At 61.9% G+C, this 57,671-nt stretch carries 50 protein-coding genes and 6 pseudogenes (1 of these 56 running past the window's edge); 33 read left to right on the forward strand and 23 right to left on the reverse strand.

What is annotated here, in order from left to right; all coding sequences use genetic code 11:
• Positions 1 to 102 (forward strand): annotated as a pseudogene (locus HLH35_RS09395) (IS5/IS1182 family transposase); the annotation flags it as partial.
• Positions 103 to 120: 18 nt separating this feature from the next.
• Here HLH35_RS09395 and HLH35_RS09400 read toward each other — a convergent pair.
• A complete protein-coding gene (locus tag HLH35_RS09400; RefSeq protein WP_182978905.1) occupies positions 121 to 1,038 on the reverse strand; it encodes a LysR family transcriptional regulator in 918 nt (305 codons plus the stop codon).
• 102 nt (positions 1,039 to 1,140) lie between these two features.
• Between HLH35_RS09400 and HLH35_RS09405 the strand changes: the two genes are divergently transcribed.
• Positions 1,141 to 1,932, forward strand: coding sequence for an NAD(P)H-dependent oxidoreductase (locus HLH35_RS09405; RefSeq protein ID WP_182978906.1), 792 nt, complete (start codon positions 1,141 to 1,143; stop codon positions 1,930 to 1,932).
• 68 nt (positions 1,933 to 2,000) lie between these two features.
• Here HLH35_RS09405 and HLH35_RS09410 read toward each other — a convergent pair whose 3' ends face one another.
• The 4 genes from HLH35_RS09410 to HLH35_RS09425 form a co-directional block, all read right to left on the reverse strand.
• Complete coding sequence (locus tag HLH35_RS09410) at positions 2,001 to 2,633, reverse strand: glutathione S-transferase family protein (RefSeq protein ID WP_182978907.1); 633 nt, start codon at positions 2,631 to 2,633, stop codon at positions 2,001 to 2,003.
• A complete protein-coding gene (locus HLH35_RS09415) occupies positions 2,630 to 3,196 on the reverse strand; it encodes a hypothetical protein (protein ID WP_182978908.1) in 567 nt (188 codons plus the stop codon). The genes HLH35_RS09410 and HLH35_RS09415 overlap by 4 nt, the downstream gene beginning before the upstream one ends.
• 347 nt (positions 3,197 to 3,543) lie before the next feature.
• Positions 3,544 to 4,257, reverse strand: a complete 714-nt coding sequence (locus tag HLH35_RS09420; RefSeq protein WP_182978909.1) for an aspartate/glutamate racemase family protein — start codon at positions 4,255 to 4,257, stop codon at positions 3,544 to 3,546.
• On the reverse strand, positions 4,254 to 4,868 hold the full coding sequence (locus tag HLH35_RS09425; protein ID WP_182978910.1) for a LysE family translocator: 615 nt from the start codon (positions 4,866 to 4,868) through the stop codon (positions 4,254 to 4,256). Before HLH35_RS09425 ends, HLH35_RS09420 begins: the two co-directional genes overlap by 4 nt.
• Before the next feature lie 144 nt (positions 4,869 to 5,012).
• On the opposite strand from HLH35_RS09425, the gene HLH35_RS09430 reads away from it, so the two are divergent.
• Complete coding sequence (locus HLH35_RS09430) at positions 5,013 to 6,449, forward strand: aminotransferase-like domain-containing protein (protein ID WP_246384986.1); 1,437 nt, start codon at positions 5,013 to 5,015, stop codon at positions 6,447 to 6,449.
• A gap of 28 nt (positions 6,450 to 6,477) precedes the next feature.
• Here the strand turns inward: HLH35_RS09430 and HLH35_RS19910 are convergent.
• From HLH35_RS19910 to HLH35_RS09450, 5 genes and pseudogenes are all read right to left on the reverse strand, one after another.
• Positions 6,478 to 7,224, reverse strand: a pseudogene (locus HLH35_RS19910) (recombinase family protein); the annotation flags it as partial.
• Positions 7,113 to 8,057 (reverse strand): recombinase family protein, encoded by a 945-nt coding sequence (locus HLH35_RS19915; protein WP_246384987.1) that lies wholly within the window; start codon positions 8,055 to 8,057, stop codon positions 7,113 to 7,115. The pseudogene HLH35_RS19910 and the gene HLH35_RS19915, both read right to left, overlap by 112 nt.
• A gap of 28 nt (positions 8,058 to 8,085) precedes the next feature.
• Positions 8,086 to 8,466 (reverse strand): helix-turn-helix domain-containing protein, encoded by a 381-nt coding sequence (locus tag HLH35_RS09440; RefSeq protein ID WP_182978912.1) that lies wholly within the window; start codon positions 8,464 to 8,466, stop codon positions 8,086 to 8,088.
• Positions 8,456 to 8,779, reverse strand: coding sequence for a type II toxin-antitoxin system HigB family toxin (locus HLH35_RS09445; protein WP_182978913.1), 324 nt, complete (start codon positions 8,777 to 8,779; stop codon positions 8,456 to 8,458). Before HLH35_RS09445 ends, HLH35_RS09440 begins: the two co-directional genes overlap by 11 nt.
• 101 nt (positions 8,780 to 8,880) lie before the next feature.
• The gene (locus HLH35_RS09450; RefSeq protein ID WP_246384988.1) at positions 8,881 to 9,090 is read right to left on the reverse strand and encodes a hypothetical protein; all 210 of its coding nucleotides are present in this window, start codon (positions 9,088 to 9,090) and stop codon (positions 8,881 to 8,883) included.
• Between the two features lie 128 nt (positions 9,091 to 9,218).
• Here HLH35_RS09450 and HLH35_RS09455 point away from each other — a divergent pair, with 128 nt between their 5' ends.
• A complete protein-coding gene (locus tag HLH35_RS09455; RefSeq protein WP_182979049.1) occupies positions 9,219 to 9,833 on the forward strand; it encodes a DUF2726 domain-containing protein in 615 nt (204 codons plus the stop codon).
• Positions 9,834 to 9,960: 127 nt separating this feature from the next.
• Positions 9,961 to 10,170, forward strand: a pseudogene (locus tag HLH35_RS09460) (integrase core domain-containing protein); the annotation flags it as partial.
• Positions 10,171 to 10,387: 217 nt separating this feature from the next.
• Here HLH35_RS09460 and HLH35_RS09465 read toward each other — a convergent pair.
• Positions 10,388 to 11,794, reverse strand: coding sequence for a glutathione S-transferase N-terminal domain-containing protein (locus tag HLH35_RS09465; RefSeq protein WP_182979050.1), 1,407 nt, complete (start codon positions 11,792 to 11,794; stop codon positions 10,388 to 10,390).
• Between the two features lie 98 nt (positions 11,795 to 11,892).
• Between HLH35_RS09465 and HLH35_RS09470 the strand changes: the two genes are divergently transcribed.
• From HLH35_RS09470 to HLH35_RS09595, 26 genes and pseudogenes are all read left to right on the forward strand, one after another.
• Complete coding sequence (locus HLH35_RS09470; RefSeq protein ID WP_182978915.1) at positions 11,893 to 12,723, forward strand: IS5-like element ISGdi3 family transposase; 831 nt, start codon at positions 11,893 to 11,895, stop codon at positions 12,721 to 12,723.
• Positions 12,724 to 12,822: 99 nt separating this feature from the next.
• Positions 12,823 to 13,377, forward strand: a complete 555-nt coding sequence (locus HLH35_RS09475) for a TetR/AcrR family transcriptional regulator (protein WP_182978916.1) — start codon at positions 12,823 to 12,825, stop codon at positions 13,375 to 13,377.
• Positions 13,374 to 13,874, forward strand: a complete 501-nt coding sequence (locus HLH35_RS09480; RefSeq protein ID WP_220790615.1) for a GNAT family N-acetyltransferase — start codon at positions 13,374 to 13,376, stop codon at positions 13,872 to 13,874. The genes HLH35_RS09475 and HLH35_RS09480 overlap by 4 nt, the downstream gene beginning before the upstream one ends.
• A gap of 1,080 nt (positions 13,875 to 14,954) precedes the next feature.
• Positions 14,955 to 15,635, forward strand: coding sequence for a DNA methyltransferase (locus tag HLH35_RS09485; protein ID WP_182978917.1), 681 nt, complete (start codon positions 14,955 to 14,957; stop codon positions 15,633 to 15,635).
• Positions 15,636 to 15,912: 277 nt separating this feature from the next.
• A pseudogene (locus HLH35_RS09490) lies at positions 15,913 to 17,030 on the forward strand (IS3 family transposase).
• A gap of 225 nt (positions 17,031 to 17,255) precedes the next feature.
• The gene (locus HLH35_RS09495) at positions 17,256 to 18,521 is read left to right on the forward strand and encodes an MFS transporter (protein ID WP_182978918.1); all 1,266 of its coding nucleotides are present in this window, start codon (positions 17,256 to 17,258) and stop codon (positions 18,519 to 18,521) included.
• 50 nt (positions 18,522 to 18,571) lie between these two features.
• Entirely contained in the window at positions 18,572 to 19,039 is a 468-nt protein-coding gene (locus HLH35_RS09500; protein ID WP_220790616.1) for a MarR family winged helix-turn-helix transcriptional regulator, read from the forward strand.
• A 179-nt stretch (positions 19,040 to 19,218) separates the two neighbouring features.
• Positions 19,219 to 20,388, forward strand: coding sequence for an alpha-hydroxy acid oxidase (locus tag HLH35_RS09505; protein WP_182978919.1), 1,170 nt, complete (start codon positions 19,219 to 19,221; stop codon positions 20,386 to 20,388).
• Positions 20,389 to 20,397: 9 nt separating this feature from the next.
• Positions 20,398 to 21,891, forward strand: a complete 1,494-nt coding sequence (locus HLH35_RS09510) for an aldehyde dehydrogenase family protein (RefSeq protein WP_275944229.1) — start codon at positions 20,398 to 20,400, stop codon at positions 21,889 to 21,891.
• 57 nt (positions 21,892 to 21,948) lie between these two features.
• Entirely contained in the window at positions 21,949 to 24,012 is a 2,064-nt protein-coding gene (locus HLH35_RS09515) for a PQQ-dependent dehydrogenase, methanol/ethanol family (protein WP_246385004.1), read from the forward strand.
• Between the two features lie 307 nt (positions 24,013 to 24,319).
• Positions 24,320 to 26,581 carry a TonB-dependent receptor gene (locus tag HLH35_RS09520; protein WP_246384989.1) on the forward strand — a complete coding sequence of 754 codons (2,262 nt, stop codon included), beginning with the start codon at positions 24,320 to 24,322 and terminating at the stop codon, positions 26,579 to 26,581.
• Between the two features lie 220 nt (positions 26,582 to 26,801).
• The gene (locus HLH35_RS09525; RefSeq protein WP_246384990.1) at positions 26,802 to 27,917 is read left to right on the forward strand and encodes an acyl-CoA dehydrogenase family protein; all 1,116 of its coding nucleotides are present in this window, start codon (positions 26,802 to 26,804) and stop codon (positions 27,915 to 27,917) included.
• Positions 27,918 to 27,957: 40 nt separating this feature from the next.
• On the forward strand, positions 27,958 to 29,241 hold the full coding sequence (locus HLH35_RS09530; RefSeq protein WP_182978923.1) for an aromatic ring-hydroxylating oxygenase subunit alpha: 1,284 nt from the start codon (positions 27,958 to 27,960) through the stop codon (positions 29,239 to 29,241).
• Positions 29,238 to 29,711, forward strand: coding sequence for an aromatic-ring-hydroxylating dioxygenase subunit beta (locus HLH35_RS09535; protein WP_182978924.1), 474 nt, complete (start codon positions 29,238 to 29,240; stop codon positions 29,709 to 29,711). Before HLH35_RS09530 ends, HLH35_RS09535 begins: the two co-directional genes overlap by 4 nt.
• Positions 29,708 to 30,442, forward strand: coding sequence for an SDR family oxidoreductase (locus HLH35_RS09540; protein ID WP_182978925.1), 735 nt, complete (start codon positions 29,708 to 29,710; stop codon positions 30,440 to 30,442). The genes HLH35_RS09535 and HLH35_RS09540 overlap by 4 nt, the downstream gene beginning before the upstream one ends.
• On the forward strand, positions 30,439 to 31,398 hold the full coding sequence (locus HLH35_RS09545; RefSeq protein WP_182978926.1) for a PDR/VanB family oxidoreductase: 960 nt from the start codon (positions 30,439 to 30,441) through the stop codon (positions 31,396 to 31,398). The genes HLH35_RS09540 and HLH35_RS09545 overlap by 4 nt, the downstream gene beginning before the upstream one ends.
• The gene (locus HLH35_RS09550) at positions 31,398 to 32,390 is read left to right on the forward strand and encodes a ketopantoate reductase family protein (RefSeq protein ID WP_182978927.1); all 993 of its coding nucleotides are present in this window, start codon (positions 31,398 to 31,400) and stop codon (positions 32,388 to 32,390) included. The genes HLH35_RS09545 and HLH35_RS09550 overlap by 1 nt, the downstream gene beginning before the upstream one ends.
• Positions 32,390 to 33,148: a class II aldolase/adducin family protein gene (locus tag HLH35_RS09555; protein ID WP_182978928.1), complete on the forward strand. Its 759-nt coding sequence runs from the start codon at positions 32,390 to 32,392 to the stop codon at positions 33,146 to 33,148. Before HLH35_RS09550 ends, HLH35_RS09555 begins: the two co-directional genes overlap by 1 nt.
• Entirely contained in the window at positions 33,145 to 33,627 is a 483-nt protein-coding gene (locus HLH35_RS09560) for a flavin reductase family protein (RefSeq protein ID WP_182978929.1), read from the forward strand. Before HLH35_RS09555 ends, HLH35_RS09560 begins: the two co-directional genes overlap by 4 nt.
• A gap of 28 nt (positions 33,628 to 33,655) precedes the next feature.
• A complete protein-coding gene (locus HLH35_RS09565) occupies positions 33,656 to 34,903 on the forward strand; it encodes an amidase (protein WP_182978930.1) in 1,248 nt (415 codons plus the stop codon).
• A 48-nt stretch (positions 34,904 to 34,951) separates the two neighbouring features.
• Positions 34,952 to 35,470 (forward strand): nuclear transport factor 2 family protein, encoded by a 519-nt coding sequence (locus HLH35_RS09570; RefSeq protein WP_456305637.1) that lies wholly within the window; start codon positions 34,952 to 34,954, stop codon positions 35,468 to 35,470.
• A gap of 105 nt (positions 35,471 to 35,575) precedes the next feature.
• On the forward strand, positions 35,576 to 35,971 hold the full coding sequence (locus tag HLH35_RS09575; protein ID WP_182978932.1) for a hypothetical protein: 396 nt from the start codon (positions 35,576 to 35,578) through the stop codon (positions 35,969 to 35,971).
• A gap of 272 nt (positions 35,972 to 36,243) precedes the next feature.
• On the forward strand, positions 36,244 to 37,569 hold the full coding sequence (locus HLH35_RS09580) for a spinster family MFS transporter (protein WP_220790617.1): 1,326 nt from the start codon (positions 36,244 to 36,246) through the stop codon (positions 37,567 to 37,569).
• 20 nt (positions 37,570 to 37,589) lie between these two features.
• On the forward strand, positions 37,590 to 38,672 hold the full coding sequence (locus tag HLH35_RS09585; RefSeq protein WP_182978933.1) for an NAD/NADP-dependent octopine/nopaline dehydrogenase family protein: 1,083 nt from the start codon (positions 37,590 to 37,592) through the stop codon (positions 38,670 to 38,672).
• Positions 38,662 to 39,666, forward strand: a complete 1,005-nt coding sequence (locus HLH35_RS09590) for a 3-hydroxybutyryl-CoA dehydrogenase (RefSeq protein WP_182978934.1) — start codon at positions 38,662 to 38,664, stop codon at positions 39,664 to 39,666. The genes HLH35_RS09585 and HLH35_RS09590 overlap by 11 nt, the downstream gene beginning before the upstream one ends.
• A gap of 168 nt (positions 39,667 to 39,834) precedes the next feature.
• Positions 39,835 to 41,175 carry a CapA family protein gene (locus HLH35_RS09595; protein ID WP_182978935.1) on the forward strand — a complete coding sequence of 447 codons (1,341 nt, stop codon included), beginning with the start codon at positions 39,835 to 39,837 and terminating at the stop codon, positions 41,173 to 41,175.
• A gap of 37 nt (positions 41,176 to 41,212) precedes the next feature.
• Here HLH35_RS09595 and HLH35_RS09600 read toward each other — a convergent pair whose 3' ends face one another.
• On the reverse strand, positions 41,213 to 42,181 hold the full coding sequence (locus HLH35_RS09600; protein ID WP_182978936.1) for a ketopantoate reductase family protein: 969 nt from the start codon (positions 42,179 to 42,181) through the stop codon (positions 41,213 to 41,215).
• A gap of 428 nt (positions 42,182 to 42,609) precedes the next feature.
• Between HLH35_RS09600 and HLH35_RS09605 the strand changes: the two genes are divergently transcribed.
• Positions 42,610 to 43,372, forward strand: a protein-coding gene (locus tag HLH35_RS09605; RefSeq protein WP_182978937.1) for an IS5 family transposase whose coding sequence is annotated in 2 segments (ribosomal slippage) — positions 42,610 to 42,932 and positions 42,931 to 43,372 — 765 coding nt in all. Because the reading frame shifts where the segments join, the coding sequence is not laid out codon by codon here.
• Positions 43,373 to 43,402: 30 nt separating this feature from the next.
• Here the strand turns inward: HLH35_RS09605 and HLH35_RS09610 are convergent.
• Positions 43,403 to 44,334, reverse strand: a pseudogene (locus tag HLH35_RS09610) (IS481 family transposase).
• 645 nt (positions 44,335 to 44,979) lie between these two features.
• Here HLH35_RS09610 and HLH35_RS09615 point away from each other — a divergent pair.
• Positions 44,980 to 45,389: pseudogene (locus tag HLH35_RS09615) on the forward strand (integrase core domain-containing protein); the annotation flags it as partial.
• Positions 45,390 to 45,418: 29 nt separating this feature from the next.
• Here HLH35_RS09615 and HLH35_RS09620 read toward each other — a convergent pair.
• From HLH35_RS09620 to HLH35_RS09665, 10 genes are all read right to left on the reverse strand, one after another.
• A complete protein-coding gene (locus HLH35_RS09620; protein WP_246384991.1) occupies positions 45,419 to 46,036 on the reverse strand; it encodes a polysaccharide biosynthesis/export family protein in 618 nt (205 codons plus the stop codon).
• A 29-nt stretch (positions 46,037 to 46,065) separates the two neighbouring features.
• A complete protein-coding gene (locus tag HLH35_RS09625) occupies positions 46,066 to 47,397 on the reverse strand; it encodes an outer membrane beta-barrel protein (protein WP_182978938.1) in 1,332 nt (443 codons plus the stop codon).
• On the reverse strand, positions 47,397 to 48,566 hold the full coding sequence (locus tag HLH35_RS09630; RefSeq protein ID WP_182978939.1) for a glycosyltransferase family 4 protein: 1,170 nt from the start codon (positions 48,564 to 48,566) through the stop codon (positions 47,397 to 47,399). Before HLH35_RS09630 ends, HLH35_RS09625 begins: the two co-directional genes overlap by 1 nt.
• A 10-nt stretch (positions 48,567 to 48,576) precedes the next feature.
• Positions 48,577 to 50,820 carry a GumC family protein gene (locus HLH35_RS09635; RefSeq protein ID WP_246374466.1) on the reverse strand — a complete coding sequence of 748 codons (2,244 nt, stop codon included), beginning with the start codon at positions 50,818 to 50,820 and terminating at the stop codon, positions 48,577 to 48,579.
• Positions 50,817 to 51,662, reverse strand: a complete 846-nt coding sequence (locus tag HLH35_RS09640) for a WecB/TagA/CpsF family glycosyltransferase (protein ID WP_246384992.1) — start codon at positions 51,660 to 51,662, stop codon at positions 50,817 to 50,819. The genes HLH35_RS09635 and HLH35_RS09640 overlap by 4 nt, the downstream gene beginning before the upstream one ends.
• Positions 51,652 to 53,148 (reverse strand): exopolysaccharide biosynthesis polyprenyl glycosylphosphotransferase, encoded by a 1,497-nt coding sequence (locus HLH35_RS09645; RefSeq protein ID WP_182968874.1) that lies wholly within the window; start codon positions 53,146 to 53,148, stop codon positions 51,652 to 51,654. Before HLH35_RS09645 ends, HLH35_RS09640 begins: the two co-directional genes overlap by 11 nt.
• Positions 53,149 to 53,600: 452 nt before the next feature.
• Positions 53,601 to 54,926, reverse strand: coding sequence for a UDP-glucose dehydrogenase family protein (locus HLH35_RS09650; RefSeq protein WP_182968873.1), 1,326 nt, complete (start codon positions 54,924 to 54,926; stop codon positions 53,601 to 53,603).
• A gap of 28 nt (positions 54,927 to 54,954) precedes the next feature.
• A complete protein-coding gene (locus tag HLH35_RS09655) occupies positions 54,955 to 55,977 on the reverse strand; it encodes a glycosyltransferase family 2 protein (RefSeq protein ID WP_182978940.1) in 1,023 nt (340 codons plus the stop codon).
• Complete coding sequence (locus tag HLH35_RS09660) at positions 55,974 to 57,137, reverse strand: glycosyltransferase (protein WP_246374463.1); 1,164 nt, start codon at positions 57,135 to 57,137, stop codon at positions 55,974 to 55,976. The genes HLH35_RS09655 and HLH35_RS09660 overlap by 4 nt, the downstream gene beginning before the upstream one ends.
• A 169-nt stretch (positions 57,138 to 57,306) precedes the next feature.
• Positions 57,307 to 57,671: the 3' portion of a GumK N-terminal domain-containing glycosyltransferase gene (locus HLH35_RS09665; protein ID WP_338029326.1), read on the reverse strand. 685 nt of this gene lie beyond the right edge of the window; only the last 365 of its 1,050 coding nucleotides appear in the window; the start codon falls outside the window, past its right edge; it ends in the stop codon at positions 57,307 to 57,309.

Genomic DNA, 57,671 nt, shown 5'->3' on the forward strand with positions numbered 1-57,671 from the left:
AAGGATTACGAGCGCTACGCTTCAACGCTCGCAAGTCTCCATGTCGTCGCTTTCGCATGCTTCATGCTCAGAAACGCCGCTATACTCGCTCAAGGTGCATAACACCCTCTAAGCGCGCCGTCATCGCCCGATCCCGGATATTGTCGCAACTTCTCTGCTGAGAAAATCGGCACAAAGCCGAACCCGCGTCAGGCTTGCCCGCTCGGGTGCGATCAACATGCTTAGCGGTGCGGAGGGAAGCCTGTAATTCGACAGCACGAGGTCCAGCCGGCCGTCCTGCAGGCAGTCCTCCACCAGCCACCGATGCGCCGGCCCGAAACCGCGTCCCGCCAGGAAAGCCTCCCGTGCGGCGAGTCCATGATCGACATTCAGGCGCCCGTGGAATGGAACGATATGATGTTTGCCCTTCGGTCCCTGGAGAACCAGCCGATCGGAACCGTGAACACGGGAGAGGCGCACGCCTTCCCGATCACGCAGATCCTCGGGCCGCCTCAGCGGGCCGTTGCGGCGCAGCCAGTCCGGCGAGGCCACCAGCACACGCTGGCTTTCACCCAGCGCCCGCAGCTTCATCGAACTGTCGGTCAGCGGGCCGAGGCGGATGGCGATGTCGACGCCCTCTCGCACCAGATCGACACGTTCGTCGGTCAGACTGAATTCCACCCGTATCCCAGGATTCCGGTCCTGGAAGGCAAAGATCAGCCGGCTGACATGCAGGACTCCGAGGGCCGCGGTGCATGAGAGGCGGACCGTTCCCGCAATCGCCTGACGTGTCTGGCGCATCTCCTGGCTGGCCTGTTCGACTAGGCACAGGATGTTCAGGCATTGCGCGTAATAGCGCGTGCCCTCTTCGGTCAGTGCCGTGCGGCGGGTGGTGCGGGTGAGCAGAGAAACCCCCAGCGCCTCTTCGAGCTCGCGCAGATGGCGGGTGATCGTGGACTGGCCCGAGCCGGTTTCACGCGCGACTGCCGCGAGATTGCCGCGTTCGGCAATGCGGACGAATGTTCGCATCCGGTCGAGTGAGACATCTGATTGTTCCATTTTCCGGCATTGTCCCTTCCACTCAGCCCATATGGGAAGAGAATAGCCTATCGCCTATCCTCGGAAAGTTGCCAATTCTTTCGACCTGCATGAGGAAGCACCATGAATGTCCTGATCGTCTTCGCCCATCCGGAAAGATACTCGCTCAACGGCGCCCTCCTCGATGTCGCCGTCGCCGAACTGGCGGCCCAGGGACATGAGGTGCGTGTATCGGATCTCTATGCCATGCACTGGAAGGCTGCGGTTGACAGAGACGATTTTCCCGGCCTGTCGTCCGACGGACCGCTGAAGGTCTGGAAAGCGTCCAATGACGGGTTCGCGGCGGACGCGCTCACGGCGGATGTGAAGGCCGAGCAGGAGAAGCTGCTCTGGGCCGATACCGTCATTCTGCAGTTCCCGTTGTGGTGGTTCGCCATGCCGGCCATCCTCAAGGGCTGGGTTGATCGGGTCTATGCCTCCGGCTTCGCCTATGGGGTGGGCGAACACAGCGAGCAGCGCTGGGGCGACCGGTATGGCGAAGGGGTCATGGCCGGCAAGCGCGCAATGCTGATGGTCACTGCAGGCGGGTGGCCCGAACATTATTCGGACCGTGGGATCAATGGCCCGATCGACGATCTGCTGTTCCCGATCAATCATGGGATCCTTTTCTATCCCGGCTTCACCGTTCTGCCACCCTTCGTGGCCTATCGTGTCGATCGGATGGACGAGCCGAAATTCAGGATTCTCGCGGAACAATTGCGCGAGCGGATGAAGACCCTGGAAACGATCGCGCCGATTCCTTATCGCAAGCAGAATTACGGCGACTACCAGATCCCGACCATGGAGCTGCAGCCCGGATTGGCGCCGCCGGGAGCGCGCGGATTCGAGGTACATCTCGCCCCTGAACGCGACTGACAGTTGCGCGGCAAAGCAGGAATGAACGTCAGTGGTCCCAGGCCGGGTATGCCGCTTGGAGCATGTCATCATGCCTGCGCTCCTGGCCGCCTGGCGATGGTCGTGAACCAGGCGCGCAGGGTAGTGGCTTCATCTGGCAATGTCAGCTTCAGTCGGCTGCGGGCGAAATCCAGTGTGACGAACGCGGTGATGTCGGCGATCGAGAAGGCATTGCCCGCGACATAGGGTACATCGCGCAGCCGGGTGTCCAGGTCGGCCATGAAATCGGTCAGCCTCTGACGACCGCGCGCGGCAAGCTCGGGGATTTGCGCATAGCCGTGTGGTCCGACCAGTGCGCGGCCCGACAGTCCCGGCAGGCCGTTCCTTACGGCTTCCATCACTGCAAGATAGCCGTCGATCTCCATGCGCCGGTCCCACATGCCGATGATGGCGCGCTGTTCTCGCGTCGCGCCCATCAGAGGGGGATCGGGATGCAGCTCCTCCAGATAACGGCAGATGACGGGCACCTCGCTGATCGCGGTGCCGTCGTCCAGTTCCAGAACGGGAACAGTGCAGGAGGGATTGAGGATGCGGAACGTGGGCGCGAACTGCTCGCGCTTGGCCAGATCGACCGTAACGGTCGGGATCGTCAGCCCTTTCTCGGCGATGAAGAAGCGTACGCGCCGTGGATTGGGGGCGGTGGGGTAGTCGTAAAGCTTCATGGCAATGCTGCGCGCGGGTGGTGAGAGGGCGGAGACTCCGACTGTTCCCGGATGGCCGTGAGCATGCGACGGCGGATCAGGCCGCTGACCGGGCGGATCAGATACCAATAGGGAGTGAAGCGGCGCCTGGCCAGGTCCGTGACGCAAAGCACGCGGGTTTCCGTCACCAGCCGCCGGGTGTCGTGTGGTCCCTGCTGAATGGAGAAGCCCAGAGCGAGCTTGCAGACGTCGTCATAGCGAGGGGTGAGAAAAGCGTCCGTCGAGGGAATGTCGCACAATCCGTAATCCGCCTGCCAGAACGCACCGACAAGGCCGTAGACCAGAGCCGTATCGTCCTGCCGTTCCAGCACCGTGAAGTCGGTGAGGTCCAGATGCCGTTGCCGCGCGCGGCCGAACAGGCGGGTGGGCATCTCCCGCAGGCGGATGGCGGAGCGGACCAGGGGATCATCCTCATTCCGCCAGGCGGCCACCGCGTTCATGATGCGGCTGGCCGGGGCGGCAATATCGGCGCCATGCCGCTCGCTGAAATCAAAGCGCGGCAGGAAATCCTCCAACGGGTTCATCGTTCTTCCATTCTTCCGCCCGGTAAGCCGGCGCAGGAGCATATTCGGTCAGACGATCCTTTCGTGTCGTATCACCGTTCTTGCGATAATTTATCCGTTGGACTCCATACTTTTCCAGTGATCGTGACGGCGATAGGTCCGTGGAGCAGGCCACACCGTGCTGGCGCGTGGGGGAGTCCGATATCAGGGCGGCCGCTTGCGTTTCTCCTGCATCACCTAGATTCATATAGAAAACATTCGGGGGAGAATGCCAGCATAGTTTCGGACGCGGGAACGACAGCGAGGACGTATGGGAGAGGGGGCGGATCGGGTTCTTGGGATTTGATCTCAGAGCCGATTTCATTGGGTCAGTCTTCATCGGAGGGCGTTTGTTCCAGACTCATCGTCACGGCCGCTTCGGCATGGATCGACGTGGTGTCATAGAGCGGCACCGGGCTGTCGTCAGGAGCGATCAGGAGCATGATTTCCGTGCAGCCCAGAATGATCGCTTCCGCCCCACGGCGTTGCAGCCGTTCGATGATGTCGCGATAGGCTCGGCGTGAATCCGGCAGGACACGCCCCCGCACCAGTTCCTCGTAGATTACCTGATGGATGGTTCGGCGATCGTCTTCGTCCGGAACAAGCACGTCGAGATCATGCCGTTCCGTCAGGCGCCCCTTGTAGAAATCCTGTTCCATCGTGAAAGCCATGCCCAGTAGCCCTACCCTGCGCAGCCCGTCCGCTCGGATGCGTGCGGCGGTCGGGTCGGCAATGTGCAGCAGGGGGATATCGATCGCCGCCTGCACGTTGTCTGCCATGCGATGCATGGTGTTCGTGCAGATCATGACGAAATCCGCGCCGCCACGTTCGAGCCGACGTGCGGCCTCGATCATCCGATCCGTGGCGTCGTCCCAGCGATCCGCGTGCTGCAGATTTTCGATTTCGGCGAAATCGAACGACCACATCAGGCACTGGGCGGAATGGAGCCCACCCAGCCGCTGGCGCACGCCTTCATTGATGAGGCGATAATAGGCGGCGGAGCTTTCCCAACTCATGCCGCCGATGAGGCCGATCGTTTTCATCGTGCTGCGGCTTCCTGTAACAGAGGGTAAAGCGACGCCACCAGCAGCAGCGCCATACCGACATTGAAACTGCGTAGGATCGCGGGGCGTGTCAGCCAGCGTCGCATGCTCGCGCCGAAACCGGCCCATAGGCTGACTGTCGGTAGATTGATCGCCCCGCAGATCAGGCAGGCGACCAGAAGGTTGAACAGGTAGTCCTGACGGGGCGTGTAGGCGGAGACGATACCAATCGCCATGACCCATGCCTTCGGGTTGACCCACTGGAAGCCGGCCGCCTGAAGAAAACCGATGGGCCGCGCGCTGCTGATCGACGCCGTGCTGGTATCCGATGTCGCGATTTTCCAGGCGAGCCACAACAGATACAGCGCACTGACATATTTCAGCATCACATAGAGCAGGGGGAGCCGGTCGAAGATGCTGCCCAGCCCGACACCGACCAGGGCGATCATGATGACGAACCCGACACTGACGCCCAGCATGTGCGGCACCGTCCGCCGAAATCCATGATTGAGCCCAGACGCCGCGAGCATTGTGTTGTTCGGACCCGGTGTGATCAATGCGACAAGCGCGAACACAGCCAGGGGACCGAAGCTGTTCCAGAAGGCCGACATCAGCGCATCTCCGTTTGCACCACAGGCAGTATCTGCAGTATTGACGAATCAGCCGGAACAGAACCGGTACAGTTCGGCCAACTTCTTGCAAACTGTTCCGGAGGTGCGACCATGTCAGTCGATCGCAGACGCCCTTCGGCGTTGATGCCGCACTGGCAGCCCGTCCGTGGTGGTGACCGGACGCTCGTCGCCCAGCTTGAGGATGAGATCGCCGGCCGCATCGCCGATCATGTCCTGCGCCCCGGCAGTCGCCTGCCGTCAGTGCGACGGATGGCGGAAGCCGCCGGCATCAGCCGCTTCACGGTCATTGAGGCGTACGAGCGGCTGGTGGCGCGTGGCCTCGTCGAACCGCGTCATGGTTCCGGCTATTTCGTGCGCACGCGCGCCGAGGCCCCCATTATCGCCGATGCGGCGTCGGTACCTTGCCCGCCACCGTCCCGCCTGGACGTGGCCTGGCTCTTGCGTGGCATGTTCGGCGATGGCTCCCCCGTGGAGATTCCGGCCGGTGCCGGTCTGCTGCCGACGGGCTGGCTGGATGCGGGGCTTGTTAATACCGCTATTCGTGCGGTGGGTCGTACGGCGGATGACGCGTTTCTCGGCTATGGGCACCCGCGCGGCTATCCGCCATTGCGCGCACAATTGGCATCCCTTCTCCGGAGCCAAGGGATCGGGGCTCACCCGGATCAGCATCTGATGACGACGGCAGGGGTGACGCAAGGGCTGGACCTGATCCTTCGTTTGCTTGTGCAACCGGGCGATACGGTTTTGGTGGAGGATCCCGGCTGGTTCCTGATCTTTGGGCGGCTTGCGGCCTATGGCACGCGGATCGTCGGCGTGCCGCGTGGTCCGGAAGGGCCAGATATGGAGGCACTTGACCGGCTGGCGGCCGCGTATCGACCCAAGCTGTTCCTGATCAACAGCGCGGTGCATAATCCAACGGGTCATACGCTCACGGCATCAGCGGCCTATGACGTGCTCCGTCTGGCGGAAAAACACGATTTCCTGGTCGTCGAAGACGACACGTATGCCGACTTTCATCCCGATACGCCGATCCGGCTCGCAGCCCTCGATCGGCTGCGGCGCGTTATTCTTGTCGGCGGCTACGCCAAAACCCTGGCGGCCGGGCTGCGCGTCGGCATGTTGGCCGCATCGCCCGACCTGATCGCGCGCCTGCCCGATCTGAAGCTTCTGGTGGGCCTGACGACTCCCAACGTGGGGGAAAGCGTCGTGCATCATCTTCTGCACGAGGGTCATTACAAGCGGCATCTGGCCCGTGTCCGCCTGCGGGTTGACGAGGCCCGGCACCGCTGCATTGAGGCACTGACTGAGTGCGGCCTGACGCTGCCGCATCTGCCGTATGCCGGCATGTTCGTCTGGGCCGATTGCGGACGGGATTCCGAAGGCGTGACGCGCCGGGCTGCGGAGCATGGCGTCCTGCTGGCGCCGGGCTCCCTGTTCTCTCCGACACAGGCTCCATCGACCATGCTGCGTTTTACCGTGAGTATCGCGGATACGCCGAAACTGTGGCCGGTGTTGAGGACTATCCTTATGCGAGAAACAGAAGGCGCCTGGCCAGTATGACCGATATTGTGGCTGCATCGGAGAACAGTCATGACCATGCGGTGGAGTGAAAAAGTACGTTAAATCTGTCGTTTGTGCTCGCAACCATCTCGGATTGCGGATTCCACAATTTGAGAACCAATCCTGCCCCCGCAACCACTGATACCGACACTCCCGTGAGCCCAGCTCCGGGAGTGTTCGTGTTTTTAGCCTTTCCAATGGCTTGCTGCTCGATCCAGTTCAGGATCGTGCCCAGTTCTCCATACAGCATCGCGTCGATCTCGCCCCGGTTCGGGCCGGGAGTGAGCACGACCTTCTCGATCAGCGCCCGAAGCGCCTCGGCGGCTTCCAGCCGTTCCTCGGGGCGGTTGAGGGCGTCGGTCAGACGGCCGACCTTCCGGGCGTAGACCGCTGCGGCACTCGGCAGCAGGTCCGGCACAGCGTCGGGGACATCGGACAGCAGGGATGCCAGCTCGGCCTTGCGGGCTTCGAGCGTGTCCATCTCCGCTTTCATGCTGGGATGAAACATGCCTTCCTTGATGGCCTCGATGATGCCCCGGATCTGTTTCTCGACCTTCACCTGTTCCACCTGCCAGACATCGGCGTTGGACCGACGCTCGCGATTCAGACGGTTGGTCTCCTCGGCATAGGCGCGCATCGCCTCGGCCGCGATCTCGGGCGCCATCATCCGGTCCTTAAGACCGGAGAGCACGCGGCGCTCCAGATCGGGACGGGGGATCGTCCGACTGTTGGTGCAGGAGCCATTGGTGACATGGCCTGAACAGGCGAAACGGTCGGAACCTCGCAGAGCGTAGGGGCCACCGCACTGGCCGCAGAACAGCAGGCCCGATAGCAGGGATTTCGGCCGGCGCGTGCCGTTGAGCCGGTTGCGCTTGTGGTGGGCGCGAACAGCCTCGGTGACGTTGACGTATTTCTCGGCGATCTGGCTCTGCCGCGCTTCACATGGCCCCGGATGGTGGTGTCGCTCCACAGCTTGCCCTCGGGGCCGGCAATGCCCTGATCGTTCAGAGCCTTGGCAATCGCGCGCGGGCCAATGCCGGCAGCGAAGTCACGGAAGATGCGGCGGACGATCTCCGCCTGATGCGCGTCGATCTCGCGGTCGCCCCGGATCTGTTCCCCGCGTGCGTCGAACTGTTGGATGACGCGATAGCCATAGCACAACCCACCGCCAGATTTGCCGTCCTCGACCCGGCCGCGCAGGCCACGATGGGTCTTGGCCGCCAGATCTTTGAGGAACAGGGCGTTCATGGTGCCCTTGAGGCCGACATGCAGTTCGCTGATCTCGCCCTCGGAGAGGGTGACGATCGGCACGCCGGCGAATTTCAGGTGCTTGAACAGGGTGGCGACGTCGGCCTGGTCGCGCGAGATGCGGTCCAGCGCTTCGGCCAGCACGATATCGAACCGTCCGGCCTGGGCATCCTGTAACAGGGTCTGGATACCGGGACGCAGGATCATGCTGGCGCCGGAGATGCCCGCGTCCTTGTAGGCGCCAATGACGTTCCATTTCTCGCGCTTGGCGTGTTCGCGGCAGACGCGGAACTGGTCCTCGATCGAGGCGTCGCGCTGGTTGTCGGAGGAATAACGGGCATACAGGGCGACGCGGGTCATGGGGGTGTTCCTTGGGTGGTGTTTCCTATCAGGCGACCTTGTCCATCCGGCTGGGCCGGATCAGCACCTCGGCCGAAATGCCGAGGCCGTCATGTAACTGGCGGATCATGTCGATCGACAGGCCGCGCTTGCGGTTCAGCACGTCCGCTACCCGGTTACGCGGGCCGATCATCGGCTCCAGATCCTTGCGGGTGAGGCCCTGCTGTTCCATGCGGAAGCGGATCGCCTCGACCGGATCGGGCGGGTCGATCGGATGGTGCTTCACCTCATACGCGTCGATCAGGGTTGCCAGCACATCGAGCTTGTCGCCGTCCGGCGTGCCGCTTTTGGCACCCCACAGGCGTCCGACTTCTTCCAGCGCCGCGTCATAATCCGCCTCGTTGCGGATGGGTTTCAGATCAGCCGTCATGTTCCACCTCCGTCACGTCGATCCTGTCATACGCTTTGTGTGTGCCGATCCATTTGATCCAGACGATGCTTTTCTCGAAATCGACCGCCACGACTAGGCGATAGGCGTTACCTTTGATGTTGAAGACGATCCGCTCGGCGCTGACGATGCTGGCTGTGGCATAGAGCCGCTTCACATCGGCGGTGCTCGTCCATGTGGCCCTGCCGACTTCGGCGAACCAGGCGTCCAGCGCTGCCTTGACGGCCGGCTGGTCCTTCTGGCCCGTCAGGCTGTCGACGAACTCCCTCAGCGTGCGGCGGGCGATGATCCTCATTGACTGACCTTATATCACGGGACCATAATGGTCACAAGAAAAATACACGACTGCCCGACGAGGGGTTGTTCGCCGGGGGCAACGCTGCCGGGAAGGGGAAGCTATCGCATAGGACCGGATCGGTTCTGCCGGGCCTGTTTCCTCTCCAGCGCGCAAGCACGCTCGAACTGCTCGCGGGCCATCTGTCGCCCGATCAGGCGGGCGAGGGACCGGATGGCGTCATCGGACGGGCGAAGCGCCTGTTCGGCCGTTTCCGCCGAATTGTTGGGAGCGAACACCTCGATCCTGATCCTGTCGGGTCTGCGTGCCATCCTGCCCACCTTCCCGGTCATGGGGCGACAGGACCGATGAAGGACAGGACAAGGGGATTTGAGAAGACCGTGCGACCGCCCATGCGGTAATCGGCGGCGATCGCGCAGGAAAGGGAGGCTTGTCGGCTGTGGAAAAGGTGATCATTCTTCTGGCGATCGGATATGCCATTGGATTCTATGTTCGGGATCGCCGCGCGAAAGAGGTCGTGGCACGGCAGGCTGCCGTTCAGCAGCAGGAAGACGAGCGGCGTCGGCAGTATCGGCAGGAGAACGACCTGTCCGATCCGCAGAACCAGCTGCGCTTCATTGACGAATGTCGTCTGAAGGCGGTCCCTCCCGTCAATCGGGAAGCCGTACGCGTGCTCTATGCGATCGACGAATGGATCAAGGATAGGCAGCCCGACTGGCGTTTCGCTTTCGAGGTTGCGATGGGTGGTTTCATCAAAACGCCGTATGCCCCGGATGATCCACGTCAGAAGCGGGCGTTCAATTCCTACAGCGGCAAGCGTGTCGATTTCCTTCTGATCGATCGTTTTGGCAATCCGGTCCTGGTGGTCGAGTATAATGGTTCGGGCCATGATCTGTCCCGCGACGCTGACGCTCGTATGGCGGTCAAGCGTCTGGCTTTGCAGAAGGCGGATATCCCGCTGCTCGAAATTCCCGAGAAGATGGGCAAGTCCGACATCTTCGCCGCTCTTTCGGAGAAAGTCGGAGTGTTTGAGGCTGAAGAAAGAACAGGCTAAGGGCTCCGCCTCGTGCTGGCAAGGGTGCGCGCCAGCAGGCTGACGCCGCCCGACGGGGTGTCCCCGTCTTCCTTCGCTGCGCTCCGTGCAGACCGGGCGATACCCCTCCCCATCGGTCGCCCTTGAGCGACCGAACCAGGTGTGGGAGCGATTGTGGCGATTGGTCAAATACGAGTAGGTCTATCTACGCGCCTATGACAGCGTTGGCGACGCGCGGGTCGCGCTCGGCCGGTATCGGGATTTTCACAATCGAAAACGCCCACATTCTAGCCTCGATGCGCGAACGCCGGATCAAACCTACTTCGGTAGAAAGCCCGAAATCGCAGCAGCGGCCTGAAGGTTAGGCATTACAATATCAACCGGCAGAGGCAGCACTTATCGGATGCGAGACGTTATCTCCACCAAGCCGGGCACTTCTTACAGAAACTATCGTCCATATCTCACATGAGGGCAGTTGCCGTCTGTCTGTTACTTCTCCACAAACATGCAGGTGGTTTGGACCGGGGCAGCGGAGGGTCAGCGTTGTATAGCTGCAAGGAATATACCTGACATCGTTATTTCTGATCCGAGCCCTGAAGTGTTCCCGCATTCTCACTTACCCCGACGTTGGTGATGCTATAAGAATCGAAATGAAGATGCTGTGCAGGCGGAAGCGGTTCGGGGTCGGTGACGTCCAGGGCTCCGAATGTCCGATGTTTAAAATCGAACATGACCGTTCTATTGCGGAAGAACTGATATCCAAGTGATATTCTCTCAATATTTTCGGTAATGAGGAAATCCTGGTATGGCAAATTAACGTCGGCAACCGATACAGTCACCTTTTTACTCAGATAACCATGATTCTTTCCCACGAAATCGAGCATGACCTGAGGTCGCATTTTAAGCGCCCTTGTGGTAAAGCCCAGCTTCTTCGCCTCATTCAGAGGCAGCATATCTCGACCAAGATCGGGGTCGAAATGAATCCGTACCTTTTTCCCCGCGATTACCCCATCAACGGAGTCATCCTCGCGCAGATCAGCAATGTGAGCATCTGCCCCCAGCAGTCGCGTTGACGAGCCGCATCGATCGTGATCCCAGCGATAGAATGCCAATTTCCTATGAGGAATATCAATGAGTTCTATCAACCCATACTCGCTGAGAAACTCGCGGCCGATGATGCCCACAATGGGTGGTATACCTGCGCGTACTGGGAAAGCTCGATCTACGATAAGCGCCCGCAAGTCGTGAAGCTCAAGTGTTCCGAACTGTAGGCGACCAACGTGCGTCAACTCCGCCGGCTCCCGCTGTCGGTCGATCCCTATTGCAGTCACAGAACCATCGTCTGCGAACCAGAAATCGTCGGACACATTCCTCACGAGAAATTTGCCGTATTGGGGAGAGACGAAGAGTGCACCACGCATGCCGTCGAATTTTGCCTCCACCAGAGGACTGTCCCCTACGCCCCCGAGCAGTGGAAGCACGGTCGCTGCACTGATACATTCGGCGACCGATGGCAGATCACGACTGAAGGCAGTCGCAGCTGCGGATATGATGATGCCAGTAAAGGCCATCACCGTGAGGGTTGTCCGCAAAGCATATCTCCCCGCCATGCCGCGTTCCGCCAGCAAGTGCCAGTTGAGAGCGCTCGTCAAAAGTTTGGGACTCATAATTCCAAGGCAATTCAATGCGACCACAAGCCATTGTGTGACGAGCGCCTGTGACCGGGTATCTTCGGGCCACCATCTGCGATCCGTCGGTTGGTCAGCGAGGTAGACCAGAGTGGGCTGGGAGTCCCGGAGTGTAACGTCGCCACCTTCCAGGACCGGGACTTCCCCGAACGAGTTCAGTTTCCGGAAATTCGGATCATGATGCTGGCCCGACGCAAGATCGACCGAAACGAGATCCAGCTTCGTGTTGGTAAGGGTCGCAAAAAGCCGAATTTTGTAGCAGTTTCCAGAGACGTCCAGATCATAGAAAACCATCACGGGGTGTCCTGCGACTTAACTGTCTGACCGGAAATGAGTTGAGTGATTTCAGCGGGTTATGATTCATGGGTTTGCGAGAACCTGATGAGATCAAGATGGCCTGGACTGAAATCACCCGAGCGCAGTATCGCCGGGACGAGCTGGAGTATGCAAGCGACCTGCGCGATGCGGAATGGGCGCTGATTGCGCCACTGATGCCCGAGAGAAAACGACTGGGAAGACCACGACGTACGGATTTGCGCCGCGTCATGGAGGCGATCCTCTATATTGTCACCACGGGCTGCCAGTGGCGGCAATTGCCGCGCCACTTTCCCGCCTTCACGACCGTGCAGGGCTATTTCTACCGTTGGATCCGCGAGGGCCGATGGGAAGCCATGAACCATATTCTCGTGATCCTGTCGCGTGAGCAGGACGGGCGAGGCGCCACGCCTTCGGTGGGCATTATCGATAGCCAATCGGTTAAAACCGCTGAAAACGGCGGCCCTCGCGGTTATGACGCGGGCAAGAAGATCAAGGGACGCAAGCGGCATATCGCGACCGACACGCTGGGTCATGTCGTGGCGGCTGTCGTGCATCCCGCCGACGTTCAGGATCGTGACGGCGCGCCGCTGGTAGCGACCAGGATACGCTCATTGTTCCCCTGGCTTCGCCATCTGATCGGTGACGGAGGGTATGCCGGCGAGAAGTTGCGTGGTGCGCTGGCTGAACTCGGCCGATGGACGATCGAGATCGTCAAGCGCAGCGATCGGGCCGAAGGCTTCGTCGTCCTGCCCAAACGCTGGATCGTGGAGCGCAGCTTTGCATGGCTCGGGCGCTGCCGCCGCCTCACGAAGGATGTCGAGGCAACAATCTCGTCATCCCACGCGTGGTTGATGATCGCCCATATCCGCAGAGTTCTGCGGAAAATCAATCAGACCGCTTTCTGATTCAGGCTCTAAGATATGAGGCCGGAGCATGCATGGCCTTGCGCGGCGCGGATTTACGTCATACTTTGAACGAACGATCATTCGTGAGTCAAAGACGAAATGAGAGAAGCTGTTCCCATCCACCGGATCGTTGTCGAAGCCCGCGAGCTGTTTCGCGAGTATGGCTACGAAGGGGCGTCCATGCGTGATCTGGCCGATCGCGTCGGCTTGCGTCCGCAAAGCCTCTACACGCGCTTTCCGTCGAAGGAATCGCTGGTGCGCGAGGTGCTGGCACTGACGCTCGACGACACGCTGGCCGGTCTTCCGGATCCTGCGACGGACGCGCGTGGTGCCTGGCGGACATTGATTGGACGGATTGCGGAGACGTTCGAGGCACGAGGGCGCTGCGTGGGATTGCATCTCGCTTATGGCGTGACGGCGCAGACACCGGACGCTCAGGACGCAGTGAGGTCATTTTTCGCGCGATTGCGCGATGCGATGGCCGAGATTCTGGAGGCTGGGAAGGCTCCCGAACCAGCCTCCGTCGCAGCGGACACTCTCGCGCAACTTGAGGGCGCAACGCTCTGGATCACGACCGAGGGCGACATGGGACCTCTTCGGCATGCTGTGGAACGCGCCTTGTATGTTGGTGACCTGGGAGCGGAACCGCGATGATCGAAACTGAGAGATTGCGTCTCTCGTTCCATCAAGCTGCGGATTTCGACGATTTGCGCATGATGTGGAGCGATCCGAATGTTGTTCGTCACATCAGTGGTGTTCCGTCGTCGGAACAGGAAAGCTGGTTTCGTCTCCTCCGCTATCGGGGCCTCTGGGATATCCTGGGGTACGGATACTGGTGTGTTCGGTCGAAGGCGGACGGAAGATATGTCGGCGATGTCGGGTTCGCCGATCTGAAGCGCCCGGTCGAACCGCCTTTGGGTGCAGTGCCGGAGGCAGGATGGGTTCTGGCGAGCTGGGCGCATGGTCAGGGATTTGCGACCGAAGCGCTCCGGGCTGCTCTGACATGGATGGACGGGCGAGGCGTGGACCGCACGGTGATGCATCATGGCATCGGAAAACGAGGCGTCCCGCAGGGTGGCGGAGAAATGCGGGTATTCCTTGAGAAACAATGTTCGTTTCGGGAACCGGCCGACGCTGCTATTGCAGCGTGAGCGGAAATACTATTGATGAGTACACGCTCATCCATATACCCGTGCATGAACCCGACATGAGCCGGGCGAGCCCGAGCAACTGCCGTTGGAGGAGCGGGTCGTCGCGCGACTCTGGAGCGTCTCTCCGATCTCCTTTCCTTGCCACGATGGGATTACGATTTCGAACGCGTTCAATTCGAACAGCCGGTCCTGTTCGACCGACACCTCGGGACACCCGGATTGCACGAGGTTCGGCAGCGCGTCTCCTTGACGCCACGCCGCCCTATTCTCCCTCCGGAGATCGTCTCCCGACTGGCAGGAGGAAGTCTTTGGCGGAACCCGCAAATGAATCCCGGCAACGCGACTGTCCTGGCGTGAGTGAGGCTTCGGTGTCGCGCATCTGACATTTTCTCATGCCTCCGATGCCGTCGTCCGCATTCAGATACTGGCCGAGATTTACCTGTCTGATCCCGATGGAGCCGTCGAAGGGCGCGCGGATATACTTCTGGTCGATCACCGCCTGCACTCTGGCGACACGGCCTTTCTCCGCTTCATAGGGTGCCGAGGCTGTCCGCCGCAATGGCACATGGTGAATCAGGCGCCTGCGACCCCTGGCCTTCACAATCCGATCATGCTGATCCCGATCTGCAGGCCGTGGATCGCGCGGCAATGCATGGTCTACTGACCTGACGCCGGTGCCGCTCCGCACGGATTTTTCTCGTGGCAGGGATCAGCGACATTCCCGGCATTAGTCGATGACTGTATGGCGGAGAAGCGTCGAGCCTTACAAAAGGCGGGCGTTCCGTTGCTCGGAATGCCTGAAAAGATGGCCAGGCTGCAAATCATCGGTGCCATTTCGGATGCTACGGGGACGGTCGAAAAGACAGGAACAGGCTAAGGGCTCCGCCCTCGCGCCGACAAGGGTTCGCGTCAGCAGGCTGACGCCGCCCGACGGGGTGTCCCCGATCTTCCTCCGCTGCGCTCCGTGCAGATCTGGAGATACCCCTCCCCATCGGTCGCCCTCGTCGTTGCTACCCCGCTGCTCGCCGCGAGGCAGAGGAACAGCGGGGGCTGTTCCTCGCGGAAAAAAGGGCAGGGGCTATGACCGGCAACACGAACACGGCGACCAATTTCCGCAATACCATTCTCAATGGCGATAGCGTGGAACTGATGCGGGCAATGCCGCGCAATGCGGTGGATTTCATCCTGACCGATCCGCCTTACCTGGTGAACTACATGGGCCGGGACGGGCGACAGGTCCGCAACGACGATAATGCGCGCTGGCTCCGGCCAGCTGTCAATCAGATGCACCGCGTTCTGAAATGGGGAGGTCTTGCCGTCAGTTTTTATGGGTGGAACAAGATCGACCTGTTTGCCGAAGCCTGGAAAGCGGCCGGGTTCCGCATGGTCGGGCATATCGTTTTCCGTAAGTCCTATGCCTCATCGTCGGGGTTCCTGCGCTACGAGCACGAAAGCGCCTATCTTCTGGCAAAGGGGAACGCGAAGCGGTCCGGTCAGCCGGTGCCGGACGTGATCGACATGCCGTATTCGGGGAACAAATTGCATCCTACACAAAAGCCCGTGGCGGCGCTGCTTCCCCTGATGGATGCGTTCTGCCCGGCTGGTGGTCTGGTGCTGGACCCGTTTTGCGGTTCGGGTTCGTCGCTGGTGGCGGCGCAGCATCTTGGCCGTGACTGGCTGGGCATGGAACTGGACGCGGACCATGCGGCAACGGCGACCCGGCGCCTAGCCTGGCACGCAGCGAAGAAGGTGGCGGCATAGGGAGCGAGCGCCGCAGGGCCGATAATCTGGTTCTGCGGCTTTACCTTTCTTGGTCGGACCCGCTGTTCAATTTTGCGCCGATCCGACTTCGCGGATTGGCGACAGGGGGATGGAAAATAAACGTCGCTCGCCGGGCGAGTGCCCGGCTCGCGGAATATTCTGGCAGACGCGAAGAACGATATAGCGATCGTGCGATCGCGTTACGAGATCGACATATTGACCTTGCCCCCTGAAATGCCCTCGATTTGAAGTAAGGTCTGTCCACCGGAGACAGACGATGAAGAAAGCGCGTTTCACACAGGACCAGATCATTGGGATCCTGAAGGAGCATCAGGCGGGCGCGACGGCGGCCGATCTGTGCCGCAGGCACGGGATCAGCGATGCGACCTTCTACACGTGGCGATCGAAATACGGCGTGATGGAAGTGTCGGAAGCGCGGCGGCTCAAGGCTCTGGAAGAGGAGAACGCGAAGCTGAAGCGGCTCCTGGCGGAGAGCGTGATGGACGTCTCGACGCTGAAGGACCTGCTGGCAAAAAACTCGTGACGCCCGGTTTGCGGCGGGACGCCGTGACCTGAGCGATGACCGAACGGGATTACTCGCAGCGGCGCGCCTGCCGCCTGATCGGTATGGATCCGAAGACCTGGCGCTATGCATCGCGACGGCCCGACGACGCTGATGCGCGCGTCCGGCTTCGCGCATTGGCAGCGGAAAGGCGTCGGTTCGGCTATCGGCGGCTGCAGATCCTGCTCGGCCGGGAGGGGATGGCGATGAACCACAAGAAGCTGTTCCGGCTGTATCGCGAGGAAGGGCTGTCGGTCCGCAAGCGTGGCGGCCGGAAACGGGCGATGGGCACGCGCTCGCCGATGATGTTGCCCGACGGGCCCAACCAGCGGTGGAGCCTGGATTTCGTCTCGGACGCTCTGAACAACGGACGGCGGTTCCGCGTGCTGACGGTGGTGGACGACTACACGCGCGAATGTCTGGCGCTGGTGGCGGATACGTCGTTGTCAGGCGAACGGCTCGGTCGCGAACTCGACCGGATCGGGGAACATCGCGGCTGGCCACTGATGATCGTCAGTGACAACGGCACAGAGATGACCTCAAACGCCATTCTGGCCTGGCAGGAAAAGCGGTCGGTGCTGTGGCACTATATCGCACCGGGCAAGCCGCAGCAGAACGGGTTCGTCGAGAGCTTCAACGGCCGGTTCCGTGACGAATGCCTCAACGAGCACCTGTTCCGCAACATCGCCCACGCTCGGACGGTCATCGACGCCTGGCGAGCTGACTACAACGCCGTCAGGCCCCACACCAGCCTCAACGGCATGACGCCAGAAGCTTTCGCCCAACACGCCAACAAGGCATACAACAACCCTCAGACCCTAACTCAAAACTGAGGGCACGTTCGGGGCAGGGTCACGACGTCCCGAATCGAATGCCAGCGAAATCATCAATTGCACCCGCCGTCCGCTACCCGCGCACAGGTTTACTACGGCCGAGCAAAGCCATTGAATTCACGACATATCCCTTCTCTGTTACCCACGTTGTGGGAAGGGGTAAAATTAGTTGAAAGTTCACATGATGTATGATCTAATCTCGTAATGATATCGGAAGGTGTCCGCATGAAACCTGCCAAGCGTGCTTTATGCAGTGCAATGGCCGGAAATATTGTGGAATGGTATGATTTTTCTTTGTACTTGGCCGCTGCCCCGTTAATTTTTAGTCAATTATTCTTTTCGGGAGCGCAGACGGCTTTCATGCATCAGGTCGAGGCGGCGGCGTTCTTTGCCGCAGGCTTCGTGGTGCGTCCCGTCGGTGGCATTCTATTCGGCTATCTTGGAGACCGCTACGGGCATCTGGTTTCACTGCGTTGGACGTTGCTCCTGATCGGCGCGGGGACGGCCGCGATTGGAGCGTTGCCCGGTTTCGATACGATTGGCCTTTATGCGCCGTCGATCCTTCTTCTGCTCCGTCTTGTGCAGGGTGTCGCTGCCGGGGGTGAGTGGGCCGGTAGTATTCTGGTGATCGAAGGTGCAGCCGCGGGCGCGCGGAACAATACCGTACTGTTGTCCCTGAGTCAGTCCGGCGTTGCGGCTGGCATGGTCCTGGGAACGGTCGCGCTTTGGCTGGCCAGTTGCCTGCCCCATGAAGCATTCCTGCGCTGGGGGTGGCGAGCGGCCTTCGTGGCGCCTTTACCGTTCGTCGGGCTTGGGATCTTGCTCCGAACCTCGATGGACGGAGGGGCGAGAAGGGTGGAGCCGCACGGCCTCTCACGCTTTCCGTTGGTGACCCTCTTACGTCGCGAGCCGGTGGCCGTTCTGCGCGGGATCGGCATTCGTCTGGCGGAAAATGGCGGCGTCTATCTGATGACCGTTTTCGGCCTGTCGTACGGACGGGAGCAGCATATACCGGACACTGTTCTGCTGCTGGCCATGACACTGGGCCTTGCCGCAGACGGCCTGGCGATGCCGCTTTTCGGCTGGCTTGCGGTCCGATACGGCGCGCAGCGCGTCTATCTGGGGGGTATCATCGGGCTCTCCTGTCTGGCGCCGCTATTTTTTCTCCTGGTCGCGTCGGGCCAAACGGGGTATGTCATGCTTGCCTTCGTTCTGGTCATGGCGCTAGGTCACGCGCCGATGATCGCCGTCGAGCCGATCTTGCTGGCGCGCCTGTTCGCCGATGGCGAGCGCTATACCGGGGTGGCCGTTTCTCATGAAATCGGGGCGGTGCTGGCGGGCGGCCTTTCACCCCTTATGGCGACGCTTCTCTATCATGCGAGCGGGAGCGTGAATGGCGTCATTCTCTATCTTCTGCTGCTGGCGACGTTCTCGGCGATCGCACTTTGCGGGCGTGGAATAGGGCGTGACAAACCCGCTTCCTTCTCCTGAAGGGATGGGCTAGGTCTGCGGACCGTAACAGAGGCGGCTGGGGATAGCACTTGAAGCGCGGCAAAATTTGGCGGCAGGCGAATCCGACGGATCCCGCCTTCTCCCCCGAGACATCCCCCTTCTTTCACCTGTCCCGCCTGGTCGGGCTTTATCATCTACGCATGGATGCGCACTTGAAGCCGATCGGGATGGATGTGCCGCGCTGGCGCGTCATCAATATCCTCCATGAGCATGAGTGCGCGACGATCAGTACGATTGCCGATCTGGCGGTGATCCGCGTCTCGACCATGACCAAGCTGGTCTATCGGATGGAAGGCGAAAGGCTGGTCAGTACTGCGGTCTCATCGACCGACGGTCGCGTTACCGAAGTGCGCCTGGCCGAGAAGGGGCGTAACGCGCTGGATCAGGTGCGAAGCAAGGCGGGGCTGATCTTTGAGCGCGCGTTTCATGACATCGAGGATGCGGATATACAGACCTTCATGACCCTGACACGGAAAATTTACGACAATATTTATTGAGGATCGGAGCGGAGGGCGCGGTTGCGAATCCGCGCCCCGCCGTCAGTCCCCTGTCCTGGCACCGGCCGCAGCCGTGCATGCGGCAAAAAAAATTTGCCAAATAAGTGGAATAATCAACTATTCCATATTAGCATCGGTATCGCTGCCCCTGGCGGCGGCGATGCGGGTGTGGAGTAGGCATGATCGTTTCCGTTGACCAGCTCCGTCAGGCTGCGCGTGGCACATTGCCACGCTGGCTGTTTGACTATGTCGATGGCGGTGCGTACTCAGAAGCGACCCTGAGACGTAACAGGGACGCGCTTGCCGAGCGGCATCTGCTTCCTTTCGTCCTGCGTGGCGTGGCGCGGCCCGATGCCGGCGCGTCGATCCTGGGTGTCAGGCAACCGTTTCCGATCGGGCTCGCCCCGGTGGGAATGGCCGGCATGCTGGACGCACAGGGAGAGATCGCCGCCGCGCGCGCGGCGACCGCCCTTGGTGTGCAGATGTGCGTTTCTCACTTCTCGATCTGTTCGATCGAGGAGATCGCGCGTGCTGTCGATCCTGCATTTCTGATGTTCCAGCTCTATATTTTTCGCGATCGTGCGGTCACCGAGGACATGGTGCGGCGCGCCTGGGCAGCAGGTGTCAGGACGCTGGTCGTGACCGTCGATACCCCGGTCACACCGTTGCGGGAGCGGGATGTCCGAAATGGATTCCGCCAGCTTTCCCGTCTGTCCCTTCGGCATATCGGGCAGATGCTTCCGCGCCCCGGATGGACCTGGCGCATGGTGCGGCGCGGACATTGCGTGATCGGCAACCTTGTTCCCTACGATATGGGGACGACCCTTTTTTCGCAGGCGGCGGCTATTTCCCGGTCGCTCGATCCGGCGATCGGGTGGGACGACATGGCATGGCTGCGTACGATTTGGAAAGGTCGTCTTGTCGTCAAGGGCGTCATGCAGCCGGCCGACGTCGCGACATGTGCCGATCTGGGCCTGGACGGCGTCGTGCTGTCCAATCATGGCGGACGGCAGCTCGATGGCAGCGCTTCGGCGGTCGATGTGCTGGAGGCCGGCATACGTGCGGCGAATGCCCGGATTCAGATCCTGGTGGATGGCGGGTTCCGGTACGGTGGAGACGTCGCGAAGGCCCTCATGCTTGGTGCCGCCGGCGTGATGATCGGCCGCCCGTGGGCTTACGCGCTGGCCGCGAATGGAGAGAAGGGCGTTACCGACGTGCTGAAATATTTCCGGGACGGACTTCTTTCGACCATGACCTTGCTGGGGGCCGCCGATCTCGGTGCGTTGCGCGGCGGGCGGAAGTCGCTTCTTCTTGAAGCACGCCAGACGACATCGTTCGATGAAGAATAGGGGCATTAGATGAGCATGACATCCGTCCTGCCCGACGTGCGGACATTTCTTGAACGCCGCCATGGTCTCTACATCGATGGAGGATGGGTGGCCTCCTCCGGCGAGGCGCGGCTGCCGGTTTTCGACCCTGCGAGCGGGGAGAAGATATCGTCGGTGGCGGACGCCACCGAGCAGGACGTCCAGCGCGCGGTACAGGCGGCGAAGGCGAGTTTCCTTTCAGGACCATGGCGCGGCATGCCGCCGGTCGCCCGTGAACGAATCCTGCTGCGCTTGGCCGACCTGGTCGAACGTGACGCGGAAATCCTGGCCCAGCTCGAGACGTTGGAACAGGGAAAATCCATTACCCTGTCACGTATTCTGGAGGCCGGATCGTCACAGGCGTGGATCCGCTATGTCGCGGGTCTAGCAACGAAAATAACCGGGCAAAGCTTCGACGTATCGATCCCGTTGCCGCCGGGGGCGCGTTACGCGGCCTATACCCGAAAGGAACCGGTCGGTGTCGTCGCCGGTATCGTGCCGTGGAATTTTCCGCTTCTGATCGGCGTCTGGAAAGTATTGCCGGCCCTGGCGGCCGGGTGTTCCGTCGTTGCCAAACCGTCTGAAACGACCCCGCTGACGATGCTGCGCCTTGCCGAACTGGCGACCGAGGCGGGAGTCCCGGATGGTGCATTCAACGTCGTGACCGGCAGCGGCGGCGTCGCCGGTGAGGCGCTCGTGCAGCATCCGGATATCGCCAAGGTCAGTTTCACGGGTTCGACGCCGGTCGGCAAGCGCATCGCCCGGAATTGTGCGTCGCGTCTGGCCCGCGTGTCCCTGGAACTGGGTGGAAAGAACCCGGCGATCGTCCTGGCGGATGCGGATGTCGACCGTGTGGTCGGCGGATTGACCTTGGCTGGCTTTCTCAATCAGGGGCAGGTCTGCGCGGCATGTTCCCGAGTGTATGCCGAGGCGTCGATTTTCGATCGGGTGGTGGCGGGATTGCAGCAGGCGGTGACCGGTATGTCCATCGGGCCCGGCATGGATGAGACGGCGCAAATCAACCCCGTCGCGTCGCAGGCTCATCAGAAAAGGATTCAGTCTTACCTGGAGCGGGCGGAAAAGGCAGGAGCGGAGATCCTGTCGGGACCTCCCGCACCGGAGGGACGCGGATTCTACGTTCCGCCCGCCCTTGTCGTGAAGCCCGACGATACGCTCCCGCTTGTACGAGAAGAGGTATTCGGACCGGTCATGACGGTCACACGCGTGGCCAACGCCGAAGAGGCGCTCGTGCGGGCCAACGACACGCCCTTCGGTCTGGCCGCGAGCGTCTGGACCGGCAGCCTTCAGGCGGCGATGGAACTGCCGCCCCTGTTGCAGGTCGGGACAGTGTGGGTGAACAGTCACGTCATGATCGATCCGAATATGCCGTTCGGCGGTATGAAAGAGTCCGGGGTCGGCCGGGATTTCGGAACGGGATGGCTCGATGCCTTCACCGAAACGAAATCCATCTGCGTTCGGTATTGAGACGACATCATGCGGAATCGATTCTCGCGCTACGGTCTCGTCGTGGCGTGCCTTTCCATGCCGGTGACGGCCGTGTTCTCCGGCGCGTCGGCCGACGATAATCCATCGGACTGGCCTCAGCACGGCCGTACGGCCTTCGAGCAGCGATTCAGCCCGCTGGACCAGATCAATACGCGGACGATCGGGAGACTGGGGCTGGCCTGGCACCAGGATTTCGACACGTCCCGCGGGCAGGAAGGCACGCCGCTGATCGTCGACGGCGTCATGTACGTGACGACCAGCTGGAGCAAGGTCGAGGCGCTGGATGCCGCGACCGGGCGTGTCCTGTGGCGTCACGACCCGGCGGTTCCGGGGGGCGTCGCGGTCAGGGGATGCTGCGATACGGTCAATCGCGGCGCCGCGTACTGGGACGGGCGCGTGTATGTCGGGACGTTCGACGGCAGGTTGATCGCCCTGGACGCGAAGAGCGGTCGCCTGGACTGGAGCGTGAATACGATTCCGCACGATGCCACCTTGGGCGATATCCGTTCCTACACGATCGATGCGGCGCCGCGGATCGCCAAGGACGTTGTGATAATCGGCAATGGAGGGGCGGAGTTCGGGGCCCGCGGGTTCGTGTCCGGATTCGACGCCCGGACCGGTCGGTTGAAATGGCGTTTCTTTACGGTGCCGGCACCCGGAAACCAGCCTGACCATGCGGCGTCCGACAACGTTCTGTCGTCGGTCGCCTACAAGACCTGGAGTCCGACAGGTGGATGGACCCATTCCGGTGGCGGCGGTACCGTCTGGGATTCGATCGTCTATGATCCCGTGACCGGTCTGGTCTATCTGGGGGTGGGAAACGGCGCCCCCTGGAACTACAAATTCCGTTCGAACGGGGAAGGGGATAACCTGTTCCTGGCCAGCATCGTCGCCATCAGGCCGGAAACGGGCGAGTATGTCTGGCATTTCCAGGAAACGCCGAAAGACCAGTGGGACTTCACCGCGTCCCAGCCCATGATGGTGCTGGACCTGCCTGTCCAGGGGCGGATGCGCCATGTCCTTGTCCAGGCGCCGAAGAATGGCTTTTTCTATACGCTGGACGCGCGGACCGGTGCCTTTATATCGGCGATACCTTATACGTTTCTGAACTGGGCGAAGGGTATCGATCCGAAGACGGGGCGTCCGGACATCGTGCCCGACGCCTTGTGGTCGCTGACCGGCAGGACGTGGTTCGGCATTCCCGGTTCGCTCGGCGGACATAACTGGGCGCCGATGGCTTACAGCCCGCAGACCGGATACGTCTACATCCCGGCACAGCAATTGCCCGAGCCGTTCAAGGCGGATGACCATATGCGCCTGCACGATATGGGCGTGAATCTCGGCATAGACATGTCGGGGCTGCCGGCCGACCCGAAGGTGCTGGCCGCTGTCGGGAAGACCGTGCAGGGGTGGCTGCTGGCCTGGGATCCGGTTGCAGGCAAGGCCGCGTTCCGCGTGCAGCACGATACGCCATGGAACGGCGGCGTCCTGGCTACAGCCGGGGGCCTTGTCTTTCAGGGGCTCGCCACGGGCGGATTCGAAGCATACGACGCCCGCACCGGCGCGCGCCTGTATCATTTCGACGCCCATAGCGGGATTGTCGCGCCACCGGTCGCATATGCTGTCCATAACCGCCAGTATGTAGCGGTCGAAGTGGGCTGGGGCGGCATCTTTCCGCTGATGGGCGGGGCCTTGGCAAGGATGCGCAACGACAGCGTGAATCATTCTCGCTTGCTCGTTTTTGCGTTGGACGGGAAAGATCGCCTGCCGGCAGACAGCCGGCCTGTTCAGACCCTGGCGGACGGGGTGGGATCGTTCGAGCCCGAGCGCGCAAGACGCGGCTATGTATCCTATCAACATTTCTGCATGGCGTGTCATGGCGACAACGCGATTGCCGGCGGTGTGCTGCCGGACCTGCGCTGGTCGGGGGCGCTCGGCAGTCCCGATGGCTTCTATAGCATTGCAGGGATGGGGGCATTGAAGAATTTCGGCATGGTTGGCTTCTCCAGCGTTCTGAAGCCCCAGGAGATCGAAGACATCCGGCAGTTCCTGATCAGCCGCGCCCGACATGATGCCGCTCTTGGCGAAGATAAAAAATAAATCGAATACAGAATGATTCGAATAGACAATTAAGTGGAAATTTCACATGATAAATCGACCTCCGGCTCCGGACGGGGCCAGGGGATACGGATTATGACGGCAGACGGACTTCATGCGGGGCGGTCTGTCGGGATAAACATTACGATATGGTTCCATTCCGGCTTGAACGTGCGCCGGATGACGAGGAGTGCGCAATATGTTCGCAGGACCATCGGAGGGGCTTTCAAGGCAGGAGGCATTTCGTCTTGCAGGAATTGTCCGATCCATTTTTCTATCTTCCGGCTGTTCGGTTCTGGCGATGTCGCTCATGCTGGACACTGCCCGGGCGCAGACCGGAGCGGAGGTCGCACCCTCGCCTGCCACGCAGAAGAAGCCTGTAGCACCCGCGCACCCGCGGCGGGCGTCCGCCAACGGGACACGCCTTGAGGAAGTGACGGTCACGGCGCGTCGTCGCACCGAACGGATCGAACGGACGCCGATTTCCATGACCACGGTCACGGGTACCCAGTTCGCGGAACGTGGCATCACCTCGATCGCAAAAATCCAGAACCTCGCACCCAATATCTCGTTCGGGAATGTGGCTGCGAGTTCCGGTGTCGCGAACGCGGCGGCCATTTTCATTCGTGGCATCGGCCAGACCGACTTTTCGTTCGGTGTCGATCCGGGCGTCGGGATGTATGTCGACGGCGTATATGTTGGCAGCCCGGTCGGTTCGGTTCTCAACATGGTCGACATTTCCAGCGTTTCCGTGCTGAGGGGACCGCAGGGAACGTTGTTCGGGCGGAATACGATTGGCGGCGCGGTGGCTGTGACGTCCCTGCAACCGAACGACCATCTGTCGGCACGGGCGGACGTCAAGTACGGCACGGCAAACCGCATCGATACGCGGGCGTTCGTCAACGTGCCGCTGTCCAGTACGCTGTTCGCCAACTTCTCGGTGGGCAGTTTCATGCAGGACGGGTACGTCAACGCGCCGTATCAGAAGGATGAACGCAAACTGGGCAGTCAGGACACCCGGGTGTTCAAGGGGGCGCTCCGATGGCATCCGATCGACAAGCTGAATGTGGTTCTGCGTGGCGACTGGACCCGCGATCGCAGCAACGGCGCGCCATTCGTGACGACGGGCGTGAATCCGACGGCGACCGGCAGCATGATCGCGCTGAACAACGCTCTTGCGGGTGGAACCCTGACGAACTGTACGGCGGCAGCGTGCTATAATTCCCGTTATTTCAGCAAGAATACCAATTATGGTACGGGCCCTGACTACTCGAACCTGGTTAACTGGTCGACATCCGGGACGATCGACTACGAACTGACGCCGTGGCTCGATCTGAAATCGATCACAGCTTATCGCAAGAGCGAGGGGCAGTTTACCCAGGATCGTGACGCATCCCCCGTCAATATCAATTTCGTCAAGGATTTCTATATGGAGAAGCAATTCTCCGAAGAGTTTCAGGCGAACGGTCGCGCATTAAACAATCGTCTGCATTATTCTGCCGGCGTCTATTATTTCGACCAGTCCGGATATGACATCAATCCGGTGAATTTCTACGTTCTCAGCCTGCTGAGCGGCGGAGATTTCCGTGATCGGAACTATGCGGCCTATGCCCAGTCGACCTATGCGGTTACCCGGAAGTTCAATGTCACGGTCGGTGTCCGCTATACGGAAGACAATAAGAGCTTCCTGCCGAACCAGTATTATATCAGTTCGATCGGCGCTCCGATCCTGTCCATTCCGCCAGGAACGCGGATCGTGCCCGAGCGCTGGTATCACAACAACAATGCCCGTTGGACGCCGATGGTCAACCTGTCCTATCAGGTGACGCCGGAGTTGATGGCCTATACGACGTTCTCGCAAGGCTTCAAGGGCGGCGGATTCACGCAGCGGCTGACGAACATCGCGCCGTCTCCGCCGTCCTTCCGGCCGGAATCGGTCAATTCGTTCGAAGGCGGCCTGAAATTCTATGGACTGGACCATCGTCTGCGGGTCAGCGCGGCCGGGTTCTTTACATTCTATGACAATGTGCAGCTTCTGGTCGCGGATACGACGCATATCGGCCCGTACTATACCAATGCGGGCAAGGCGCATATATCGGGCTTCGAACTCGAATCGCAATACGCGTTGGGTGACGGCTGGACGGCCAGCGGTTCCGTCGGCCTGACCGATGCCCACTATACGTCGCTGACGAACAGCGTGCAGGGGCTGACCCTGGATTCGATGTTCGTGCTCGTTTCGAAATGGACGGCCAACCTGGGACTGTCCAAGCGGATCGACATGGGGAAGTACGGTGTCCTGACGCCGCGCGTCGATGCGGTCTATCGGTCGCGGTATAATGCGAACGTAAACGCGATCATGTATAATGAACTGATCCAGCCGAAATATATTCTGGTCAACCTCGGGGCGCGATGGGCCAGCGAGAGCGGCCGGTATAATTTCAGCGCCGGGCTGGACAATGCCACGAACGAAAAGTTCATGGCGTGGGGAAGCTATTCCGGCAGCTTTGGCAATTATCAGAAATCGTTCGATCGGGGTCGCCAGTGGTTCATCCAGGGCGGTGTTTCGTTCTGACCATGAGCTCTGCCGGACCTGGGGTATCCTCGTCCGGCTGATTTTTCAGAATTTAGTGGAAATATCCACTAAATGACGATAATCTATCGTTGATGCTTCGGCCGGATGAAAGGTTTCTGATGAACAGGTATGAGTCGGATGGGGAACTGGCCGTTGCGATCGCGCCGAGGGTGGCCTCCCGATGCTGAATCATGTTGGCATTTGCTCTGGCGTGGCGGACATGGATGACGCTCTGGCGCCTCTTCTGGCGGAGATCCGGGCACGAGCCCTCGAGTTCCGGCGCGCGCGGAAGATACCGGAGGAAATTGTCGAGAAATTTCGGCAGGTCGGGGTCTATCGCGCCCTGGTGGCGCGGCGTTTCGGCGGGATGGAGCTTTCGCCTTCGGTATTTCTCGAACTGATCGAAGTGATCGGCAACGCCGACGCCTCGGCGGGCTGGGTCGCCAGTTTTGGTATCTCCGCGACGTATCTCGCAGCGCTGCCCATCGCCACGCTGGAGACGATCTACCGGCATGGGCCGGATGTCGTCTTCGCCGGCGCGATTTTCCCGCCGCAGAAGGCGGAACGCGCGGATGACGGGTTTATCGTGAACGGCCGCTGGCCATATGCCAGCGGTTGCACCGGCGCATCGCTCATCGGGGTGGGGATCGGCATTCCGGGCGAGAAGGGGGCGCTGCCACGTACCGCTGTGATGCCGGCATCCGCGATCCGGATCGAGGAAGTCTGGGATACGATCGGCCTCGCGGGCACGGGGAGCCACGACGTCGTGGCCCGGGACGTCCATGTGCCGGAGAGCTGGACATTCATTCGCGGGGGCGCGCCCAGTATGAACCTGGCGATCTACCGCTATCCGTCGCTCGGTTTCGCAGCGCAGGTTCTGACGGCCGTCGGATTGGGATGCGCGCGGCGCGCGATCGACGAGGTGACGGAAATGGCGGCCGTGCGTCAGTCCATCACCGGAGCGCCCACCATGGCCGACAGGTCCCATGTCCAGGCCGAACTGGCCGAGGCCGAGGCGATGCTGTCGTCGGCCCGCGCATTCTTCTATGCCGTGACGGAGGAAGTCTGGTTCCTGGTGAAGGGCGGCGCGGAGGTGCCGGAGGCTCTGGCAAATCGGATTCGTCTTGCCGCGACACACGGGGCGCAGGTGGCGGCGGAAGTGACGCGGAAATGTTTCGGTCTGGGCGGTATCGCGGCGGTGCAGTCGGAGCACATTCTGGGGCGCTGCATGCAGGATTGTGCCGTCGTGGCGCAGCACGCGTTCATGGCGCGGGGCAATTACGAGGCGGCGGGCCGTGTCATGCTCGGCCGCGGCGGCCGTCCCGGCTATCCGTAAAGCGGCAATTTTCTGAAGATTTTTACGAGGGAAGAGGCATATGCAGGATTTACCCGACCCCCGGACACTCCTCGCGCCCGATCGGGCCGACGGATCGATCTATAGTGACCCCGACCTGTACGACATGGAGATGGATCGCATCTTCATGCATAACTGGATCTGGGTCGCGCATCGCAGCGAAATTCCGGAACCGGGCGATTTCATCACGACGTTCGTCGGGCCGCATCCGGTCATCGTCTGTCGCGATCGGCAAGGTGTCGTGCACGTGATGCTGAACCGCTGCCGCCATCGCGCGGCGACGGTCTGCGAACTCAGGCGCGGGAAGACGGCCAGCTTTGTCTGTCCTTATCATGGCTGGGCCTACGGGCTGGACGGGACGCTGCGGGGCGTCCCGCATCAGGAAGGCTATAGCGGGCACCTCGACAAATCGTCTCTTCCATTGGTGAATCTGCGCGTCGAGGAATATAACGGCCTGGTTTTCGCCACGTTCGACGAAACGATCCCGTCGCTCGATTCATGGCTGGGTCGGGCAAAACCCTGGATCGACCTGTTCATGAAACAGGGTGCGGGCTGGCCGGTGAAGACCATGGGCGAGCATAAATTCACTTTTCCGGGCAACTGGAAGATCCAGCTCGAAAACACGACCGACGCCTATCATTTTCCGATCGTGCACAAGTCGTTCCTGGATTCCGTCGACCAGGAAACACAGGATACGCTGAACTTCGTCGGCGGAAAGGGATTCGTCGAGGATCTGGGCAACGGTCATTCCGTTATGGTCATGATCCCGGAACTGGTGGATCTGGACGAGAATCTCGACGCGCCGATCCCCGAACGTTTCGCCGAACTGGCGGCCGGGCTGTCGAAGGACTACCCGTCGGAAAAAGTGCGCCAGATCATCCGCGCCGTGGGCGGTTCGGGATTCAACCTGAACCTTTTCCCGAACCTGGCCTGTTCCATGGCTTTCTTTCGCGTGCTGCGCCCTTTGAGCGCGACATCGACCGAAATCCGGCATATCGCCATCGGCATGGATGGCGGTCCGGACGTCGCCAACCAGGCGCGCCTGCGTCTGCACGAGCATTTTCAGGGGCCGATGGGTTTCGGCACACCCGATGACGCCGAGGCGTGGGATCGGGTACAGCGCGGTTCGCTGGCAGGAAAGAACATAGACATTCTGCTGAATCGCGGCTTGGGGCACGAGGCGCGGCGACCGGATGGGAACCTGTACAGCGATGTCAGCGCCGAAACCGGCATGCGTGCCGCCTACCGCCAATGGCTTGTCGCGATGACGGATAAGGCTTTTCCCGCCGAGGGAGAAGGTGCATGAGCATCACGCTGCAGGATGCGGTCGCGTTGATCGCGCTGGAGGCCGATCTGCTGGATCATGGCGCGTTCCGCGACTGGCTGACGCTTTATACGTCCGACGGCCGATATGTCGTGCCGATCGATCCGGACGTCGAGGATTTCGAGAGCGTCCTGAATTACGCCTATGACGACGCGGCGATGCGGGAAAAGCGCGTCGAACGCCTGCTGGGGGGACGGTCGATCTCGGCCGCGCCGCCTGCCCGGACCGTTCGTCTGCTGTCGCGCTACCGGATGCTGGAGACCACGGACGCGACCTGCACACTGCGCTGCGCGCAGCACCTGATGGAACTTCGCCAGGGGCGTCAGCGCGACTATGCCGCCAATGTCACGTATCGCCTGAAGAACACGGACGGGGGACTGAAGATCGACCTGAAGGTCATCCGCCTTCTGACCGCGACCGAGGCGCTGACGGCCGTGAGTTATATCCTGTGACGCCTGTCGCGCTCATAACGGGCGGTGCCCGGGGGCTTGGCGCCTGCATCGCCGGGCAACTCGCGGCCGGGGGGTACCAGGTCGTGCTTGGGGACATCGACCCGGCCGCGGCGGCGGAGACGGCGCGCCGGCTGGGTGATGGCGCGGCGGCGCTGGGACTCGATGTCTCGTCCGAAAGTGGCGTTGATTCGGCACTGGATGAGGTGGAACGGCGTTTCGGGCTGCCGTGGCTGCTGGTCAACAATGCCGCGATCATGAAGGCGCAGAAGGTCCTGGAGATCGACATCGCGACGTTCGACGCGGTGATGGCCGTCAATCTGCGCGGGACGTTTCTGTGCAGCCAGCGCTTCGCGCGTCGTCTTCGGGCGCGGGAGCAGGAAGGCCGGATCGTGAATATCGGTTCGCTTGCCGGCCAGAACGGCGGGACGGCCACCGGCGCGCATTATGCCGCGTCGAAGGGGGCGGTTCACACGCTGACCAAGGTTTTCGCCCGCGACCTCGCGCCGTTCGGAATTACCGTGAACGCGATCGCGCCGGGGCCGCTGGATCTGCCATCGGTGGGCGAGACGATCGGGGTGGAAAACGCCGCCCGCGTCTTCGCCGGCCTGCCGACCGGCAAGCCGGGCGACCCGCGGACCGTCGCCCGGATGGTCGTGGAACTGGCCCGGCCGGATGCCGGCGGGATCACGGGGACGACCATCGACATCAATAGCGGGCTTTACCTGCGATGAGTGATACCGGTGTGATCGACGTGACCGTCGCGGCGGTCGAGCGGATGGGACGTGTCTTGTGTTTCGACCTGCGCGCCGTCTCCGGCCAGCTGCCCGCGTGCCGGGCGGGCGCGCATGTCGACCTGTATCTCGGGGACGGGCTGATACGCCAGTATTCGCTTTGCGGTGATCCGGCGGACCGGGAACGGTATAGGCTGGCGGTGCTTCTGGAACCGGCGTCTCGTGGTGGGTCGCGCCGCGTGCATGAGATCGTGTCGCCCGGTGCGATCTTGCAGGCGGGACAGCCGCGAAACCTCTTTCCTCTGGCGGTGGGGGCATCCCGTTCCGTGTTGGTCGGGGGAGGAATCGGCGTGACCCCCCTGATCGCCATGGCATACGAACTGCACGCGGCGGGAGCGCCCTTTACCTTGCATTATATCGCCCGCGATCCGGTCTTCGCGGATCTTCTGTTCCGGACCCCGTTCGCGGGGGCGGTACGGATCCATGACCGCAGCGATGCCGCGTCGCCGCGTTTCGAACCTGCCGCCGTGCTGTCGGCGGCCGTGGCAGATGGCGCGGCCGTTGCCGGCCTGCATGTGTATAGCTGCGGCCCCAACAGTCTGATGGATGCGGTGGACGCCGCGGCGAAGGCGATCGGCCTGCCGGACGACAACGTGCATCGCGAGGCGTTTTCCGCGCTGCCCGTCGCGGGCGGAATGGGTTTCGAGGTTCTGGCCGCCAAATCCTCCGTGCGGGTGTCGGTCGGAGAGAACGAGACCATCGCGGCGGCCCTCGCGCGGGTGGGGGTGAAAGTCGCCGTCAGCTGCGAACAGGGTATCTGCGGGACATGCGTGGTGGACCTGCTGGAAGGGATGCCGGATCACCGGGACGAGTATCTGACCGAGGAGGAGCGGTCGGAGCAGATCGCGCTGTGCTGCTCGCGCGCGCGCTCGCCGCTTCTGGTGGTCGATCTCTGATGCCGGGGCTGAAGATCTGCGTGGCCGGGGTCGGGGCGATGGGGGGGATGCTCGCCGGCATGCTCGCCCGCACGGACGTGGACCTGTCGCTCGTCGCGCGTGGCGAAACGCTCCGGACCCTTCGGGAACAGGGGCTGACCGTGCATGACGGGCAGTCGGCGCGCATCGTGCGATGCGCCGCGAATACGCGCGCGCCCGACACGGTGCAGGACGTCGTCATCCTGGCGGCCAAGTCCCAGCAGCTTCCCGCGCTGGCTGCGTGCGTGTCGCACGCCGTCGGACCGCAGACGCTGGTCGTGCCGGTCGTCAACGGCCTGCCGTGGTGGATGACGCTGCCGACAGGAAGCCCCTGCGGCGCGGCCCGCGCCTGCCTGGATCCGGGGGGAGAGCTTGCGCGCGCGTTTCCTCCCGCCCGCGTGGTCGGGTGCGTGGCCTATGCGTTCGCATCGCTGGATGCGCCGGCGGTCGTGCGATCGGCGAAGGCGCCGACACTGGTGCTGGGGCGCGTCCAGGGGGGGAACGCCGACGACCCGGAGGTGGCGGCGCTGGTGCAGGTTCTGGACGCGGCGGGCGTCGTGATCACCCCCAGCCCCGACATACGGTGCGATGTGTGGGCCAAGCTGGCGGTCAATCTTGCCACGAATCCGCTTTCGGTTGTGTGTGAGGAGACATTGGGCGGGCTCGTCGCGGCACCGCCGACGCGTCAGGTCGTCCGCGACATGCTAGAAGAGGCCGTCACCATCGGCCGGGCATGTGGTTTCGGCCCTCTTCGCAGCGTGGACGAACAACTTGGCTCCATCGCCGTGGCAGACGGTCATCGGACGTCGATGCTTCAGGATTACCAGGCGGGCCGCGCGCTTGAACTGGACGCGATCGGATATGCGGTCATGCGGGTGGGGGCTGTCTGCGGCGTGCCCATGCCCGTAACCGCGACAATTCTCAGGCTGGCGGATTTCAAGGCCGCGCGGCCGGACAGGCAGGGAAATCGCTGATGACCATGGGAGTTCAAGAGGAAGAATGGCAGCTCCGGACACGACTGGCCGAATGCTACCATCTGATCAGTTATCATGGCTGGACGGAGATGATCTTCAATCATATCTCCGTCCGCCTGCCGGGTGAGCCGAAGCGCTACCTGGTGAACGCGTTCGGGCTGAATTACGACGAGGTCACACCAGAAAACCTTTTGGTCGTCAACGCGGACGGCCAACTGGTCGGGGATGCCTCCAGCAAGCCCAATCCGGCGGGTTTCGCTCTGCATGGGGCGATCCATGCGGCGCGGGACGACATTCACTGCATCATACATACCCACACGAACGCGGTCTGCGCCGTCGCGATGAAGCAGGACGGCTTCAGCCACGACAATTTTTACGGCGCGCAACTTTTCGGCCGTGTCGGCTACCATGATTTCGAGGGCATCACCCTGTATGACGAGGAACGCCCCAGGATGCTGGCCAGCCTGGGCGACAAGCATGTGCTGGTACTGCGCAACCATGGAATCGCGGTCGGGGAAAGCGACGTCGCACGGGCCTTCTTCCTGCTGTGGACTGTCCAGCGCGCCGCGGAAATCCAGTGTCACGCCGGCATGATTCCGGGGGCGGACGTCATTATTGCCGATACCGTCAAGCAGGCATGCGCGCGCGACGCGGCACGGCTGATCGCCAGATCATCGGCGGCGGACAAGATGTTCGACGCGGCGGTTCGCAAGATGCGCAGGGAACGCGGCCCGCTATGGCCGGGGGATAAAACATGACCGGCGTGACGGCGGACGAATTCCGCAAGGCCATGTCGCATTTCGCGACAGGTGTGGCCGTGGTCATGGCGGCGGGAGACGAGGGAGAACACGGGGCGACAATCAGCGCGCTCAGTTCAGTCTCGCTCGATCCTTTGACGCTGCTGGTCTGCCTGAATCGCAAAAGTGCGACCTGTCGCGCCATCGAAAAAAACGGGCGCTTCGGTCTGAGCATACTGCGACGGGACCAAGTGGATATCGCCCGGCATTTTGCCATGCCGGCCCATGCCAAGACAGTGCATGACCACGGTATCCGCCATGCCGACGGCACGTCCTTCGTCCGGGGTGCCCTGGTGCAGATCGGCCTTGAGGTCGTGGAGACCCTGTGGGGCGGAACGCACGAGGTCTTTATGGCGAGGCCGCTGCATATCGCCATGAATGTCCGGTCCGAGGTCGAGCCGCTTCTGTATTACCGGGGGACGTTTGACCTGACGCCCTGACGAAGCCAGCGGGAAGGAGAAACGACGCATGCACGACGAGACAGAGCAGGAAATCGCCACGCGCCTTATCGGCCGTGTTGATCGGTACGAGTCCACCATTCGGGCCTTCGCTAGCTACGATCCCGCCCGGGCAAGGCAGGAGGCCGCGACGGCCGCGCAGGGGCCGCTGTCCGGCCTGTCCGTGGGCATCAAGGACATCATCGATACGGCGTATTATCCCACCGGGCACGGGTCGCCCATCTATGACGGGAACCATACGCGAAACGACGCGGCCTGCGTCACGCTTCTCCGGCAGGCCGGCGCATTGTGCGTCGGCAAGACGGTGACCACGGAATTTGCATTTTTTCGCGCGGGCGCCACCGTCAATCCGCACGATCTGTCCCGGACGCCGGGCGGTTCCTCAAGCGGTTCCGCCGCCGCGGTTGCCGCCGGCATGATCGATATCGGGCTGGCATCGCAGACGGCGGCATCGCTGACCCGGCCGGCATCCTATTGCGGGATCGTCGGATTCAAACCATCCTACGGGCGCTATGCGGCGGCTGGCGTCAAGGGGCTTGCACCGTCGTTCGATACGCTGGGAACATTGACGGCCGACGTGGCGACGGCCGTGCTGGCGGATGGCGTTCTGAAAGGTCCGTGTCCAGTCCGCATGACGCCGTCGGCCCGGGCGCCGGCGCGTATCGGCCTGTGCCGCACCCCTTGGTGGGACGAGGCGGAGGATTCCACGCGCCTGGCGCTACTGGATTCGGGCCGGCGTTTCGGTAGCCATGCCGATGTGGAGGACGTCGACCTGTCGGCGTTCTCGGACGCGGCGGATCTTCATGTCACGATCATGAGTTATGAAGCCGCTCAGGCTCTGGCATGGGAATTCACCGACAGGCGCGCCCTGATGAGCCAGCAGATCGTCGGCCTGTTGGAAGCCGGACGGGCGATCGGATACGAGACGTACCGCGCTGCCCTGACACGCGCCGCCGCCTTGCGCGAGCGGATCGACACTCTGTTCGATCGCTACGACGTGCTGCTTGCGCCCGCCGCGCCAGGGGTTGCGCCGAAACGGGAGCAGGGTACGGGCAGCCCAATTTTCAGCCGGCTGTGGACGCTGGTGCGGTTGCCGACCGTAACGTTACCTGGTCCGGTAGGGGACGGCGGCCTGCCGGTGGGCGTGCAACTGCTGGGTCGGATCGGAAGCGACGAGGATTTGCTGAATGTCGCCGCATGGGCGGAGGCTATCTTGCCCGCGCGGCCCGTTCCGGCTATCTGCCGACAGGGGGAGTAGATGACAACTCCGACGTTGGAACACCGTCTGGACGCCCTGGCGGCGCGCGTGGCGCAACTGGAAGCCGAGGCGGAGATCCGCCGGATTCAGGCACGGTATATGTTCCTGTGCGATACGCCATGCCCCGAATTCGGCATCATGGACGATGCGCAGCGCATCGATCGGATCATGGACCTCTACGCCGAAGATGCGATCTGGGAGGGCGTGGGCGATTATTATGACAACCAGTTCGGACGCTGTGTCGGCAAGGCGGCCATACGTACGCATTTTGAAAGTTTCTGGAATGAAAAACGCGACCCGAATTTGCTTCTGAACGTCCATTATCTGACATCCGAGCAGATTCACGTCCACGGCGATACGGCGGATGGCCAATGGGTGCACTGCCAGCCATGGATTTTCAGTGACGGGACATCCCTGCTGCGGTCGAGCCGGCTGAACAATCTTTTCCGGCGCCAGGGCAATGTCTGGAAAATCACGTGCACCCGAACGGAAAATCTGTTTGTCGCGCCGCTGCCGGCTGGCTGGGCCGGCAGCTTTCCTGCGCGTTCCGTACTGATGAAGCCGTGAGGATGTTCAGAAAATTTCCCATTCATGGTTTTTACCACTTCCTTCCCCTGCCCGAGCGCATGTGTTCGAGCAGGATCAGTTCTGCCATGGCAGGAAAGGACGAACATGACCGATATCGCTGATGCGGTGACCAAGGAGATCGTGGAGCTGCATCGTCTGTTGCAGGCGTGGTTTTGCGGCGAGGGAACGAATGATCCCGAGGTCATCCTGGAACGGTTCGATCCCGGCTACATGATGGTGGGTGCGGCCGGCCGCGTCGTGAGTTATGAGGATTTCCGGAAAATTCTTCCCGCGCTGCACGGTTCGCGCCCGACGCTGGTCATGCAGATCTCTGACGTTCGGGTCTGTCATGCATTCGAAGGGGGTGTCCTGGCCTTCTATCGGGAAGTCCAGACCACGGGGGAAAGCCGCAACGCACGCTGGTCCAGCGTCATGTTCCTGTTTTCAGAGGACGGTCAGGCGTTGCGCTGGCGGCATCTGCACGAAACGTTCGTGGCCTGATATCTTATCGTCCTGTTTCCTCGCGCCGGCGGTGACGCTGGCCGGGGACGGGCGCGACGAAGGGCAGGGATCGTTCGTCTTCGTATCAGGTCATTGTTCAATAAAACTCAATTGTATCGGGGTAATTTTTCATCGGCTTGGCTGGCGTGGCAGTCTGAAAATTTGTTACGATATCCTTGCGAAATGCATCGAATCATGCCTAGCCTAGCGTAGTCTTGCGCAACGTGAACGATGCGACGTCCGAAATATGCTTCGGCCCAAGGGCAGCCCAGATGCAGATAGTTGAACAATCACGTGAACTGGAATACGAATCGGCGGGTCTGTGGAAGGCCTGGTCAATCGTCCTTCTGTGCATGCTCGCCTATATCTTGTCCTTTATCGATCGACAGATTCTTGCGCTGCTTGTCGGTCCGATCCGGGCCGATCTCCACATTTCCGATACGCAATTCGGCCTTTTGAACGGCCTCGCATTTTCGATTTTTTACGCCACCATGGGAATCCCTATTGCGGGCCTGTCCGATCGTTCATCCCGTCCACGGATCATCGTCTGCGGAATTGCGGTGTGGAGCGCCGCCACAATAGCGTGCGGCATGGCAAGATCATTCGGCCACCTCTTCCTGTCGCGCATCCTCGTCGGTGCCGGTGAAGCGGCGCTCTCGCCTGCCGCCTACTCTCTCATTGCGGATCTCTTTCCGCGCGACAGGATGGGGCGAGCTCTGGCCGTCTATTCACTCGGAACGCTGCTGGGAACCGGACTGGCCTTTCTCGTCGGCGGCGTCGTCATTGCGGCCATATCGTCGGCGGCCCGCTATTCTCTTGCCGGCCTGTCGTTCTCGCCTTGGCAGGTCACGATGCTTATCGTCGGCGCGCCCGGAATTATTCTTGCCATCGTCATTGGAACAGTCGTCAAGGATCCGCGGCGTACGCGTGCCCTGGATCCCTCTGTTCCTACGATCGCGAGCGTATTTCGTGAGCTGACCTCTCAGCCTGGTATCTACGTGCCTCTTTTGCTCGGCTTTTCGCTTGCGGCGATGGCGCTGTATGGTCTCCTGAGCTGGATCCCCGCGCATCTGATGCGTCGCTTCGACATGGGGCCCCGTCAGGTCGGATTGCTGCTCGGTCCGATCGCGATCATTGCAGGCGGCGGAGGCAATCTCGTCAGCGGGTGGCTGGTTGACGGTTTCGCCGGAAAGGGCCGGCACGATGCACCGTTTCTGGTGGGCATGATCGGCGCGGCCGGCGTGGCACTCCCGTCGCTCGCAATCGGCCTCGCACCCAGTCTGGGGATCGCGATCCCGCTTGTCGCGGCCGCACTGTTCTTCGCTGCGTTCCCGATGGCGCCATCAACCGTCGTCATGCAGGTCGCCGCACCGGCATCGATACGCTCGCGCGTATCGGCCATCTTTCTGTTTTGCAATTCCTTCATCGGCCTGGCCCTGAGTTCGGCGCTGATCGGCTTTACCAATGATCGCTTCTTCGGGGGCAATGACATCGGGTTGGCGATGGGCATCGTCGTCTCGATCGCCGCGGTTCTCGCAATCTTCGTTTTGCACATGGGACGGCGCCCATTCGGCGCCCGGCATCCCTTCCGGGCCTGATTCCAAGGAGATCATCAAGGATGCGTACAGCAGTATTGGGCGGTGGGCATGGTTGCTACGCCGCGGCGGCGGAGCTGTCCGAAAAGGGGCATGAAGTCTGGCTCTGGCGCCGGGACGCCAATGCTTTCGCGCCGGTGACCGAGAGTCGCGCGATCAAGGTGAAGGATCGCCACGGCGTGCGCACCGTCGCGATCGCTCACCCGACGACCGACCTTGCCGAGGCGGTGACCAATGCAGAGCTGATCGTCATTCCCCTGCCGGCGATCGCGCAAGAGGGGCTGGCCGGACAGGTCGCGCCGCTCCTCCGCGATGGCCAGGTCATCTTCCTGCCGCCCGGTACGCTCGGCAGTATCGTCTTCGCCCAGGCCATGGCGAAGGCGGGCAATCATGCCGATGTCGCGATCGCCGAGACCGGCACGCTGCCTTACCTCGTCCGCAAGCATGGACCGACTTCGATCGTTGTCAGTGGCTACGCGACCCGGTTGCCGACGGGTATCTATCCGTCGCGCCTAGCGGGCCATGCCTTGCCGATTCTCCAGCGGGCCTATCCCTCGATCGAACCGATCGAGGATGCGCTGTCCGGAGCGTTGATGAATGCCGGCCCGGTCATCCATCCGCCGCTCATCCTGCTCAATGCCGGTCCGCTCGAACATTTCGAGAGCTGGGATATCCACAATGAGGGCACCCAGCCGGCAATCCGCCGTGTCACGACCGCGCTCGACCGGGAGCGGATGGACGTTCGTGAGGCGCTGGGCTATGGCGCACCGCATTTCCCGCTCGCCGACCATTATGACGAGAGCGGCGACGAGTGGATGTATGGCCGCCGGGCGCATGGCGAACTGACCGACAGCGGTGACTGGCGGGAAAAGATCGACCTCCAGACGCATCGCTACATGCGCGAGGATACGGCGCTGGGTCTCGCGCTGCTCGTGTCAATCGGCCGTTGGGCCGGTTGCCCGACGCCGGTCGCCTCGGGGCTGCTCGCGGTCGCGAGCGCGGTGACGGGGGAGGATCTCTATGCCGGTGGCCGCACGCTCGAAGCTCTCGGGCTTGCCGAGCTCGACCGCGCCGGCATGGATAAGGTCATGACCGATGGCCTCTGAGCATCGGGTCGCGGTTCTCGGGGCCGGCCGCATGGGGCGGGGCATCGCGCTCTCCCTCTCGTACGCGGGACATCCGGTGGTGGTGGTCGATCTCAAGCCGCGCGAGGCCGCGGCCCCGCGCGGGCTGGAGGCCGAGATGCGGGCGGAGATTGAACGGGATCTCACCTTTCTTTCGGACGTCGGCGTACTCGAGGATGGCGGGGTCGAGGCAGTACAGGCCTCGATTCGTTTCGCCGACGCGGCTGGGGCCGCCGACGCGGTGGCTGACGCGACGATCGTGTTCGAGTGTGTGCCGGAAACGATCGAGGCCAAGCGGCCCTGTTACGAATGGGTAAGCCGCCATGCGTCGGCGGATTGCATCGTCGCTTCGACCACCTCGACCATCGATGCACAGACGCTGGCGGCGCTGGTCACGAGGCCGGAGCGGTTCCTCAATGCGCATTGGCTCAATCCCGCGCATCTGATCCCGCTGGTCGAACTCAGCCCTTCGGTTGCGACATCGTCCGATACGATTCATCGGATGAAGCAGTTCTTGTCCGCTTGCGGCAAGGTGCCGATCGTGTGTGCCTCCTCGCCTGGCTATATCGTGCCGCGTATCCAGGCGCTCGCGATGAACGAGGCGGCGCGGCTGGTCGAGGAAGGCGTCGCGAGCGCGGAAGATGTCGACATGGCCGTCCGTGTCGGCTTCGGTCTGCGCTTCGCGGTGCTCGGTCTCCTCGAGTTCATCGATTGGGGAGGCTGCGACATCCTGTATCATGCCAGTTTCTTTCTGTCCGCCAAGGTGGATGCAGCGCGCTTCGCCGCGCCGAAGCTGATTTCCGATCACATGGAACAGGGCCGACGCGGCCTGCGCGACGGCGCGGGATTCTATGAGTACGAAGGTGTCGATCTCGGCGAATATCGTCGGAAGCGGATGCATGACTTCATTCACCTGCTGCAGGCGCGGCAATTGATGCCGGTGCGGGGTGGCAATACCCGCCCGGACCATCAATGAGACAGCTTCGACAATGTCCATGCCTGGGACGTGACAGCCCATGATTTTATGGCGCGACGGCGCCGGCACTCTTCGCAGTGCCTGCCGAACCGTAGACGGAGAGAATATCGCGTCCGACAGAACCGCGCCGCGGACGCTTTGCCCTATATGTCGGGAAAGAGGCGCAGCATGCATTTCCGCTCATTTCTGTCGTGCCGACATGCACGAGCTGGGTCCGGCGCCCATCGATCCGATGCCGACGTCTCGAAGAGTTCCGCTTCCGGAGGCGCGGCACGGTTACGTGTCGTCCCTGTCTTTCTGGGGCTGGTCGCCGCTGTTCTGCCGGGAACCCATGTCGCCATCGGCGCGAGCAGGCCCGATCCGGCGCGCACCCTCAGCATCGTGCTGACGGGGCAGTCGCTGATCCGCTCGGATATCCGCGTGACGTCGCCTTCCACAGGTCCGGCGATAGAACCGATGTTGAAGGCTGACGCGGTCTTTACGAACTTCGAGACCACGGTGGGCGAGGGCGGCGAAACGGGCAAAGGGTTCAACGCGCCCTCATTTTCAGCCCCTCCCCAGGCAGTCGACGCCCTCCGGTCGCTGGGGTTCAATCTCATATCTCTGGCAAACAATCATTCGTGGGATCTGCGGACGCGCGGAATCGAGAACACGCTTCGGAAGATGACGTCAGTCGAAATAGTCCATGCGGGAGTCGGCGAAAATCTGCACGATGCGGAAGCACCAGCCTATCTGACGACGCCGCATGGCACCGTTGGACTCGTCGCGATGGCGTCGGGCTTGATTGCTCGGGGCGCGGCGGCCGCACCAGGCCGCGCCGGGGTCAACGAACTGCGCGTGGAAGGCAATGGCAGTCCTGATATGGGCGATCAGCAACGCATCCTGAACCGTATCCGCGAAGCTGCGAAACATGCCGATATCGTCGTCGCGTATCATCATAATCATATATTCCCTTCGTCGGCTGACTTTCTGATGATGATGAACGAGCAACTGCCGGAACGGCTTGTCCCGCCCGAATGGGTTAAACGTTGGGCGCACAGAGAGGTCGATGCCGGTGCGAACGTCGTGGTCATGCATGGTGCTCCGCTTCTCCACGGGGTCGAAATCTATAATGGCTCCGTCATCCTGTACGATCTCGGGAATTTCATTTTCCAACTTCCTGCGACCCCGCCACGCTTCGAGGAGACGATGTGTTGGGAAAGCGTTATTGCCTCGGTCGAATTCAAAGGCAGGACGCTTCACTCCGTCACGTTTCGCCCTATTGATGTCAATAAGGGGCGGGACGATGGCGACCGTTATCTGGCCATGCGCGGCATGCCCGCACCGGCGGCTGGTACTCATGCACGCTATATTCTTGAACGTCTGGCCCGCCTCTCGGAACCCTTCGGAACGGTGATGCGGATCGACGGTGCCTCCGCTACGATAAGGTTGGGGGCACGTTACGATTCAACAGGGTCCGGCACGCTGTCGGCTTGGGGAGCGCGGGCCGACCACCACGATCAGCGGTAAGGGCTTCGCCCGTTCCTCCTCCATGGTCTCGTCAACGTCATACTCGAATGGACGCGTCACCCTCGCATATACCTGCCGAAAGACCGCGTGCCTGTTGAGTCGGTTCCAGGATCCGGACGAGATTGGCGAGAGTCCTGGTTACGGGAACATCTATATTGACCTTGCCCGCCATCTCGACGATCGCACCGTTGATGGCTTCGATCTCGGTCGGACGACCGGCGTCACGATCCTGGAGCATGGATGGCCGATGATCTCCCTGGGCGGAGAGGGCGTGGTCGACACGTTCCAGAACCGTGGACAGGCGTGCATTGATGCCGAGCGCGTTGGCGACACTGACGACCTCGCGCGCGACCGCGTCGAAAATCCAGCGCCCGGATGCATTGTCGAGGAATCCGACAGGCTTCCCCGCGATGGTGGCGGTGGCGTTGAGGGCTGCATTGAACGCCGCCTTTTCCCATATTGACGGGCGCGGATCGTCCTGCGGTTCCACCGTAAAGCGTGCGTGTCTCAATAGTTCCGTCGCGGTAGCGACGGCCCGTCGCGACGATGCGTCAACGCCGCCAATCCAGATCGTCCCCCTGCCGTGTGTTTCGATGATACCGGCGACAAGGTCGGCGGACACGTCCGTCACGGCCAGCAGCGGGGTCGTGTCGCCAGACAGGCTCATCAGAGTCGTTTCATGTCTCAAGCCATTGGAAAAGCTGATGGCGGTCGAATCATCCGCCGCGAGATGTTTGACGCTCCGTATCGCGGCGGGCAGGGCGGTTGCCTTGGTCGTGAACAGAAAGATATTGATCGGCCCGTCAATGTTTCGAGCCGATGCCGCCTTGGGGCGAGCATGTCGCTCGATGCCGTTTTCGCGCCAACGAATTCCATGCCGCTCAATTTCCGAGAGCCTGGCGAGGTCGATGTCGATCGTCACCACCTCTCGGCCGCTAGCGGCGATGCGCCCCGCGAAAAGGGATCCCAGCGCACCCGCGCCAATGACAGCAATTCGTTCGTGCATAATCGTCCCATATCCGCTGAAGACGTAAAGATATACAAATAATTGTCTGCAATTTCTAGTAGATCTGAGAATGACTGCCATTGAAAATCATGCCGCTGAAACGACGGCCAGTGATGCACTGGCCAACGCAATGTGGGACCACTTGAAGGATCCCGCCTGTGTCGTCTCTATCCGCCTTTCTTGGTCGAGAATGTAGAGTAGCCGGTCGGCTTTGCGACCACGCTGTCGGTTCGTGCCACGCAATGGTCGCATTGAGACCGCCGATGCGATTCGACGTTGATACCATTGCAGGCTGTGCCCGGCTACATGCCCCATGCTGCTATGGCGCGGTGACGGCGGGTTCGGTATCGGGCTAGGCCGTGAACTCATAAAAATTGTTGGTGTTTAGCGGCCCGCGTGATTCAAGGCTTCGGACTGAGGGAGCCTTGATGACGTGCCGCCGCTACGAACTCACCGACCGCGAATGGTCTATCCTGTCGCCGTTGCTGCCCAACAAGCCGCGTGGCGTTCCCCGCGTCGATGATCGCCGCGTGCTGAACGGCATCCTTTGGCGCTTTCGGACAGGTTCGCCCTGGGTAGAAATCCCCGAACGCTATGGCCCGCCGACCACCTGCTACAACCGTTTCGTCCGCTGGCGAAAAGCCGGGGTCTGGGATCAGCTTCTTGAAGCCGTTGCAGCGGCTTACGATGGTGACATCGTCATGATCGATTCGACCTGTGTTCGCGTTCACCAGCACGCGGCCACGGGAAAAAGGGGATGGAAACGATGGCCGCATGGGCCGTTCCCGCGGCGGCCTCACCAGCAAGATCCATGCGCTCGTCGACGCGGAAGGTCGTCCCGTCAGCCTCCGCCTGACAGGCGGTCAAGTCGCCGATTGCACCGAGGCCGATGCGCTGACCGACAATCTGGAAGAGGGAGACATCCTGCTGGCCGACAAGGGATATGACAGCAATGCCATTCGCGCCAAGGCAGCGGCCCGAAAGGCTTGGGCCAACATCCCGCCAAAGGCCAATCGCAAGGAAAGCTCCACCTTCTCACGCTGGGTCTATCGCCAGAGGAACCTCGTGGAACGCTTCTTCAACAAGATCAAACAGTTCCGAGGTATCGCAACCCGATACGACAAGCATCCCGAAAACTATCTCGCCGCTGTAAAGCTCGTTGCAGCGAGAAGCTGGTGTCGGTGTTTATGAGTCGACGCTCTAGGTGTTTAGTCCCGGGTTTTAATGGTGCGGATTTTGTATGAATCGTGATGGTTCTTTTTCCCACTGCTGGCAAATAAATTCGTATGGGGTGAGCCCCCGCAGGGTCTTGAGTCTGCGAGCGAAATTGTAGGCGGCAACGAAGTTTGCGAGATGCTGGCGCAACTGGCCATGCGTTTCGTAGTAGAAGCGCTTGACGGTCGCGTCCTTGATCGTGCGGTTCATCCTCTCGACCTGACCATTCTCGTCCAGGGATGCTTCACCTTCGTCAAACGGTGCTCGATATCGTTTTCGTCACAGACCCGATCGAAGATGTGGTGGAAGGCATACGTGTCGCAGGCCCGATTGGTGAACTGGATGCCATTGTCGGTCAGTATCGTATGGATTTCATAGGGAACGGTCTCGATCAGGCGTCGAAGGAACTCCGCTGCGACCATTTTGCCCGCTTGCTGATGAAGCTCGACATAGGCGAACTTACTGGTCCGATCGATGGCGACAAATAGGCGCAGTTTGCCCTCTGCCGTCTGCACCTCGGCGATATCGATGTGAAAGTAGCCGATCGGGCAAGTTTTGAATTTCGACCGCCTGGGCTTGTCGCCTTCGGTATCGGGCAGACGGGAGATGCCGTGACGCTGAAGGCAGCGATGCAGTGAAGAGCGCGTCAGGTGTGGGATTGTCGCCTGTAGCGCGTAAAGGCAGTCGTCCAGGGGCAGCAAGGTATGGCGGCGGAACGCCAAGACGATCGCTTCTTCCTCGATCGACAGAACCGTTGAAGAAGCTACCTTCGGGCCGGTGCGTCGATCCGACGGATCGCTCCGGCCCTTCCATTTGGCGACTGTCTTCGGGTTGATCCCGTAGCGCTTCGCCAGAGCCCTCAGGCTCTCTTGACTATGCTGTATCGCTCGACGGACTGCCGCTGTCGTCGTGGCGCTCCCGTGGTGAACCTGGCCCATAGTGCTTCCTTCCACTCTCGCGAAAAGATTGCACCAACAAAACCCGGGACTAAACACCTAGGCAACCGACCATGAACTGACTAACGATCTTTCACCCTATGTGCTGTTCTGCCTGTCTGGGGAGAGGAAAATATGTCTTGTCGCTTTAATGCTCTGATAGATTGGACAATGGTTCCGCGTATCATGGCTAAATAATATTTGATCCATCTGGACTTTTATTGCCGGGTGTGTGATTGCTCCGCTATGCCTATGAGCTGGATTTGCCGGGACTATGGGTATGTCGCGTGAAAGATTACTCTGACCTCGTGTTCTATTTTGAACGTGAGGATCGCATTAATGTCTAGCGCGTGCTGCACGTGCGCAACGATATTCCGCTCTGGATGAGCGGCTCGAATGCAGAGGACGTGCAGGCCTATGAATGGCCGTTCCCTTCGGCCAGGGGGGGCTCCGCGCAGGTGAGCCGAGCATTTGCTGTGAGTTGAGATGTTAAGAAACTGATATTGCTAAATTATATTGCCGCCTGCAGTGAATGTGGGAATCGGCGCTTGCGAGCCCCCGCAACCATACCGAACACATAAAACCACACGAAACCAACAGGTTCGTGGGGTTTTTCTTGGGGTGCATGGTTGAACGGCTATACGCGCGGCCGATACGGCGTTGTCAGGCGAATGGCTCGGCCGCGATGTTTGACCGGATCGGGGGATATCGCGGCTGGCCACTGATGATCGTCAGCGACAACGGCACCGAGATGACCTCGAACGCCATCCTGGCATAGGCAGGAAAAGCGGTTGGTGCTGTGGCACTATGTCGCCCTGGGCAAGCCGCAGCAGACCGGGTTCGTCGAGAGATTCAACGGCCGGTTCCGTGGCGGATGCCTCAACGAGTACGAGCACCTGTTCCGCAATCTCGGCCATGCCTGCTCGATCATCGACGCCTGGCGGGCCGACTACAACGCCATCAGGCCCCGCACCAGCCTCAATGGCATGACGCCCGAGGCTTTCGCTCAACACGCCAACAAGGCATACAGCAACCCACAGACCCTAACTCAGAACTGAGGGCACATAGGGGGAGGGTCACATTTTGCTCAGAAATATCGTTCGTAGATAGTGATGACATCGCCCGGCTGTAGAAGAGAGTCGCGCTTCAGTTGACCTTCCACAGTCTGGCTATCGCCGTTATTCCGTACCGCCCCAGCATAGCCGGTAATGGCGCGATAGGTATAGCCGCCTGCCAAAGCCACGGCGCTGAGCGTTGTCATGCCTGGTATATAAGGGTATTGGCCTGGATGGCTCACTTCGCCCAGCACAAAAATCGGTCGATATTGCGTAACTTCTACTGATATACTAGGGTGATTGAGGATTCCCTTGCTGGCCAACCGACCGGCAATGTCGGTCTCCAACTGGTTTGTGGTCAATCCCATGGCTGGAATCGTGCCGATCAGCGGAAATGCAATCTGTCCGTTATCGCCCACAGTAAATGTGTTGCTGAGCTGTAGCTCGTTATAGGTCAGGACCCGCAATTGATCCCCCGCCCCCAGGCGGTAGGCTGTGTTGGTCGGAGGCGGCAGGGGCGGCAGGTTGCTTCCGGGCGCGCAGCCGGCCAGAAGGGCGAGCAGCGTCGCCAACGTGCAGGCGCCCAATGGATGGACCCGCCGAGAAAACATGCGGCAAGCATAGGGCAGGTGGGCTGTTGCGGCGGTCATGGTCTTTCTCCGTTGGCGGATATCTGGAGTTATTCGGCAAAGCTGACGCCCAGCGCGACGTAATTGCTGGCAAAGGTCGATTTGCGTCCGGCATACAGCGTGTCCATCGGCAGGCCGCCATGAGAGTAGTTGTTGACATGGTTGAAGGACAGGTCGGCCGTGACGTAGCGGTTGATCACCCAGTTGGCCGAAACGCCGAACTTGAACAGGGTCTGCGTGCGTGAGCGGGTGCCCGGTACCGTGCGGCCGGTCTGGCTCATGCCGCCTTCGGCGAAGCCGCGCAGAAAGACGTTCCGGCGCAGTTCGTGGTCGAGCTGGATGCGTCCATCCGTCACCGTCTGGTTGCGCGCAAATGGCGATGCGGGATCGAGGATGCGGCGATAGAAAAAGATGCTGACCGTATCCGCGCGCGACGGCGACCAGATCGTGTCGATCTCGAAGGTCGGAGTGGTGACGGACGGTGCCGCGCTGCGGGTGAAATGGCGCGTTTCGCCGCCCGCCAGCAGGCGGTAGCGGATGACCGAATTTGTATCCAGGTCCAGACCGGCGAAGGCTGCGCCATCGACATAATCGTTGGGTGTTTCGCCTTGTGTGGCCAGATATTGCGCGGCCGATCCGCGCAGGATCATCACGGCGGAATTGCCGGTCGACAGCTCGAAACGCGAGGTCAGGGAGCCGGTTTCGAGGTGATGGCTCAGGCTGCCATAGTCGGTGTCGATTCCGCCGCCGGTCGCCCGGCCGAAGGAATAATTCTCGTAGATTGCGGATGGAATCACGCTGAACCGGCCGAACAGCTTGGTATAGGTCAGGCGCACATCGTCGGCGGAATAGGGCACGGGGCGCGAAACGCCGAAATTGCCCAGATCCATCGAGGACAGATGCTGCTGGTAATGGGTATATCCCAGCGCCAGCGTGTCCTGCCCCAGCGACAGCGAGCCGCCCGCGCCGATGGTCCAGTTGGTATAGTCCGCAATGGGGATCTGGGAGAAGCGCCGGTCGCTGACCGAGGCAAGTAGGCCGAATGCATGGCGTGTCCAGTCCGAATTGACCTTCAGTCCGCCATCCATGACGAATTGCGGGCTCTGCGTATGGGGCGTCGCCAATGTATTGGTGTTGTAGCCGGCGCTGAGGGCGGCCGAGGGGCGCACGAGGAAGTCGCCCACATGGATGCCGGCCGGCTGATGGCTCATCAACTGGTGCATGACGACGGAATCAGCCTGTTCGGGCGATGCGTATCCCGGCAGGTCGGATGGAAAATATTGTGCAATCAACTGGGCCTGTGCCGGATGGCTCCATGATGCGACGGCCAGAGGGACCAAAGGGCTCAGGCGCCGGATGATCTCGGCGAGGCGGGAGGGCATCAGGATGGATTGCCCTCCCGCACGGCATCGAGCGGAACGTGCGCGGGTGAACGGCCCGATGCCGGGTAAATGGCCCCGTATAGTTCTGTATAGCGTCGCGCGACATCGTTCCAGTCATATCGGGAAGATTCTGCGATGGCGTGGCTGCGCAGCGCGCGCAGTGCGGCATCGCCGCTGTCGTGCAACGCCAGAATGTCGTGTGCGATAGCATCCAGATCTGCGGCTGGTCGTACGATACCGATGCGCGTCTGGTCGGCCAAGCGGCGGAACGGCACGATGTCGCTCAGGACAGGAATCAGCCCGGCGGACTGGGCTTCGACCGCCGCCAGGCCAAAGCCTTCATGCTGCGACAGGCATGCGTAATAGCTGCTCTGGCCGAACAGGATTTTCAGTTCCTCATCCGACGGAGCGATGACGAAGCGCACCGCGTCCGTTACCCCGGCGGCGCGGGCGGCGGTGGCCAGATCGGCCTCGGACTGGTCGGCCGGGCGGCCGGCGACGATCAGGCGCCAGTCGTCGCCGGATGTGCGCAGGCGGGCGAGCAGGGGGAACAGAAGGTCGATCTGCTTGTGGCGGGCGAACCGGCCGAAGCTGATGAGGGTACGCGTGGGGTCGGCGGCCGACGCGGCATGGAATTTCTGCTGGTTGATCCCGTTTTCGATTGTCAGAAGGCGGCGGCCCGCGATCGGTGCGAACATCTGGGCGTCACTGTAGCTGCAGGCCACGATCCGTTCGTACGCACGGATCGACAGGCGTGTCAGTGTCTGGAACCAGACTGCCTTGATCGCGCCCAGGGCCCGCGTGTGGAAGAAGCCTCCGTGCGTGGACGCCACGAGCGTACGGCGATGCAGCCAGCGTGTCGCGGCAAGGAAATCGAAGAAGAAATCGATGGCGTGGACGTGGACGATCGTGGCATCGCCCAGGTGCCGCAGGACGTTCGGCGCGAGGGGATAGCGCGACGATCCCCGCCAGGCGATCCGCCGGACCGGTACGCCCTGGACGATGTCGCTTGCCGGCAGGCGGTCGGTCTCGCCGAAGAGGCGGTCCAGCGTCAGCACGCGGGCGTCCAGTCCCAGCAGGTCGCGCTGGATTCTTGCAAGGCTCAGAACCGAATCTTCCAGCCCCCCGACCGAGGGGCTGAACTGACGGACGACATGCAGGATTTTCAAGTTTATCCCCTCACGAATCGTAAGGAAGGGCAATGGGGCGATGCCGCAGGTACTGCGACGAACCGGGGAAGGCGGCGGCCGAATCCTCGGCCATCGATACGACGACCCCCGCGACCTGCGCCCCGTATGAGCGCAGCTGTTCGAGCGACGACAGGATGGCAGTGCGTGACGTTTGCAGCCACCGGCAGACGAATACGGTCTGATCGGCGACCGCGCCGTAAACCAGCCCGTCAGGCATGATCTGCAACGCGGGGCTGTCGATGATGATCAGGTTGTACGACCGCCCGATATCCTTCAGCAGGCTGCGCAGACGGGCGATTTCGGCCGTGTCGAACGAAAACATGCCTGGCGCGCCAGCCGGGATGAAATCGACGCCGCTTTCGGTGTCATGCTGCACGACGTCGGCGACCGAGGCCGTGCCGGACAGAAGTTCGCTCAGACCCCGCTGGACCGGAGCGATATCGCGCCGCTGGCGGCTCTCTCGATGGTCGCCATCGATGACCAGGGCTGGCTGGCCGCCGGCCCGCGCCAGTGTTGCCAGCCAGTAGGCCAGGGAACTCTTGCCTTCGGCCGCCGAGGCCGAGGTAATCGCCACCACCCGGCCCCGTTCGGTCATCGGTGCGGATAATGACAATTGCGCCAGCAGGCTGCGCACGGCCTCGCTGGCTGGCGAGAAGGGCGCATCGACGACATGGCGACGGATCATGCGCCCGTCGTGCCGGGGTACGCGGGGAATGGCGGTCAGCAGCGGCATGCCGATCATGGCCCTCAACTGCTCGATTTCGCCGAAGCCCGGTGACAGCAGGTCGCGCAGGAATACGGCACCGCCCGCCGCCGCCAGGGACAGGATGACCACGCCCATCAGCAGTTTCTTGCGGTTGGGAAAAGTTGGGGCGTCTGGGGCCGTGGCGTGCGAGACGAACGCCACCGGGGGCTGCAGCAGTTCGACACGATCGACCATTTCCTTCGAGCGGCCCAGGAAGGCCTCGTAGACTTCGCGGGCGCTCTGTGCCTCCTGCACCAGCATGCGGTATTCCGCCTGAGGAGAACTCTGGGTGCCGGCCTGTTCGCGCAGCGTGTCCAGATTGCGGGTCAGGCGCGTGACCTCGGCGCGGGTCGAGGCGACCTCGGCGTCGATCGAGGCGAGGGCGGCACTGGTTTCCCGCGCCATGCTGACCCGGGCCGCCGCGATCTGCCGGTCCAGCCCGGCCAGTTCGGGATGGTGCGGGCCCATCGTGCTGGCCTTCTGCATCCGTGTGCTTTCCAGTTGCGTCAGCGTGTTCGCTGCCGCCACCAGGATCGGTTGCTGGGCCAGGGTGATCAGCGCGCGGCTTTCGCCCTCGGCGTTGGCATGGGACAGGGCGTCGGCCCGCGCCTGGGCGGCGGCCAGGCGGTTCTGGGCCTGGGTCAGGCTGATCGCGGTTTCTGATATCTGCCGGTCGATCAATGGGCCGTTTCCGGCATCGTCGCCGGTATTGGTCAGATGATGTGCGGTATTGAACATGTTGGCTTTGGTGGCGGCTTCCAGCCAGCGTTCGCGCAACTGGGCCGTCCTGTTGTCGACCCAGGCGGCGGTGCGGTTCAGGTTGCCGCGCCGGGTGTCCAGCGCGATCTGTTGGTATTCGGTGACGAAGCTGTTGGCCAGGTCGGCCGCGCGCTGTCCGTCAGCGGCGTTCACGCTGATGCTGATGATGCGTGAACGCACACCCGGGGCGACGATGACAGCCGCCTGCAACCGGTCGATCTGTGCCTGGAATACTGAATCGGGATGGGCCGGGCCCGCCTTTGCGCAGAGCAGGTGGGTGTGGACGCACAGCGCGCCGCGCAGGCTGAAGGTCTGTGGTACGGGGGGCGGAGGCAGGGAGCGCAATACCGCGGCAGCCACGTCGCGCGACTGCAGGAGCCCGGCCTGGGTGGCCAGTTCGTCATCCTGAAGCCGGTCCGTCGGCTGGGCGTTCGGAAGGGCGGTCTGGTCCATGCTCGCGGGAGAGACCACGACAGTCGCCGTGGCCATGAAAGTGCGCTTCAACGAGAGTGTCACGCCGCATCCCACGAGGAACGTACCGGCACCGACGGCCAGGAACAGGGTGCGATAGCGGCGGACAAGACGAATGCCGTGCAGGAGGATGGCCCGACCGTCGCGCGCGGGAGGGGCCATGGCCAGATGGTCGGCCGTGCTGAAGTCGTTCATGCCGGACGGCGATCCCATCGAGGTCCAGAGATCGGTGCGATTGGTCAAGATTCGGTCGGTCAAGATGTGGACCTCCGTTCCAGTTGAAGGCGCCAACGCAGGACATGGTAGCCGAAGATGGGCAACCCGATAAGATAACGACGCCACAACCGTTTCGGTTCGCGGGACAGGCGTACCAGCCATTCCAATCCCATGTTGGCGACCCAGCGCGGTGGCCGCCGGACGCGCCCGGCGGCGTGGTCGACCAGGGCGCCGGCCGTGATGGCGACGGTAGGCGGTAGGCGGTCCCAGTTGTCGTGCAGCCAGCGTTCCTGGCGTGGCATGCCCATGTTGACCAGCATCAGGTTCGGGCCGGCCGCAGTGATCTGCCTGATGATATCCTCGGAATCCGTCGACCCAGCGGTGGCGTCGAAGAAGCCGTTGCGGATGCCAGCGGTTCGTACGCCGTAGCGGGCCTCGAAAGCCCGGGCGGCTTCTTCGGCCACCGACTGTTCCCCGCCCAGCCAGAAGATGCTGGCGTCGGCCCCCAGTTCCTGCAGGACGTGGCCGATCCACTCGGGCGGCGTGGTACGGTGCGGGCGCCGGCCGATCAGGAACAGCGCTGCTAGCTGCACGCCCGCCCCGTCGCAGAAGGCAATGTCGGCACGGTCGAACAGGTCGCGCAGCCAGGGCGCACGCTGCGCCAGGACCACGCAGTGAGCATTGGCGTTCACGACCAGCATTCGCGCGCGGCGACAGGCGGCCTGTGCCACATGCATGGCAAGTTCATGGCGTGGAATATCCATCAGGCGCAGACCCATGACGTGCAGCTTGTCATACGGTGTCAGGCAGGCGTGCATGGATGGCGGCGATCCGGCGTGGAGGATTGGCCCCTCGTGCCGTGCGGACAGGATGTCAGAAGGCATGGCGGCTGAGTACCTCCCGTATTACGGTGAGAACAAGGATCTTCAGGTCGAAGCGCAGCGACCAGCGCTGCATGTATTCCAAGTCCAGGGCGACGCGTCGGCGCAGATCGTCCAGCGTGACCAACTGGCCGCGCGCGCCGTTGACCTGCGCCCAGCCGGTGATGCCGGGCCTGACTTGATGACGGATGACATATTCCGCCAGCGCATCGTCCAGCAGCATGCCGCCAGCACGGGTGTGGGGGGCGTGCGGACGGGGGCCGACCAGTGACATTTCGACGCGCATCACGTTCAGCAACTGCGGTAGTTCGTCGATACTCAGCCGGCGTAGCCATCGTCCGACCGGCGTGACGCGCGGATCGTCGCGCGCGGTCTGCTGCGCCGCCATCTTGTCCGACATGTCCGTATACATCGTGCGGAACTTGAAGATCATGAACATCCGGTTGTTGAAGCCCAGGCGCGGTTGCCTGAAGAATACCGGACCGGGCGACGTCGCCTTGATGGCGATCGCTGCGCCGATCATCAGCGGAGACAACGCCAGCAGCGCCATCGCGCCCAGCGTCACGTCAAGGATCGTTTTCTTGACGACCTGCCAGTCTGACAGTGGGCGGCGCTGAAGCACCAGCAGCGGGAAGGGGCCCAACCGTTCGATCGGCAGCAGGACATCGATTCCATGAACGGTATTGGGCACAACGTAGACGTCGGATAATACGCTGCGCAGTTGCCAGCTGATCTTGGCAACCTGCTCGACCGGATCGGCGGCAGGCGGGATGGCCAGAACGATGGCATGCAGAGGGTTTTCGCGACTGTGGGCGATCAGGTCCAGCAGCGTGCCGTCGGTGATCTGGGGATTCTCGGCGGTTTCGTGGTCGTCAAACACGCCGGCCAGGCGATAGGTCGATCCGGCCTCGTTGGCGATGCGGCCGGCGAAGCGGATGGCCGTCTCATCGCTGCCGACGACCGCGATATCACGGGCCAGTTGCCGCGCGATGGCCGGGCTGCCCAGAAGGGCTATTTCGAAAATGCGTACCATGCACAGAACAGCTGATGAAAGAAGCAGCCATACCATGGAAAGTTCAAGGCACAGCACCAGCGGATGGCGCAGCATGGACAGGACGACGATATGCAGCAGCGCGCCGATCAGCAGTGGAGGGGCGAGATAGTGCAGTTGCGTGGCGGGCTGGCGTACCGTCGGAACGTAAAGCAGGACCCTGTTCTTGGGTATCATCATGAAACCAAGGCCGGACATCAGGTCGGCAAGCGGTAACGCCTTATGCCAGTCCTGATGGATAATCGCGGGCTCGATCGATGCCGCCATCAGGCTGGATGCAAGGATCGCGGCAGTGTCTATGCTGGTTATGATTCCGGACAGGACGGAATGATAATAAGGATAGGCATCCGGTTCCGTGATTGCAGGCGCGGCCATTACGGGCAGTCTGCGTTCCGGAAGGCCGAGGGGCTCCTGCAAGGGGCCGTACGATTCGCTCATACAAAGACCTCCATGGACAAGTGGTTGATTTGGAACCGTTCTTATGGTCGATAAACATTAGAGTCTAAAAAAAGACTTTTCTAAGATAATGGTGGATGAAAATCGCGATGTAATCGGAATGCTATATGCTACGTTCGCGCAAGGTAGAGGCATGAAAAATCCGCCCCGGTCTTCGGGGGGGCCTGGGCTAAGCGAGGCGCCTGCTATTGATTCTTCGATAAAATGCCATTGATGGATCTTAAAGATCCATTATACCCTAATGGATATGCCCAACGTTACGTGTAACGGCCCAAACCTGTCCGCTTCCGGGCCGGGAAGGTGGCGCGCCTGAGGCGCGAAGGAAGAATAAGGAGATAATATTTTTTTTGTCTAGTTTTTTTATGACTTTTTTTGAATCTGATCAAAAACCCTTTTTTGTTCCGTGGTTTTGTGTTGAATCGGCAACGGATGCATCAGGGGCGACCGACCGATTGGTAGCGAAAGCCCAGTTCCCGCATCGCCATGGGCTCCCAGATATTGCGCAGGTCTACGATGACATCGCCCTTCATCAGCTTGCGCAGACGTGCCGGCGACAGGGCGCGGAATTCATTCCATTCCGTCAGCACCAGCAGGATATCGGCCCCTGTCGCGGCATCCAGCGCGTCCTCGCAATACTGTAAGGTCTTGGGCAGCACGGAGCGGGCTGACTGCATGCCGGCCGGATCGAACGCCCGCAGGTGTGCGCCTTCTTCCGCCAGGCGGCGCAGGATAGGAATCGACGAAGCCTCACGCATGTCATCGGTCTGGTGTTTGAAAGTCAGGCCCAGAACGCCGATCGTCGTGTTCGCCACGGAACCGCCATTGGCGGCGATGACGCGTTCCGCCATATGGATCTTTCGCCTGTCGTTGATATCGATGGTCGTCTCGATCAACCGCATGGGCGATCCGGCATCCTGAGCGATACGGGTCAATGCCAGTGTGTCCTTGGGGAAGCACGATCCACCGAAACCCGGGCCGGGATGGAGAAATTTGCGACCGATCCGATTGTCGAGTCCGATGCCGCGTGCCACGTCATGTACCTCCGCCCCTACCCGTTCGCACAGGTCGGCGATTTCATTGATGAAGGTCACCTTCATCGCCAGGAAGGAATTGGCCGCATATTTCACCAGTTCTGCCGTTTCCAGGCTGGTGAACAGGACGGGCGCCTCGATCAGGTAGAGCGGTCGGTAAAGCTGACGCATGACCTCCATGGCGCGCTGCGTGCCGCCCGGCTTGGTGGTGTCGGTGCCGATAACCACACGGTCGGGACGCATGAAATCACCGATCGCATTGCCTTCACGCAGGAATTCCGGGTTCGAGGCGACATCGAAATCCAGTTCGGGCCGGACGCGGCGGATCAACTCCGCCACCTGCCGGCCGGTACCCACCGGCACGGTCGACTTTGTGACGACGACTGCATAATTCTTCATGCTCTTGGCAATCTGTTCGGCCGCCGCATAGACATATCGCAGGTCGGCATGCCCGTCGCCGCGACGGCTGGGTGTGCCGACTGCAATGAAGATCGCCTCGGCCGCCTGGACAGCCTGCTCGATATCGTCGCCAAAAGTCAGGCGTCCCGCTGCCACGTTGTCTGCCACCAGCTTGTCCAGTCCCGGCTCGTAAATCGGGATCCGGCCTTCGCGCAGGGCCGCCAGACGAACCGGGTCGGTTTCGACGATGGCGACGTCGGTGCCGAATTCGGCAAAGCAGGCACCGGATACGAGGCCGACATAACCGCCACCAATCATTGCGATCTGCATGGTCAACTCCTCTGGTACAGGGTCTGGTTCACGACGGGGACATTCCCTGCCGATCGGACGGAAGGGGCACCGTTCCGGCGCGTGCCGCACGCCACTGCAGGACCCGGCGTCGCATCGCCCGGGCGACTTGCCACCCCATGCGCGGTACGAACGACGGATGCCGCAGCGCCCGCGCCGCCAGGGCGCCGACCGCGCCGCGTCGAACCGCCTGGGAAAAGAAATGCGCGTCATCCAGGCGCCGCAGGCCCTCGGCCCGCCGACGCAGCAGGGCGGCCAGGTCCGGGGCGCCGTCCACAGCCGGGTCGCCGGCTAGATCGAGCGCCGATCGGGCCAGGGCGTCGTAGGCAATGGTGGTACGTGTCATGCCCGATGCCCGGCGGCTGATCGCCCCTTCGCGCTGGGTGTAAAGATAATGGGCGGAATCCAGTATCTGCAGCCGCGCGCCATGCAGCAACAGACGCACCATGAAGGTGAAATCCTCGCCGTGGCGCTGGTCTGCAGGATAGCGGATACCCGAGCGGATCAGGATTTCGCGCCGGATGACCGGCTTGAGCAGCCCCCAGTCCAGGCCCTGTCCATCGGCCAGATTATGGGCCAGATAGTCGCTCACCGTGATAACACCCGCCGAGGCGACGCCGGGGCCCATCGCCCGGCCGGTTACCCGCCGGGCCGCCGCGTCGTAATAGAGCAGGTCGTCGGCCACGATATCGATGGCCGGATCGTGCGCCAATGCGTTCGCCACGGCGTCCAGCCGATCCGGTGCATAGGCATCGTCGGCATCCAGGATGGCGATCCAGTCGCCGGCGGCCTGCGCAATGCCGGCGTTGCGGGCGGCCGCCGGGCCGCCATTGCGCTCGGTGCGTAACAGGCGGATAGTGGGATGGCGCCGCGCCAACTCTTCGACCACCGCGCAAGTCGTATCGGTCGAGCAATCGTCGATGACCAGGATTTCGGTGGCCGGCAGACGTTGCGCCACGACCGATTCCACAGCCCTCTCCACGAAACCCGCGGCGTTGTAGACCGGGATGAGGACGGAGAAGGTGCCGGTCATGCGTCGATCCTCACGAGCTGGTCGTACAGATCCTCCAGCGCGGCCGTGCAGTGCCGGATGTCGTGATGGGTGCGGACAAACCGCCGCCCGGCCGCCCCCATCCGGTCGGCCAGCATGTCGTCGCGCAGCAGCGTTTCCAGATGCCTGGTCAGGGCCGCGACATCCCGCTCGCCAAAGGCGAAGCCGGTTTCGCCGTCGACGATCCCTTCCGTCACGCCGCCACGGGCCGACGTGACGACCGGCAGGCCGCTGGCCTGGGCCTCCAGCAGCACCAGAGGCAGCCCCTCGGCGTCGCCGCTGGCGGCCGTCACGCTGGGCAGGCAGAACACGCGGGCCTGGCCCATCAACGCCAGCACCCGATCGCGCGGAACAGCGCCAAGGAACGTGATGCCGTCCAGCGATGCCGCCATCGTTTCCAGGGCGGGGCGTTCGGGACCGTCTCCCGCAATGATCAGGCGGGCTGCGGGCATCGTCTGACGCAGGGTACGGAAGGCCTCGATCAGGAAACGACAGCCTTTTTTCTCGACCAGTCGGCCCAGGAACAGGATCGTCGGTGCCCGGTCGCCGGGCGGGGTGTCGCCGGGCACGAAACGGGCCGGATCGATGCCGATGTGACGGATGTGGATCCGCGCGGCAGGCAGGCCGACGGTGATCGCCGCCTCCCGGATATGGCCGGAGACGGCGACGAAGCTGACGCTCGGTTGGTGTGCCAACCTGTGCAGACGGTGGGGATAGCGCTTCCAGCGCCTGCCGCTCCGGCCGGCCGCGAACCAGTCCATGTGGGTGGTAATGTCCGACCCGTGCAGAGTCACCAGCAGCGGGACGGACAGTCGCTGGGCCAGATGCCAGGCTTCGACCCCGTCAAAACCGAAATGGGCGTGGATCAGCGCCGGGCGCACATGCCGTGCGATGCGGGTCAGGCCCGGTGGAGCGCGATCAAGCGTGCGGGCCGCCAGGCTGCGCAGCCGCTGGGGCAGGGTGGCGGGGCCGCGATAGGCCGCCCTGGCGGACAGGCCGTCCAGCGGCAGGCGGTCGATCAGCCGTTCGCCGATCATGATAGGATTCCAGCGCCGTAGCGCCAGCGATTGGTCGCGCACGAAGGTTTCGGACAGTGGCAGAAGCTCGGTCCGATAGATTCCGACGGTCGGAGCCTCTGTCATCGTGCCTGTCCGTTGTAACATCGTTGTCCTCCGCTTCCATGTTTCTGCTGGACAGGGCATGGCGTTCATGCTTCCGGCCGTCGGCAGCGTGACGAGGGCGATTTCCACATGTCTGCCCACTGAAGGCGCAGAGATCGGAAAAAATGAGATAAATGAAGGCGAAACGATTCTAGAGTCTGGTATCGGCGTAGATGTCGGGCGTCATGATACGATCCACGACTTCATGCCAGGCCAGCATCTGGGGCTGGATGGGCTCGTCATGGGACAAGGCGTCCTGGATAGCGCGCCGGATGGAGGCGCGGTCTCCCGGTACGTAGCCGCAACGTCCCGGCTGGTCGCCCAAGGCGAATTCCGGGCAGACCGCTGGAATGCCGAACAGACCGAATTGACGGAGCTTCAGGGATGTGTCGATCAGGTAGCGAGGCGTGCCGCGATCCAGGTACGGCGCGATGCCGAACGCCGCATGCTGGACATAGGGCAGGGTCTCCGCGAACGGCATTTCCGCGTGGATGATGATATTGGGCGCCTTCAGGC

Source organism: Gluconacetobacter asukensis (assembly GCF_014174375.1).
GTDB classification, from domain to species: Bacteria; Pseudomonadota; Alphaproteobacteria; order Acetobacterales; family Acetobacteraceae; genus Gluconacetobacter; species Gluconacetobacter asukensis.

Coding starts and splice junctions, on each gene's coding strand:
- HLH35_RS09400 (WP_182978905.1), bottom strand. CDS start 1,038: ATGGAACAATCAGATGTCTCACTCGACCGGATGCGAACATTCGTCCGC.
- HLH35_RS09405 (WP_182978906.1), top strand. CDS start 1,141: ATGAATGTCCTGATCGTCTTCGCCCATCCGGAAAGATACTCGCTCAAC.
- HLH35_RS09410 (WP_182978907.1), bottom strand. CDS start 2,633: ATGAAGCTTTACGACTACCCCACCGCCCCCAATCCACGGCGCGTACGC.
- HLH35_RS09415 (WP_182978908.1), bottom strand. CDS start 3,196: ATGAACCCGTTGGAGGATTTCCTGCCGCGCTTTGATTTCAGCGAGCGG.
- HLH35_RS09420 (WP_182978909.1), bottom strand. CDS start 4,257: ATGAAAACGATCGGCCTCATCGGCGGCATGAGTTGGGAAAGCTCCGCC.
- HLH35_RS09425 (WP_182978910.1), bottom strand. CDS start 4,868: ATGTCGGCCTTCTGGAACAGCTTCGGTCCCCTGGCTGTGTTCGCGCTT.
- HLH35_RS09430 (WP_246384986.1), top strand. CDS start 5,013: ATGCCGCACTGGCAGCCCGTCCGTGGTGGTGACCGGACGCTCGTCGCC.
- HLH35_RS19915 (WP_246384987.1), bottom strand. CDS start 8,057: ATGACCCGCGTCGCCCTGTATGCCCGTTATTCCTCCGACAACCAGCGC.
- HLH35_RS09440 (WP_182978912.1), bottom strand. CDS start 8,466: ATGACGGCTGATCTGAAACCCATCCGCAACGAGGCGGATTATGACGCG.
- HLH35_RS09445 (WP_182978913.1), bottom strand. CDS start 8,779: ATGAGGATCATCGCCCGCCGCACGCTGAGGGAGTTCGTCGACAGCCTG.
- HLH35_RS09450 (WP_246384988.1), bottom strand. CDS start 9,090: ATGGCACGCAGACCCGACAGGATCAGGATCGAGGTGTTCGCTCCCAAC.
- HLH35_RS09465 (WP_182979050.1), bottom strand. CDS start 11,794: ATGGTTTTCTATGATCTGGACGTCTCTGGAAACTGCTACAAAATTCGG.
- HLH35_RS09470 (WP_182978915.1), top strand. CDS start 11,893: ATGGCCTGGACTGAAATCACCCGAGCGCAGTATCGCCGGGACGAGCTG.
- HLH35_RS09475 (WP_182978916.1), top strand. CDS start 12,823: ATGAGAGAAGCTGTTCCCATCCACCGGATCGTTGTCGAAGCCCGCGAG.
- HLH35_RS09480 (WP_220790615.1), top strand. CDS start 13,374: ATGATCGAAACTGAGAGATTGCGTCTCTCGTTCCATCAAGCTGCGGAT.
- HLH35_RS09485 (WP_182978917.1), top strand. CDS start 14,955: ATGACCGGCAACACGAACACGGCGACCAATTTCCGCAATACCATTCTC.
- HLH35_RS09495 (WP_182978918.1), top strand. CDS start 17,256: ATGAAACCTGCCAAGCGTGCTTTATGCAGTGCAATGGCCGGAAATATT.
- HLH35_RS09505 (WP_182978919.1), top strand. CDS start 19,219: ATGATCGTTTCCGTTGACCAGCTCCGTCAGGCTGCGCGTGGCACATTG.
- HLH35_RS09510 (WP_275944229.1), top strand. CDS start 20,398: ATGAGCATGACATCCGTCCTGCCCGACGTGCGGACATTTCTTGAACGC.
- HLH35_RS09515 (WP_246385004.1), top strand. CDS start 21,949: ATGCCGGTGACGGCCGTGTTCTCCGGCGCGTCGGCCGACGATAATCCA.
- HLH35_RS09520 (WP_246384989.1), top strand. CDS start 24,320: ATGCTGGACACTGCCCGGGCGCAGACCGGAGCGGAGGTCGCACCCTCG.
- HLH35_RS09525 (WP_246384990.1), top strand. CDS start 26,802: ATGGATGACGCTCTGGCGCCTCTTCTGGCGGAGATCCGGGCACGAGCC.
- HLH35_RS09530 (WP_182978923.1), top strand. CDS start 27,958: ATGCAGGATTTACCCGACCCCCGGACACTCCTCGCGCCCGATCGGGCC.
- HLH35_RS09535 (WP_182978924.1), top strand. CDS start 29,238: ATGAGCATCACGCTGCAGGATGCGGTCGCGTTGATCGCGCTGGAGGCC.
- HLH35_RS09545 (WP_182978926.1), top strand. CDS start 30,439: ATGAGTGATACCGGTGTGATCGACGTGACCGTCGCGGCGGTCGAGCGG.
- HLH35_RS09550 (WP_182978927.1), top strand. CDS start 31,398: ATGCCGGGGCTGAAGATCTGCGTGGCCGGGGTCGGGGCGATGGGGGGG.
- HLH35_RS09555 (WP_182978928.1), top strand. CDS start 32,390: ATGACCATGGGAGTTCAAGAGGAAGAATGGCAGCTCCGGACACGACTG.
- HLH35_RS09560 (WP_182978929.1), top strand. CDS start 33,145: ATGACCGGCGTGACGGCGGACGAATTCCGCAAGGCCATGTCGCATTTC.
- HLH35_RS09565 (WP_182978930.1), top strand. CDS start 33,656: ATGCACGACGAGACAGAGCAGGAAATCGCCACGCGCCTTATCGGCCGT.
- HLH35_RS09575 (WP_182978932.1), top strand. CDS start 35,576: ATGACCGATATCGCTGATGCGGTGACCAAGGAGATCGTGGAGCTGCAT.
- HLH35_RS09580 (WP_220790617.1), top strand. CDS start 36,244: ATGCAGATAGTTGAACAATCACGTGAACTGGAATACGAATCGGCGGGT.
- HLH35_RS09585 (WP_182978933.1), top strand. CDS start 37,590: ATGCGTACAGCAGTATTGGGCGGTGGGCATGGTTGCTACGCCGCGGCG.
- HLH35_RS09590 (WP_182978934.1), top strand. CDS start 38,662: ATGGCCTCTGAGCATCGGGTCGCGGTTCTCGGGGCCGGCCGCATGGGG.
- HLH35_RS09595 (WP_182978935.1), top strand. CDS start 39,835: ATGCATTTCCGCTCATTTCTGTCGTGCCGACATGCACGAGCTGGGTCC.
- HLH35_RS09600 (WP_182978936.1), bottom strand. CDS start 42,181: ATGCACGAACGAATTGCTGTCATTGGCGCGGGTGCGCTGGGATCCCTT.
- HLH35_RS09620 (WP_246384991.1), bottom strand. CDS start 46,036: ATGACCGCCGCAACAGCCCACCTGCCCTATGCTTGCCGCATGTTTTCT.
- HLH35_RS09625 (WP_182978938.1), bottom strand. CDS start 47,397: ATGCCCTCCCGCCTCGCCGAGATCATCCGGCGCCTGAGCCCTTTGGTC.
- HLH35_RS09640 (WP_246384992.1), bottom strand. CDS start 51,662: ATGCCTTCTGACATCCTGTCCGCACGGCACGAGGGGCCAATCCTCCAC.
- HLH35_RS09645 (WP_182968874.1), bottom strand. CDS start 53,148: ATGAGCGAATCGTACGGCCCCTTGCAGGAGCCCCTCGGCCTTCCGGAA.
- HLH35_RS09650 (WP_182968873.1), bottom strand. CDS start 54,926: ATGCAGATCGCAATGATTGGTGGCGGTTATGTCGGCCTCGTATCCGGT.
- HLH35_RS09655 (WP_182978940.1), bottom strand. CDS start 55,977: ATGACCGGCACCTTCTCCGTCCTCATCCCGGTCTACAACGCCGCGGGT.
- HLH35_RS09660 (WP_246374463.1), bottom strand. CDS start 57,137: ATGACAGAGGCTCCGACCGTCGGAATCTATCGGACCGAGCTTCTGCCA.